Raw genomic sequence first — 57,671 nt, forward strand, 5'->3', positions numbered from 1 at the left:
GCGTGCGGCAGTTCTTCGAGATCACGCTGCCGCTGCTGAAGCCCACGATCGTGGTCGCGCTGATCTTCCGCACCATTACCGCGCTGCAGACCTTCGATATTCCCTACATGATGACGGGCGGCGGGCCGGGCACCGCAACTGCGACGTTGGCTATGTACATCCATCAGAACACTGTGTCGTTCCTCGACCTTGGCTATGGATCCGCGCTTGCGGTGATGATGTTCGGCCTTTCGATGTGCGTCACGGCGCTTTACCTGCGCGTGATCCGCGGCAATGGGCCCGCATCATGAGCACGGCTGTCTTCTCCGCTCTCGGCTCGGCCTTGTCCGGCAAACCGTTGCGGGCCATTGCCGCGCTCATTCTCGTCGTGAACGGCCTGTTCCCGGCGCTGTGGATTCTGCTGACCTCGTTCAAGCCTGAGGCGGAGCTTACGCTGAAGCCGATCACCTGGCTGCCGCAAGCGGCGACGCTGCGGAATTACATCCAGGCGTTCTCCGATCAACCTCTACTCACGTTCCTATTCAACAGCTTCATGGTTGCGCTGTTGTCGACCGTACTGACGCTGCTTGTTTCCGTCCTCGCGGCCTATGCCTTGGCACGGCTGAATCTGAGATTTCGCGGCCTCATCATGTCGCTGATCATCGCGGTCTCGACCTTCCCACTGGTCACGCTCCTGGTGCCGCTGTTCGAGACCATGCGCGCGCTCGATCTGCTCAACACCTGGACAGCGCTGATCCTGCCTTACACGGTGCTGAGCCTGCCGGTATGCACGTTGGTGCTGACGTCGTTCTTCGAAGGCATTCCGCGCGATCTGGAGAATGCCGCCATGATCGACGGCTGCACGCGCTTTGGCGCGTTGTTCAAAGTGGTGGTGCCGCTGTCTGCGCCCGGCGTATTTACCGCGGGAATCCTCGCCTTCGTCAATTCATGGGACGAGTTTTTGCTCGCGCTCTCGTTCAATTCCAATCCAGCACTGCGCACGCTGCCGGTCGGAATCCAGCTTTATCAGGGCGAGTTTGCCTTCCCCTGGCCGGTGATCTCGGCCGCGCTCGTCGTCGGCATCGTACCGGTGGCGATCCTGATCGTGATCTTCCAGGAGCGTGTGGTCTCGGGGCTGACGGCGGGCGGCCTCAAGGGATGAGGAGCCAAGACCGTGCCGGCTATAGCTATAGATCGCGGCGGCACGACGGCTACAGCGGGGTGTGCCGATGACGAGTTGGTCCAGTATCCATTGAGCGGTGATTTGCTTGTGATGCGGGTCGATGTCCCGGGTCTCGGGAAATCGCTCTTCAATCGTTTCGTCTAAGCAGAAACATTACGAGGTTCATGAGATGACGACCTACGACAGCGTTCGCTACGCCTCCCTTGCGGGTCGCAATGTGCTGATCAGCGGTGGCGCCTCCGGCATTGGCGCCGAGATGGTGAAGGCTTTCGCATCGCAAGGATCGGCCGTATCGTTCATCGACATCGCTGAGCAAGCAGGCGCTGCGACCGCGGCCTCAACGGGGGCGGAATTCATCGCTTGCGACGTCACGGACATTGCTGCACTCCGTGTGGCGATTGCGCGCGTGGAAGAAAAGCGTGGTCCCCTTGCGGTGCTGGTCAACAACGCGGCCCGCGACGATCGCCATGCCATGGCCGATGTCGAGCCCGAGGCCTGGCGGCGCACGTTGTCGCTCAACCTTGACCATCAGTTCTTTGCAACCCAGGCGGTGAGCAAGCGGATGGCCGAGGCCGGCGGGGGAGCGATCATCATGCTCGGCTCGGTTTCATGGATGCGCGGAATCCCGGGGATGGTCGGCTATACCGCGGCGAAAGCTGCGATCAACGGCATGACCAAGACGCTTGCCCGCGAGTTCGGTCCGGCCGGAATTCGCGTCAATTGCATTGTGCCCGGTGCGATCGTGACCGAGCGCCAGCTGCGGCTCTGGACGACGCCCGAGGTCAATCAGCGGTTCATCGATAGCCAGGCGCTCAAATTCCGGCTCGATGCCACGCACGTGGCGCGCCTGGCGTTGTTTCTCGGCTCGGACGAAAGCTCCGGCTGCACCGGCGCGAACTTCGTGGTCGATGCCGGCCTCACATGATCACCGAAAGAATGGACATGAAACTCGAGACCACACCGGCCGGCTTCACGCTCTCGCTCAATGGCCGGCCGATCCTCAATCACAGCGTGACGAGCCCGTGCGTCTTCGTCGGGCGAGGCGACGACCGCATCGAGATGCATCGCGGCCGCTTCGAGATCGAGGACCGCCTGGTCGAGCGCTGTCCGCTCGCGCATGCCGAGATCGATGGCGAGCGCATCACGCTTGCGGCCGGGAAGGGGCAGGCGCCGCGGCTCATCATCACGCTCAAGGGAGATGCGATGGTGCTGCAAGCAGCCGATCCATCGGTGAACCGGTTCTGGATCCGCATTGCGGCCGATCCGGATGAGCACGTCTGGGGCTGTGGCGAACAGTTTTCCTATTTCGATCTGCGCGGCCGTCGTTTTCCGCTGTGGACGTCCGAGCCGGGCGTCGGGCGTGACAAGAGCACTGAAATCACGTTCAAGGCGGACGTCACCGACAAGGCGGGCGGCGATTATTACCACACCTACTATCCGCAGCCGACCTATGTCTCCTCGGCACATTATGCGCTGCATGTCGCGACGTCAGCCTTCAGCGTGTTCGATTTTCGCGACGGCTCGTTTCACGAGATCGAGGTCTGGGCTGTTCCGGAGCGCATCGAACTGTTCGCTGCGCCGTCGTTCGTCGCGTTGGTCGAGATCCTGTCCGACCGCTTCGGGCGCCAGGCGCCGTTGCCCGAGTGGGTCTATGACGGCGCGATTATTGGATTGAAGGATGGGGCGAATTCGTTCGAGCGCCTCGACAAGATGCGCGAAGCGGGCGTCAAGGTCTCCGGTCTCTGGTGCGAGGACTGGGTGGGCATCCGGCCGACCACCTTCGGCGCGCGGCTATTCTGGAACTGGCAGGCGAACGAAACGCGCTATCCGGGCCTGCGCCAGCGCATCGCCGAATTGAACAGCGACGGCATTCGCTTTCTCGGCTATGTGAACCCGTATCTCTGCGACGACGGGTCCTTGTTCAAAGAAGCCGAGGCCGCGGACTATTTCGTCAAGGATGGCGCCGGCCGAACCGCCCTGATCGATTTCGGCGAATTTCACTGCGGCATTGTCGATTTTAGCAATCCAGACGCCGCGGGATGGTTCTCCGAAGAGATCGTCGGCGCGAGGATGCTCGATTACGGCCTGTCTGGCTGGATGGCCGATTTTGGCGAGTACCTGCCGACCGACGTGCGTCTCGCCAACGGCGTCGATGCGAAGCTCATGCACAATCAGTGGCCGACGCTGTGGGCAGAGGTGAACTCAAAGGCGGTGGCGAGCCGAGGCAAGACCGGCGAAGCGCTGTTTTTCATGCGCGCCGGCTTCACGGGCGCGCAGAGATATTGCCCTTTGCTCTGGGCCGGCGACCAATCGGTCGACTTCTCGCGTCATGACGGGCTAGTCACCGTGATTTGCGCCGCCTTGTCGTCCGGCCTGCTCGGCAATGCGTATCATCATTCCGATATCGGCGGTTACACGAGCCTGTTCGGCAATGTCCGCACGCCCGAGCTTCTCATGCGCTGGGCGGAGATGGCGGCATTCACGCCGGTCATGCGCAGCCACGAGGGCAACCGGCCGCGCGACAACGTTCAGCTCGACGGCGATCCCGTAGTGCTGTCGCACTTTGCCAGGATGACCGCGATCTACGTTTATCTCGCACCCTATCTCAGGACATTGGCGCAAGAAGCGGCGCGCCGCGGCCTTCCAGTGCAGCGCCCGTTGTTCTTGCACCACGAAGCCGATGGGCGAACCTACAGTATTCAGGATAGCTATCTGTATGGTCCCGATGTGCTGGTTGCACCCATCTGGCAGGCATCTCAAACCGAGCGGACGCTGTATCTGCCAACCGGAACCAATTGGAGTCACGTCTGGACTGGCCAGTCGTTCGCTGGGGGCGAAGAAATCACGGTCGGTGCTCCGCTGGGGCAGCCTGCGGTCTTTTACAGGGCGGATTCCCCGTTTGCGTCGCTATTCGTTGCTCTTCGGGACGTGTAGTCAGTCCAACTAACCCGCAATGAGCCGCGCTGTTTCCTCACGATGCGCTTTGCTATGCGGGAGGCGTGTGCACTGGGAATCCGCTCCTCCGGCTAGTTGTCCAAGACCCAATGGTCTTGGCCGGCCGCACGATAGCTACGTTGCGGAGGCAGGTAATCAGCAGGCCGCCACGGGTTGTTGACCTCCTCATTCAACAGCAGGCGAGTGCGATGGCGCGACGGGTCTGCAATCGGGACAGCCGCCATCAGCCGTTTCGTGTAGTCGTGCTGCGGATTCTCGAACACGGCCCGACGGGGGCCGATCTCGACGATCTCGCCGAGATACATCACCGCGACGCGGTGGCTGATGCGTTCGACCACCGCCATGTCGTGGGAGATGAAGAGATAGCCGAGGCCATATTTCTCCTGCAGATCAAGCATGAGGTTGATGATCTGCGCCTTGACCGAGACGTCCAGCGCCGAAACAGCCTCGTCCGCGATGATCAGCTTGGGTTCGAGCGCCAGCGCGCGGGCGATGCAGACGCGCTGACGTTGTCCGCCTGAGAACTCGTGAGGAAAGCGGTCGGCCATCGACGCCGAAAGTCCTACGCGCTCCAGCAGTTTGCCGGCCCGTTCTGGCGCCTCCACGCGGCTTGCAAGGCCATGCGCCACCATTGGCTCGGCGATGGCGGCCCCGACGCGGATGCGCGGATTGAGGCTGTCGAATGGATCTTGGAAGATCATCTGCGCTTCGCGGCGGATCTCGGCGAGCTGAGACTTTCCGGATCCGATCACGTTCTTCCCGTCGATCCTGATCTCGCCCGAGGTTGGATCGGTCAGCCGGAAGATCGAGCGACCGGTTGTGGATTTGCCGCAGCCGGATTCGCCGACGAGCGACAGCGTCTCGCCGCGCCGCAATCTCAGCGAGACGCCTTCGACGGCATGGATGCGGCCGACGGTCCGGCGCAGCAGCCCCTTCTTGACCGCGAAGCGGGTGACGAGCTTGTCGATCTCGAGAATTGGCGCGGATGCGTGATCGACCGTATCTGCGGTCGGTGTGGTCGGGCGGATTTCGCCGGTCGCCATGTCGACCTCCGGGAAGCGCAGAGGCCGCTCGAGTCCCCTCATGGACCCGAGATGCGGAACCGCGGAAAGGAGCGCGCGGGTATAAGGGTGCTTCGCGGCGACGAAGATGTCGCGGGTCATCCCGGTCTCGACCACGTCGCCGCGATACATCACCACCGTCCGGTCCGAGATCTCGGCGACAACGCCCATGTCGTGGGTGATGAAGAGGACGGACATGCCTTCCTCTTCCTGCAGCGACTTGATGAGTTCGAGGATCTGCGCCTGGATCGTCACGTCGAGCGCCGTCGTCGGCTCATCCGCGATCAATAGCTTCGGGCTGCAGGCCAGTGCGATCGCGATGACGACGCGCTGGCGCATGCCCCCGGAAAAGTTCATCGGGTATTCGTCGAGGCGCGAGCGCGCCGCCGGGATGCGGACCTTCTCCAGCAGCCGGACGGCTTCCGCCCGCGCCTGCGCGTGCGACATGCCGCGATGGTGCACTAGGACCTCGGTGATCTGTTCGCCGATCCTGAGCACCGGGTTCAGGCTCGTCATCGGCTCCTGAAAGATCATGCCGATGCGGTTGCCGCGAATGGACTGCATCTTTGACAGCGGCAGCTCGATCAGGTTCCGACCTTCAAAGTCGATCCGCCCCGTGACCCGCGCGTTCGACGGGGATAGAAGCCGCATGATCGACATCGCCATCACGCTCTTGCCGGAGCCGGATTCGCCGACGACCGCCACGGTTTCGCGCGCGCCGATGTCGAAACTGACGTTACGTACGACATTGCGCCACTCCTCGCCAACGCGGAAGGAGGTCTCGAGCCCGGATATCGAAAGGACGGGCGAAGTCATGTCTCAGCTCTCTCGCCGCGGATTGAGGATGTCGCGCAGCGCATCACCGATCAGGTTGATCGCCACGATGAGCAGCAGCAGTGCCAAACCAGGAAAAAGGCTGATCCAGTAGTCGCCGGACAGCAGGTATTCGAAACCGTTCGAGATCAACAAGCCCAGTGACGGCTCCGTTACAGGCAGCCCGATGCCGAGGAAGGATAACGTTGCCTCCAGCATGATCGCATAGGCGACGCGCATCGTCGCCACGACGATCAGGGGCGGCAGGCAGTTCGGCAGGATGTGCCGGAATAGGATCGCCCGGTCCGGCAGCGCCATGGAGCGAGCCGCGTCGACGTAGGCCCGCTTGCGCTCGACCAGTGCCGAGCCTCGGATCGTGCGGGCGTAGTAGGCCCACTGAGTGACGATCAGGGCGAAGATGATCTTGTCGATGCCTTGTCCCAGGATCGCGAGGAAGATCAGGGCGATCAGGATCGCTGGAAAGCTGAGCTGGATGTCGACGATGCGCATCAGGAAGGAGTCGACCCGGCCGCCGGCATAGGCGCTCACCAAACCGATCAAGGCGCCGAGGACGAGCGCGGCGGCGGCGCTGCTGAAGCCGACCAGAATGCTGGTGCGCAATCCGTAGAGAATGGCGCTCAGGAGGTCGCGCCCCTGGCCGTCCGTACCGATGAGGTAGACCAGGCCTGCAACGCTCCGCGAGCCGGGTGGCAGGCGGCTGTCGAGAATGTCGAGCTGCGACAGGTCGTACGGGTTCTGTGGCGCCGTGATCGGGGCGAGCGCGGCGGCGAGCACGAAGACCGCCACCGTCACGAGGCCGATCAGCGCCAGCCTGTCCCGCAGCAGCGCCGAGACGACCTGCCGGAAGGGCGAGCGGGAGGATCGCCTCGGCGCCGCCGACGCATCCGTATGCACCGAAGCCGTGACCTCGCTCTCCCGGCTCATCAGGAATTCCCCTCGAGGCGAACGCGCGGATCGGCAAGCGAGTACAGGATGTCGACCAGCAGATTGATGACACTGAACATCACGACGGTCATGAGCAGGTAGGCCAGGATCACCGGGCGATCGAGGACGCCGATGGCGTCGATGATGAGCTTACCCATCCCGGGCCAGGCGAAGATCGTCTCCGTCACCACGGCGAAGGCGATCAGCGAGCCGAGCTCCAGGCCGATGACGGTGATCAACGGGATCAATGTGTTCTTTAGCACGTGCACGAAAACAATCCGGCGCTCTGGTATGCCCTTGGCCCGCGCGAAGCGCACGAAATCGAGCTGCATCGTCTCCATGACGCCGGCGCGGGTCAGGCGGATGATGAGCGAGACCTTGAACATGGCCAGATTGAGCGCCGGCAAGATCAGATGGGCGAGACCGTCCCGCGTCAGGAAACTGAATGGCACGCCGAAGATTGCCACCGTCTCACCGCGCCCCGATGCCGGCAACCAGCCGAGACGGACACTGAACAGCATGATCATCATCAGCCCGATCCAGAAGGTCGGCAGGCTGAAGCCGAGGATCGAGAAGGTCATCACCGACTTCGCGGCAAGGCTCTTCGGTTGCAAGCCGGCGTAGACGCCAAGCGGTATGCCGAAGACGAGCCCGATGATCAGCGCGAAGAAGGCGAGTTCGAGCGTCGCCGGCATGCGGTGGAGGATCAGCGAGAGCGCCGGCTGGTTGAAGACGAAGGAGTTGCCGAGATCGCCCGACAGGGCGCGGGTCAGGAACAGCCAATATTGCTCCCAGACAGGCTTGTCGAGTCCGAAGGACTGGATGATCTGAACACGCTCCGCGGACGTCGCCGTCGGGCTCAGCAGGACGTCGACCGGATTTCCGACCAGATAGAGGCCGGCGAAGACCAGCACCGACATGACGAAGAGCGTCAGGACTGTCTGGACCAATCGGCTGAGGAGATAGCCACTCACGGCTTTGGGCCTCCCCGCGGCATGACGTCGGACGCGGCGTTTCCGAAAGACGCGATGCGGGTGCTGGCCGGTGCGGTGCCGCCGAACTGTACCTCGATGACGTGCCGGTTCATGCCCGCTCCCGGTCGGCGTAGCGGGACAACCGATCGAGCAGCAGAGCTATGACGCCGTCGGCATCGACCTTCGTCACAATGTCGGCATTCGGTTCGAGCCCGCTCTTGCCGTACCAATCGGCGACTGTCTGCCCCATGCAGAGCTCGCTCTCGTGCTCGACGAAGATGCGGGCACGCTGCGTCTCGAACAGATGCGGCGCCAGCAGATAGGCGATGACGAGGGGGTCGTGCAGGGGCCCGCCCCGTGAGCCGTAGCGGCGGACGTCGTTGCGGTCCCAGAAAGCCATCAGCTCGGTCAAGGCCTCGGAAATCCGGCCGCTGACGCTCGCGAACTGCGCCACATGCTCCGGCTTGAGAATAACCTGATGCGTCGCGTCGAGCGGCAGCGCAACGATCGGAATCTCACTCGAGAAGACGATATGCGCGGCGTGCGGATCGGCCAGGACGTTGAATTCCGCCGTCATCGTGCGATTGCCGGGCTCACGATAGGCGCCGCCCATCATCACGATCCGCTCGACCCCCTCCGCGATCTGCGGCTTCATGCGAAGCGCGACGGCAAGGTTCGTCATCGGCCCGAGGCAGCAGATCGTGACCCGCTCGTTCCGCTCTGCGGCCCTGGACAGAGTCGCGACCAGGAACTCGACCGCTGACAAGGGCTCGGCGGTCTTCACGGGGTCCGACAGGCTGGTGTTTCCCAACCCACTTTTGCCGTGGAACTGGCCGTGGATCGGCTCACGAAGGATCGGTCTGAAGCACCCTGCAAAGACAGGAATATCAGCCCGCCTCCCGAGTTCGCAGACCTGGAGCGTGTTCCGCACCGTCCGCGCGAGTGGCTGGTTGCCGCAGACCGGCGTGATGCCGAGGATGTCGAGCTCCGGCGATACGAAAGCCGTCAACAGCGCGATCGTGTCATCGATCCCCGGGTCACAATCGACGACAATCGGAATGGTTTTCATAGTCAGCGACGCCTCTGGTCGATGGGACAGGTTGTGCTCGCGCAGGAGGGCCAGCCGTCAGCGCGGCAGATGACCGGCTTTTCGAACCCGATCAATTGGATTTCACATAATAGGGCAGAGTGTAGCCGTCCGACCGGCCCTCATAGGCGAGCTCCTTCCTGATCGCCCAGGTGTTTGCCAGATAGAAGACCGGGATGACGCCGAGGTCGCCCATGGCGATTTGGGTCGCCTGTCGCAGAAGCGCTTCGCGCCGGCCGCTATCGAGCGTGGCCCGCGCCTGCGTCAGCGCCTCGTCAAACGGGACGCTCGAATAGCGGCCGCGATTGCCTTGCCCCGCCTTCTCGCCATAGGTCTCGAGGATCGGGCCGAGCACGCCGGAGGCTTCTCCGGTTTCGACCGCCGCGCCGCCAATGATGAAGCTGAATTCCAGCGCTGAGGCGCGTGTGAAGTAGACGCTGCCCGGAAGCGTGACCACCTCCGTCTTGACGCCGATGCGGCTGAAGAACTGCCCGATGGCCTGCGCGACCTTCGAGTCATTCGGGTAGCGATCGTTGGAGGCGTGGAAGGTCAGTGAGAAGCCGTTTGGATACCCTGCGGCGGCGAGCAGCTGCTTGGCCTTTTGGGGATCATAGGGATCGACCTTGATGCCCGGATCATAGCCGAAATAGCCCTCGGGAACGAGCTGGCCGGCCGGAACGCCTTGTCCGTCCATGATGCGGTCGACGAGCAGCTCGCGGTTGATCGAGACCGACAGCGCGCGACGGACCTCCGGCTTCAGCAGCGGGTTCTTTCCGTCCGCTCCCTTCGCGAACGGCGATTCAGTCCGAGCCTGATCCATGTGCAGGTACATGATGCGGTTGCCAGCGACACTGACTACCTTGAGCTTGTCGGATGCTTGAAGCTTGCGTGTGTCGGCTGTCGGGATGCTTTCGATCATGTCGACGTCGCCGGCGAGCATCGCAGCCACGCGGGCGCTGCTGTTCTTGAAGACCCGAAACGTGACTTTGTCCCACGGCGCCTTCTCGCCCCAGTAGGCATCGTTGCGCTCGACGACAACGTTGTCGTCCGGCAACCACGATACGAACCTGAAGGGACCGGTTCCAATAACCCCCTTGCCGGCGTTCAGCTCCTCGGTACCGATCTTCTCCATCTTCGCCGGCAGAATGGCGATGCGGCTGAGGTTGTTGAGGAGAAGCGGGGTGGGACCGTCGGTCTTGATCCGAACGGTGAGCGGATCGACCGCCGTCACATCGACGATCGACTTGACGTAGGCGGCGAAGGAGCTCGGGCTATTCCTGGACGCCAGCGACACGCGCCTGATGCTCGCGGCGACATCCTCGGCGGTGAAGTCGCTCCCGTCGTGGAACTTCACATTCGGGCGCAGCTTGAACTCCCAGGTCGTGTCGTCGAGCGTCGTCCAGGACAATGCGAGCGCCGGTTGGATCTGCTGCTTGGCATCCTGATTGACGAGACCGTCGAAGATGTTGCGGGCCATCGCGCTGTTGGGGCCAACCACGTAGAACTGAGGGTCCATCGACGTGGTCGAGGCCGCCAAGCCGACGGTCAGGTCCTTCGCGCCGGCCAGCGGCATTGCGAAGAGGGAAGCCGCGAGCGCGGCCGCGACGACGGATTTCATGGCCGATCCTCTCCCTTACCTATCCACCGGCACTGTCGACGGCTTGCACACGAAATATTATGACTTTGGTCGACGGGGAAATTGTATTAACTGCTCGAGCCATGCCTAAATGTTATGAGGAGAGTTCGCCATGCGCCTAAAGCCGCGGCAGGTCGAAGCCTTCCGGTGTGTGATGATGACCGGCGGCATCACAGCGGCAGCCGACGCCATGAACATCACGCAGCCCGCCGTGAGCCGGCTGATCCGCGACCTCGAGGAGGCGACCGCGCTCACCCTGTTCGAGCGTCAAGGCGCACGGCTCGTCCCCACACTCGAGGCGACGCACTGGTATCGCGAGGTCGAACGACTCTATCTGGGCCTCGACCAGCTCACCCGCGCGGCGGACGATATCCGCAAGCACAAGAACGTCGTGCTCCGGATCGCGAGCGTGACCTCGCTGGTACGCCCCTACTTGCATCGCGCTATCCTCGACGTCATCGGCGGCCGTTTCGACCTGCCGCTGGTGATCGACGTCGAGAACAGCCGCCACATCTGGGATATGGTGGAGAACCACCGCTACGATCTTGGCTTCGCGTTCGGTTCGCCGCAGATGTCGGACAAAACGGCGTTGCCCCTGCACAATTCACAGGCCGTTGCCGCCGTCGCACCGGGTCACAGGCTGGCATCACGCGACGTGATCACGCCGGCGGAGCTGAGGAAGGAGCGCGTGCTGATGCCGGGGCGGAACTCGCCGCTGAGGCTCGCGCTCGATCGGGCCTTTGCGAGCGAGGACCATGCTCCGGCGAGTACGATGGAGACATCGATGCTGAACTGTTGCTGTTTCGCGGCTTCGGGCATGGGGGTCGGCATCGTCGACCGGACCAGCATCGTCGCATCCGGCGCTGACCTCGTCGCCGTCCCCTTCCGCCCCGGCATCGAGGTATCCTATTTCGCCATCCGGCCGTCCGGGACTGTGCGGATGCCTGTGCTCGAACAGCTCGTCAGCAGAATGCGAGAACTTTTGGTGTCCTGATCCACCGTGGCGCGCGATATTCACCTGCATAGCGAGGGCTTTCATGCGGGATCTCCACGGATCAATGCGGGGGAGGCGGTTGCGACCAAGCGCCTCATCAAGTCACCGCGGTGCGCACCAGCCGCGTGAAGGCAACGACTTCGTCGCGACGATGGTGATCGTTTGGCGGGGCGTATGCCGGTTCGGGAAAAGCCCCGAGCGTTACGACGATCAACTGCTCCTTGCGGAATAAATCGACCCGCTGACCCGCGTGCCCAAGCGCTGACATGACCCCGTCGCCCAGCCACCAGCTGTAGCCGTAGTGCGTAATGTCTGCGGCGGAAGGCGCGGGCACCTCGAACGCAGGTTTGGCGGTTTCGTCAACCCAACCTTCCGGCAGGACGCGGCGGCCATCGATCACGCCATCATCCAAGACAAATAGGCCAAACCGGCCGAAATCGCGCAAGATCATGCCCGCACGGCTGCCGCCAATTTCCTGTCCGTCCTCATTTTCCAGCGTGTAGAAAGCGTCGCGTTCCATTCCGGCAGGCTGCCATATCCGCTCCGACATGTAGTCGGCGAGCGTCGTGCCGATAGCCTTGCTGAGCGCTGCGCCCAATAGGTACGTATCGCCGGAATTGTAGAGGAACGTTGTGCCAGGAGCATGCGCACGCGTGAGGGACGCCATCAATTTCAGTACGCCGCCCGGCACGCGATTGGCCAAGGACTTGCTGTAGCGGTTCACGTCCGATGTGGAGTCGGCGTAGTTCTCGTTCCAGCGAACCCCGGACGACATTGTCAGCAGATGGCGAAGCGTCACCCCGTCATAGGCCGAGCCCTTGAGCTCTGGCAGGTAGCGGGTCAGCGCCTCGTCCAGAGACTTGATGGCACCGTCGTGGATTGCTGCGCCGACGAGCATGGTCGTCATGGATTTAACGGTCGACATCGTCGACCAGCGGTCGTGCTCCTGCAGACCCAGAGCATAGCGTTCCAGTACCACGCGGCCGCGGTGGATCACCAGAATTCCGACCATGGCATTGCGATCCATGAAGGCGCCGACGTCGAACTCCGATCCGTCGGCGATATCGCGCAGCGAGAGCTCGGGTCCCCGCGGCAGCGACCGCGGTTGGGGCCCGCAACGGATGGTTCGATGGGCAAAGAGCTTGTCGACAACGCGGTACGCGTAAGGTTGGGCCCAGGGCGGCAGATAAAGAAACTCCTCAGCGCGTGGTAGATGATGACGCGGCAGCGAGAGCGAAGCCGCGGTATCGCTCGACAGAACATCCGATCTGCCCAAGATTGTCTCCTTCGTTCCGACGCGATGCCAGGCCCTTTGGCCTAGCGCCGGTCCGCTCCTTCAAAGGTTGTCAGCAATAGATCGTCCAACGCGGCGATTTCTTCGCCGCCGCCGAAGATTTTCGACAGAGGGGAGGGGGCTGCAACGGCTGGCCAACCAGGGGCGCCGTTGCGTGCGAACGCGACGAGTGCGTCGGACATTTGTCGAGCGACCATCGCCGCATTGTGTGATCCGGCCATGAGCGGCAGCTTATCCGATGGTTCCACGCCCCAGACGAAAGGCTCGTCGAAGCCATGCGCGGCTCCGAAACTGGAAAGCTCGCCGGCAGGTGCCCAGTCGAACCGAAAGAGATAGGCCGCGCCGCCGGAATGTGCATGCGCCAACGCGGTGCGGACGGCCGGCAAGCGGTACACCACGTCGGTCAGAAACTGCTCCCGCAGTTGCGCGAGATCTGCGCCGGGGGCGCGTGCACGATAGGACGCAAAGATTGCGTCTCCCTTGCCTTGGAAGAACCGGTCCATCTCGGCTGCCAGCGCTTCTCTCCTCTCGGGGATGGCCATCACGCCAAGCGAGAACCACATGCGCGATTCATCGCGGGTCGAGCCGAGCACGATCGGCTTGTCGCGACAGATGCCGCGACGAAAGACCTCCAGCGGATGTTCAACAAGTGTGGTTCCGTCCTCGACGATGCCGAGCGCGCGACCACCCGGGGCGTTGCGCGCACCGAGGTCGCTCGCGAGGATTTTTGCCTCGGCATCGAGAATGCGATCGGGCGGCAGCGCCTCCAGCGCTCGACGATCGCCGATCGCGACGCCGGCGGCAGCAAGAAACTCCCGTGCGCGATCGGTGGCGCTCGTTCGATCGAAGACGCGTGAAGCGGAGCCGGATTGCAGGAACGCGCGTTGGAAGAGCGACCGGGCGGCAGGGATCGCGAACAGCGCCGTCGCCATGAACGCGCCGGAGGAAATGCCGAAGATAGTAACATTGTCCGGATCGCCACCGAGTGCGCTGATGTTCTCGGCTACCCATTCCAGCGCAGCGACGACATCCAGGAGCCCGACATTGCCAGCGCCATAGGGCTCTCCCCACACGTCACCCAGATGCAGGAACCCTAGCACGCCAACACGAAAGCCGACACGAACAATGACGCAGTCGCTCTTGTTCGAGAGTGCCGCAGCATCCTCGACGCCTTCGGTGGCACTGCCGCGCTGAAAGCCCCCGCCGAAGAGATGCACGAGGACCGGTCGCCGCGCCACGTCGGGGGCCGGCGTCCAGACGTTGAGATAAAGGCAATCCTCCGAGACGGATTTCGGAGAGGTGTCGCCAAACAAGCCGAGGGTCGGGCCCACGGCCTGGAGCGGTGCGGGCCGCGGTTCCGTGGCATCCACTGTGGCCGTCGTCCGTCGGCGCGCGATCGGCTTGCAGAACCGAAGCGGACCAATCGGTGGCTCGGCATAGGGGATTCCGAGAAACGAGTAGCCGTCCCTTGTTTGTCGACCGACCAGCGTGCCGAATGGTGTGTGTCTCGCGAATTCCATGGCTACTCCTCCGCGAGATGACAGGCGACACGATGAGAGGAGGCGACCACGCGTGCTTTCGGAACTTCGATTGCGCAACGATCGAATGCGCGCGGGCAGCGCGATCGGAACACACATCCAGCAGGCAGGTTTGCCGCGCTCGGGATATCGCCCTTCAGAGGCGCGCCCTTGCGCGCGCGACCCGGCGCGGAGTCCAGAAGAGCCTTGGTGTAGGGATGTCGTGGCGCGGCATAGACGGACGCCTTCGGCCCCTCCTCGACAATGTTGCCGAGATACATGACGGCGATCCGGTCGCACATGAATTCCACGACACGCAGATCGTGGGAAATGAAGAGCAGCGCAAGACCGTGGAGTTGTTGCAGGTCGAGCAGGAGGTTGAGCACCTGGGCCTGGACCGACACATCCAGAGCGGACACCGGCTCATCGGCGACAATCAATTGAGGCCCGGTCGCGAGTGCCCGCGCGATGGCGATGCGTTGACGCTGGCCGCCGGAAAACTCGTGCGGAAAGCGGTGCCTTGCTGCCTCAGGCAAGCCCACCTCGGCAAGGAGCTGCGCGACGCGGCGGCTCCGTTCAACGGAATCACCGATACTATGAACCTCCATCGGTTCGGCGATCAGTTGCTCAATGGTCATCCGGCCGTTGAGCGAGCCGAATGGATCCTGGAAAATCATCTGCATGTGCCGGCGCTCGCGCCTCAACGCCTCCTTCGAGAGCGTTGCCAGATCCTGGCCGCGAAAGCGGATGGCTCCCGCGGTCGGCTCCACCAGCCGCAGCACCAGGCGCGCTGTGGTCGATTTGCCCGAGCCGCTTTCGCCCACGATGCCGTATGTCTCACCTCGACCGATTGTGAAGCCGACGTCACGCACGGCATGGACCTGATGAAAGCTCTTGGACAATCCGGCAACGTCGAGAAGCGCATCCGTCACGATGCTTCTCCCGCCAGTGGATGCCAGCATCGAACCTCCGAGCGCGCGATCGTAGTGAGTGCCGGCCGGGTCGCGCAGCGATCGTTCTGCTGCGGGCAGCGTGGCTGGAATCGGCAGCCGCTCGGCCATGACCCCAGCGACGGCACCTGGCCCGGGATGGGCGAGAGTCGGGCTCTTGCCTCGCCCGCATGGGGAATCGCGTCGACCAGACCGCGCGTATAGGGATGGTGCGGCGCCTTCAGGCATTCGACCGGTGTGCCGGCCTCCACCTGGTCTCCGGCGTACATCACGACGGCGCGGTCGCAGAACTCCGCAACAACTTCGAGGTCATGGCTGATGTAAAGCATGGCGAGACCGATCTCGGCGCGCATGGCGATGAGAAGATCGAGCACCTGCGCTTGGATTGTGACGTCGAGCGCAGTGGTCGGCTCATCGGCGATAACGAGCTTGGGATTGCACGAGATGGCAATCGCGATCATCACCCGCTGCCGCATGCCGCCGGAGAGTTCGTGAACGTAGGCGTTGAGAAGATCGCGATCCTTCGGCAGACCGACCCGGGTGAGCAATTCGCGAGCACGATCCCGGGCGGCGCGCGCCGAGAGATCGAGATTATAGCGAAGCGAGTCCATCATCTGCTGGCCGATGGAGAGCGTCGGATGCAACGAGGTCATCGGCTCTTGAAATATGAAACCGATGCCACGTCCCCCCACACGCCGGCGCTCTTGGGGTGAGAGCGCAGTCAGTTCGCGGCGATCCAGCTTGATCGAACCGGAGACGGCGGCGCCTGGTGGGGGCAGGCCGATGATCGCTCGCGCGGTCATCGACTTGCCACAGCCGCTCTCGCCGACCAGCGCCACGGCCTCGCCGGGGCCGATCGAGAATGAGAGGTCGGTGACCACGGGCACCATGCGGCCCGAGATCGGCAACGAAACGGAGAGGTTCTGCACCTGGAGTATCGGAGGGCGCTCGGTCATCCCAGCCTCACACGCGGATCGAGCAGTGCGTAGATAACGTCGATGATCAGGTTCAGCGCCGCGAGCATCAGGGCGATGAGCAGCACAGCGCCCTCGACGACCGGATAGTCACGTCGGGCAACCGCGTCGATGAGAAGCTTGCCGAGGCCGGGAAGCGAGAAAATCAGCTCGATGCTGACTGCGCCCGACAACAGATAGCTGGCCGAAAGACCGGCGACCGTGACCACTGGAATGGCGGCCGTGCGCACCGCATAGCGGCCGATCACCATGACCTCCGGAAGGCCCTGAGCGCGGGCGGTAACGATATAGGGCTCGCCGAGGACGTCGAGCATGGAGGAGCGCATCATCCGGGTAATCAAGGCAGATTGGCGGATGCCAAGCGCGAGCGCCGGCAATGCGATGGTGGCGGCCGAGGCAAACAGTCCATCAGTGGGCGGAACGTAGCCCGATACGGGGAACCACTTGAGGGTTACCGCGAACAGAAAGATTAGGAGCAGCGCCAGCCAGAACTCCGGCAGCGAAATGCCGAGCACGGCGACGCCGACGAGCCCGCGGTCGATCACCGTATCCTTGTTGATCGCGGCCATCACGCCAAGGATGCTGCCGAGCGCCACCGCCAGGAAGAGCGCCGCCAGCGCCACTTGCAGGGTCACGAGCGCATATTGCGGCAATAGATCGATGACGGGTTGCTTGAAGAAGAAGGAAGTGCCGAGCTTGAGTGTCACCACATTCTTTGCCCAGAACAGGAATTGCACAGGCAACGGCTGGTCGAGACCCATCTCGGACCGAAGCGCGGCGATCTCGCCCGGCGTTGCTTGATCGCCAAGGATCTGGGCAGCCGGATCGCCAGGCGCAAGCCGCAGCAGCAGAAACACAAGGACCAGCGGAACAACGATGGTCGGGATCATCAGGAGGAGGCGGTGGCCAAGGAAGCGCAGCATACCTACCTCCGCGCCAATCGTGGATCGAGACTGTCACGTAGCGCATCGCCAAGCAGATTGAGCGACAGAATGGTGAGCACCAGTGCCGCGCCGGGGAAGACCACGATCCACCAGGCGTTCTGGATGTAGTTGCGCGCTTCCGCAAGGGCGCTCCCCCAGCTTACGTCCCTGGCGCCGACGCCGAGCCCGACAAAGGAGAGCGCGGCCTCGCCGAGGACGGCCGCCGAGAAGATGAAAGAGGCCTGGACCAACAGCGGCGACATGATGGCGGGAAGCAGGTAGCGCGCAAGGATGCGCCGGTCCGGGACTCCGACGGCGCGAGCCGCCTCGATCATCGGCAGCTCGCGCAACACCAGGATCTGGCCGCGCACGACGCGAAGCACCGGCGCAACGAGGACGATCGAGAGCGCGACGATGACCGTGGTGACGCTCGGGCCAAGATAGCCCGCGGCAGCGGTGGCGAGCACGATGGAAGGAAACGCCATCAGCCCGTCAACCAGCCGCATCAGCACAACGTCCACGCGCCGGTAGAATCCGGCGGCGAGCCCCAGCACGATTGCGACGGACATCGAGATTGAGGAGACGAGAAGTCCGACCAGCAGCGACGTCCGGCCACCGAAGAGAACCATCGCGAACATGTCGCGGCCGAGATGATCAGTGCCGAACCAGTTCTGCGGCCGCGGCGGCTTGAGGCGGATGCCCGGCGAAATGCGCAGCGGCTGGGCGTTGGTGAGATAGGGGGCAGCGAGGGCAAGCACCACAAGCGCAACGAGGACAAGGATGGCAAAGATCGCCGTGCGATTGCGCAGCAAGCGGCGCCAGGGCCCCGGTGGCGCCGGCGGCGTATCGAGCATTGCGTCCGTAGCAGCAGCGGTCACGTGCCAATCCTCGTCACTTCGCGACAGGCACGACGTTGTAAAAGACCTGGGTGTTGGCTGGGCTCGTCTGCAGGTTTCCGACACCCTTTCGCGCAACGTAGAACGAGGCTTCGGTGCCGAATTTGACATACGGCATTTGATCGTAAACGAGCTTCTGGATGTTCGACCAGATCTCGACGCGGGCCTTCTGATCGCTGGTCGTCGCCAGCTTCTTCACCAGCTCTTCCTTGTTTGGATCGTTCCAGAAGCCGGGATAGGTCGCATTGAGATAGGGGATCACCACGGGGTCGACGTAGGTCGGCAGGAATGAGGAGAAGATGTCGAACTTGTCGGCGTCCGACCGCGTCTGGATGTAGGTCGCCGCGGGCATGACCTGAAGGTCGATCTTGATGCCGTATTCCTCGAGTTGCTGCTGGGCCGTGAGCGCCGGCAGGTAATGGCCCTGATAGAAATCCTTGGACGTCAGCCAGCGCAGGGGCTCGCCCTTGTAGCCGGCTTCCGCGAGCAGCTTCTTCACCAAATCCTTCTTCGGCGTACCGAAGCTGTCTGCGCCGGCCTTCGTGTACCAGATCGACTTGCGGTCCGGCACCCAACTCGGATCGATGACGTAGAAGGCCTGATCGCCCTCGGCGGCCAGCATGATCGGATCCATCTCCAGAGCGTGATAGATCGCTCGCCGCATGGCCACATTGGCCATGGGACCCTTCTTGGTGTTGAAGACGGCAGTCAATGACTGGTTGTCATTGATGACAACGGGCTGGACTGACGCATTCGCCTTCAAGTCGGCATGGAAGTCGAAGGGGAGCGTTGTCGCGATGTCGGCTGCCCCGGTGAGAACGTTGTCGCGCCGCACGGACGGCTCGGCCTGAGGAAGGAACACCAGCCGGTCAGATGGTGCCTTCTTGGCTCCGGCAGAGCCCGACATCGCCTCGGTGCGCGGCTTGTAGTCCGCAAAGCGCGTGAGCACCGCCTGCCGGTCGGCCTGGAACTCGGTGACCTTGTAGGGGCCGGTGCAGTCGAGCGTGTCGACGGCCTGGGTCGCGCTCTTACCTGCCAGGGCCGACTTGGACATGATCACGGCCGGCGTCAATGTCAGAAGGCCCGGAATAATTCCGGTCGGGCCGGTGAGTTTGAGAACAACCGCATCCGGTCCGTCCGCAGCAATGTCGGACGTAAGATTCTTCAATACAGCACCGGTGCCAGCGCTCTCGCGATAGCGCTTCAGCGAGGCGATCACATCGTCGGACGTCATGGTCGCGCCCGAGTGGAATTTAATGCCGGACCTCAGCTTGAAGGTCAGCGTCAGAGCCTTCTCATCGTAGCTCCAGCTATCGGCCAGCATCGGCTGTGGCTGCCAATTGTCGTCAAGGCCGGTCAGGCCCTCGCAGACATTGCTGGCGACGAGCCAGTTGGTGCCGAGCGTCGTGATCGTGGGGTCCAGGGCCGATGGCAGTTGCGGAACGACGATGCGCAGATCTGCCGCTCGCGCCGGACCGGTATGAAGAGTAGCGGCTGCAAGTGTCGAGCCCAGCAAGATCGCGGCGCATCTCAAGATGCTGTTCATGGACGTTTCTCCTGTCGATTGTCCCGCCGATTCTTGCCGGCGTCTTTGTGATTCACTGCCGTTTGATCGCGCGCCCCTTCACGAAGGCGTCAGGTCCATGTCGAGAAGAATGGAGCTCAGCGCCTTTCCGTGCGCGTCAAGCGCAAGCGATCGGGTGACGCCGCCGCCAAGTGCACCTTCGATGACGAAGTTGAGTGCTCCAAGCTTCGGCAGTTCATATCGTGTTACGCGGGCCGGGTTCAGTCCTGCCAATTGCGTCCGTACCCGCTCTTCCGTGACAAATTCGCAGATGCGCGGAAAATCCTCCGCGCGATAAGCGATGACCGAAATGTTCGAGGTGTTGCCCTTGTCGCCTGTCCTCGAATGGGCGACGTCACGTAGCTTCATGTTGTCACCTCCAGCATCTCGACGCGCGGCTGGGCCCGCTCACGCGGAATCAAAACCGATACGACACCGATTGTGCGCCGCGTGGTCTTCGATGCGCCGCCGCCACCAGCCGGGCCGTTGGTGTAGAGCGTCTCAACCTCATTGCCGATGCAAAGCGCCTCGGCCTGACTCCGGGTGCGTCCGGCGATCCGGATCCTGACCTCTGCGGGTTCGCCGCGCGACGCACCGGGGTATAGCGAGTCGACGCCGATGAGGTCGGCGCGGATTTCGCTCACGGCTACTCCGGTGATCGCCAGCCGCTCGCGTACGATCTCGATGGCCAGGCGTCCGCGCGCGACCGCACCGGGCCCGGCATAGGAGATCTCTCCTTCGCCAATCCAGCCATCATTGTACCCGACCGAGACCTTCAAAGAGCCGTTGTGCGGCCTGCCGCGTCCGCCGACGATGCGCACCCTGTCAGGTGCGATCTCCTCGACTGACGCATCGCTGAAGTCAGCGACAAGATCGGGCTGGAAATACGCGGCGGGATCGTGGATCTCGTACAGAAGCTGCTCCTTGCAGGTGCCAACTGTGACGGCGCCGCCGGTGCCGGAAAGTTTGGTGATCACGGCTTCGCCATCGTCACGGATCTCGGCGATCGGAAAACCGAGCCGGGCGAGATCCGACACGTCCTTTTTGCCGGGATCGGCGAAATAGCCGCCCGTCACCTGGCCGGCGCATTCCATGAGGTGGCCGACAAGCGTGCCCTGGCCGAGGTTGTCCCAGGCATCCACGGTCCAGCCGAACTCGTGGATCATGGGGGCGAGGAAGAGCGCCGGGTCGGCAACGCGGCCGGTCACGACGACGTCGGCTCCTGCCGCCAGAGCCTCAACAATTGGTGCTGCACCCAGATAGGCATTGGCGGAGAGAATCCGATCGCCAAGATCCGAGACATGTCCGCCGGTTTCTTCAATCGGCCAGTTACCGGACTTGACCACGTCGAGAACGTCATCACCGGTCACAGCCGCCACCTTCAACGAGAGGCCGAGTTCCCTCGCGATTCCGCCAATGCGGCGGGCTGCGGCGAGCGGGTTGGCTGCGCCCATGTTGGAGATGATCCGCGTCCCGTTGCCGAATGCGGCCGGCAGCACCGCCCTGATGCGTTGCTCCAGAAGCGGATCATATCCGGCATCCGGATCGGTCTGGCGCGCGCCCTGGGCGAGCGCGATGGTCCGCTCGGCGAGGCACTCGAAGACGAGATAGTCGAGGTCGCCGGACGTGGCGAGGTCGACTGCCGGTTCAATGCGGTCGCCCGAATAGCCGGCTCCCGCTCCGAGCCTGATGCTGCGCATGCCCTGATTCCGTTTCCCCGGCCCGGACTTCGACGATCCGGCTCACAGCGCAATAAACATCCGAGAGATCGATTAGTATAATGAATTTATCGGATCGCAGTGATAGAGCAACATTATGGATCTCTCGCTTCGCCAGATCAGGGCGTACCTTGCAGTTGCGCGCTCGCTTAGCTTCACGCGTGCAGCTGCAGAGACGAATCTGTCGCAGCCGGCGCTCACCGTGCAGATCCGGTCCTTGGAAGAGCAGCTTGGCATCAAGCTGTTCGACCGCAATAGCCGCTCGGTCGAATTGACGAGGTTGGGGCGCGAGCTCGTGCCGGCCTTCCAGCGCATCCTTCGCGAGTTCGACGAGACGGTGACGGGGGTCCGCGACATCGCACGTCACGGTGGTGGTTCGGTCCGGCTTGGCGCACTGCCGTCGTTTGCGGCGGGCATACTGCCCGACATTATCGTGCGCTTCCGGACGCGTTTTCCTCGGGTCGCGCTGACCATTAAGGATGCGATCGCCAGTCGCGTAATGGACCTGGTGCTCTCAGAGGACGTGGACCTCGGCGTAGTTGGCGGAGAGCCAATTCATGCCGATCTTGATGTCGTGCATCGTGCCGAAGATCGGCTCAACGTCATCTTTCCGGCCGGTCATGCCCTGGCGCGAATGAAGCACATCGGCGTCGAACAATTGGCGACCTTTCCGCTGATCTTGATGGATCCGGCGACCAGCGTTCGCGCGACTGTTGATACCGCTCTAGCTGCTGGAGGCCATCGTATCGAGGCCGCATGTGAGGTGACCTACATGATGACAGCAGTCGGCATGGTGCGTGCCGGCCTCGGCATTACGATCTTGCCCGCATCCGCTCAGGAAATCCGAGCCGAACCGGCTCTGGTGGCCCGTGCCATCGACGACCCGCGCTTCGTGCGGTCCATCGCCGTTGTCCGAAAACGCCGTCGCACTCTTCCACCAGCGGCGGAAAATTTCATGGCCACGCTGGTGGAGTTTCTCGGTGATCGAGGGCTCGAGCCGAAACGAAGTGACCATCGCAGTGCTCGTGCGAAACGGCGACGGACCCGCCAGTCGGACTCGGCATAGAGACATCACCGAACCCTTTTTAGCTTGACCGGGTTGTCGCGGTTTGGCCCCTTGCGCAAGTCAGGAGCGCACGCCTCTCGACGTACGAGAGGACTGACGAGAGGAAAATTCAATTTGGGATGGCCTCGGTCTTGTATCGCCAAGCATGGACGTAGTTGATCGGTGACGGGACGGCTTGTGGTTGCGACGGCGACAGGCACCTCTAGCGCCCAAAGTCGCTCACGGTCAGATCAACCCAGCACCTTGTCGAGAAATTCGCGGGTGCGTTCCTCGCGTGGTGCGCCGAAGAATGCATTTGGCACGCCGTGCTCGACGATGACGCCGCCGTCGGTGAAGTAGACGTGATCCGCCACCTCGCGGGCGAAACCCATTTCGTGAGTGACGAGAATGCATGTCATGCCTTCTGCGGCGAGGTCACGAATGGTGACGAGCACCTCCTTCTTGGTTTCGGGATCCAGCGCAGCGGTGATCTCGTCAAACAGCATCACCTTGGGATTCATGGCGAGTGAACGAGCAATGGCTACGCGTTGCTGCTGCCCGCCGGAGAGTTCACCCGGGTAGGCATTGAGCTTGTGCGAAAGGCCGACCTTCGCAAGCAATCGTAAGGCGCGTTCCTCAACGCCGGTGCGTGCCTGTTTCAGAACGTGGATCGGTGCCATCATCACGTTCTGCAGGACGGTCCGGTGCGGGAAGAGGTTGTACTGCTGGAAGACCATACCAACGTCGCGGCGCAGCGCCAGCCTGTCGAGCTTTGGATCGTGAACTTCGCGGCCAGCAACGGTGATTGAACCCTGATTGATCGGGACGAGAGCATTGATGCAGCGCAACAGGGTGGATTTGCCCGATCCGGACGGTCCGATGATGCAGATCGTTTCGCCGCGGCGAATTGTAAGGCTCACATCTTTCAGAACTACGAGAGCACCAAAATGCTTCTCGACGCCCTGAACGACGACGACGGGTTCGCCAAGTTGATGTTGGCTCGTCATGGATCAGCCCTTTAGATGATAGCGCCGCTCCAGAGCCAACGTCGCCCGCGCGATCGGATAGCAATAGGCAAAGAACAGCAGGAGGAGAAGGAGGTACATCGGGATCAGGAGCTCAGGGCGGCTTTCCGCAATGAGCGCCGCTCGTGTGACGGTCAGCCCGTCCTGGATGCCAACAATGGAGATCGTCGTCGTCGCCATGGTCAGGATGGCGTAGAGGTTCATCCAGGGCGGAATCATCCGCTTCACGGCCTGAGGCAAGATGATCATCCACATTGTCTGGTGCCGGTTAAATGCAAGCGCCTCGGCCGATTCCCATTGGGCGCTCGGAATCGACTTTATCCCGCCGCGAATGATCTCCGAGATGTTGGCGGCCACAGGTAGCGCAAGGCCGATGACAGCCTTTGCCCAAGCCGGAAACGTGAGCGTAAATCCGGCGACGCGGAATTCGAATGGCAATAGGAACATCGCGTAGAACAGCAATACGAGCCAGGGCGCATTGCGAAAGAACTGGGTTATTGCCCACGCAATCTTCCGGACTGCTCCAATCAGCGAGACTTGTGCGACGCCGATCAGCGTGCCGACCACGGTGCCGAGTGCCATGGAGAGGAAGCTGATTGTCACGTTGAACAGGAAACCCTGGAAGATCAAGGGTGCCCAGCGCAAGAGGATCGTCAACGCATCGTCTCGGCCGGCCGGCGTATTGGCTTGCGCCAAGGCCAGCGACGCCGCGAAGAGCATCGCGATGGCCGCGAAGACGCCGGCACTCAGCAGCGTCCGTACGCCGAGACGAGTGGGGGCGATTGGCTTTGCGCGGAACGGCTTTAGAACTGGGAGATCGGTCACGCTCGTCTTCACCAGGAGTATCCCGGGATACGCATTGCTCGCTCCCAGCGACCCATGATCCAGACCAGTACGGCGACGAGGAGCACGTAGGTGACGAGCAGCAAGTTCATCATCTCGCGGATGTTGAGTGTTTCTGACCAGATCTGCGAAGCCGCATAAAGCAATTCCGGCACGCCGATGGCGTAGGCGAGCGTCGTCGTCTTCACGAGGTTCACCAGGTTGTTGTTGAGCGCCGGCAGGCAGATGCGGAAGGCCAGAGGTATTACTATCTCACGGTAAAGCCGAAGTCTCGTATAACCGAGAGATTCGGCCGCCTCGATCATGGTGGATGGCACGGCCTCAATACCGGCACGGAAGATCTCGACGTTGAAGGCACCGGCAAAGAGCGACAATGCGACGATTGCCCATGCCGTGCCGGAAAGAATCGGGGTCTGCCCACCATGACCATCTGAGATCGTCGGAAGCAGTCCTCCAACGGCAAAATAGAAGAAAGAGAGCTGCACCAACGGTGGCGTATTACGGAATAATTGGACGTAGGCGCGCACGAGAAGCCGTACGATGCGCGACCGGCTGCCGGCGAACCAGACCCCAATCAGCCCCAATAGGAGTGAAGCCAGGATCGATACGATCGAGATGTAGATCGTCGTCCACAGGCCTGTCAGGAATCGAGCGCGGTCGAACTCGTCGTAGAAGACGGAGAAATTGATCCCCTGCGCATCGTTCAAGCGCTCAAAGAAGGCGGCGATCACAGAGGAAACCCTTCAGAAGAAGCGTCCAAGCGGTGCGGATCGGGCAGCTCTTGTCGGAGCACAGAGCATGATCCGGAAAAATGTGGAGCGGCTTTCCGAGAAGATGATGCTCAAACAACAACCTGATGCGCGACAACGATTCATCCTAATCTCATCGCGCGCGCCAAGGGGAGGGGTCGCTTACCCGCCCGCCTTGAATTTCTTGTTCGTCTCGATCAGATAGGGGCTCTGCTTGATTCCCCATTTGGTCTCCAGCTCGAGCAGCTTGCCGCTCTTGTGCCACTCCACCGACATCTCCTTCAGCAGCTTGCCGAAGGAGCCATCGAGGTCATCCAGCCGCACGCCGATCGCCCAGAGCTGTGGGTCCTCAGAGGCAAGCGGCATTTCGTAGTCTGCCCACTTCGGATCACCGCCGGCGAGCGTCGAGACGATCAGCGTGTCATCGAACACAAAGGCGACGCAGTTATTGCCCTGCAGCGCGTTTAGCGCATCCGGGACCGACGGGAACACAACCAGTTCCGGATTGTACAATTGAGAAACCCGGCGATTAAAGTAGGCGCCTTGGACGGCACAAACTTTGCGGCCTTTGAGGTCAGTCCATTGCTTCAGATTGGCACTCTTCTGCGCCAAGATATTGGTGGCGCTCGCGTAGTAGTTGGGCTCGATCATGCCCACGATCTTGCGGCGCTCTGGAGTGTCGCCCATGGTCGCAAGGATGACATCGATGCGCCCCTGCTTGAGGAACTCCATACGATTGGCGCCGGTGACCGGCACCAGCTCGAGCTTGACGCCGATCTTGTCGGCAACTGCCTTGGCAAGATCGATCTCCAGACCAATGATTTGCCCGGACGGCTCCAGGAAGCCCCATGGCTTGTAGTCGTTCTTGACGCCGACGGCGACCACGCCCTTCTTCTTGATTTCGGCGAGAGTATCCTGCGCCATTGCCGGCGCCGCGGCCAGGATGGCGGTGAAAGCGAGAGCAATCGCGGTCAGTCGTCTCATCGGAACTGTCCCCCTCAACATCCGAAAGCGTGAGGATTCCAGCTAAGGGGGCCAAGGTTTTGTCTGCCTGCGACGTTCTTTTGCCCGTCAGCGTCGCCGTTCCTGCATTTGTTGCACTCGGTCGATCCTTGGCGCCCGACCGAAGCGTGCGCGATAGGTCCGAGAAAAATGACTTGCGCTCGAAAAACCGCAGGCCAACGCGATCTCGAGGACCGAGAGACTGGTTTGCCGGGCCAGGTCACGCGCGCGGTCAAGTCTCAAGGCAAGATAGTGCTCGCCGAGCGAGCAACCGAGATGTTGGCGGAAAAGTCGCTCGAGGTGTCGCAGCGAGACGTCGGCAAGTCGTGCCAATTCGTCCCGCGGTACCGGATTTTCAACAGTCTGCTCCATGCGGCCGATGACGCGTAGCAGGGGTGCGTGCGCGATACCAAGGCGTTCTCGTAATGGCATTCGCTGAGGGCCGGTCCCTTCGCGAACATGGGTCTGCAGGAACCATTCGCTGACCGCCACCGCCAACTCGCTCCCGTGTTCGCGAGCGATGACGGCATGCATCATGTCAAGCGGAGCGGTGCCGCCGCTCGACGTCAATCGATCACGGTCAATTTCGTAAAGCGAACGTCGCAGATCGAGTTCGGGGTAGTCCTCGACGAAGGCCGGTGCATGCTCCCAATGAATGGTAAAGCGGTAGCCCGTGAGAACTTTCGCACGCGCCAAAATATAGGGCCCACCTGATATGCCACCTATCTTGACGCCTCGCCGAGCGAGTTGCCGCAACCAGGCGAAGGTCGGCGGATGCTTGAACAGGGCTGGATTGCCACCAGCGCAGACGAAGACATAGTCGAAATGCGCGTCTGTCCCCACGCGAAATTCCGTTTGAATGCGCACACCGCTAGAGGCGGCAGCCGGTTCACCGTCAATCGAGATATGGCTCCAGCTATAGAGTGCATGACCGGACAGACGGTTTGCCGCGCGCAGTGGTTCAATGACTGACGCATAGGGCAGCATGGCGAATTCGGGGATGAGCAGGAAGCCGACATGAGCCGTCGGCTTCCGACGGGTGTCGCTTTTAGGCAATCGTGAGTCGCTGAGGATCATGCCGCCGAGACTATGTCGTTCAATCTGCATCAGACAAGCGGGACTTCTACTGCCGCTGTCGTCATCCTTGGATCCGCCGATGCGTTATTCTGTCTTCTCCCTCATCGCCCAAGCCTTCAGCGGTCATAGCGGTTGGCAGCCGGCCTGGCGCGACGCTGCGCCTAAACCCGAATACGACGTGTTGATCATCGGCGGTGGTGGCCATGGTCTCGCGACCGCGCATTATCTCGCCAGCCGATACGGCATCAGCAACGTTGCGGTGGTCGAGAAAGGATATATCGGCTCCGGCAACGTTGGTCGCAACACGACGATCATCCGCTCGAACTATCTCCTGCCTGGAAACACCCCGTTCTACGAACTGTCGATGAAGCTCTGGGAGGGATTGGAGCAGGACCTGAACTACAACGCGATGGTCAGCCAGCGCGGGGTACTCAACCTCTTTCATTCGGATGCTCAGCGCGACGCCTTCGCACGCCGCGGTAACGCGATGCGCCTCGCAGGGGTCGACGCCGAGCTGATCGACCGCGCACAGGTGCGCGCGATGCTGCCGTTTCTCGACTACGAGACAGGCCGCTTTCCTATCCGGGGTGGGCTGTTGCAGAGGCGCGGCGGCACTGCCCGCCACGACGCGGTCGCCTGGGGCTATGCGCGGGCTGCCGACAGCCGTGGCGTCGACATCGTGCAGAATTGCGAGGTGACCGGTCTAACCATCTCGGATGGCCGCATCTTCGGTGTCGAGACCACGCGCGGTCCGATCAAGGCGAAAAAGGTCGCACTCGCTGTGGCGGGCAACTCCTCGCGTTTGGCCGCGATGGCCGGGATGCGGCTGCCGATTGAAAGCCATGTGCTGCAGGCCTTCGTCTCCGAGGGGCTCAAACCCCTGATCGACTGCGTGGTGACGTTCGGCGCTGGCCATTTCTACATCAGTCAGTCGGACAAGGGGGGCCTCGTCTTCGGAGGCGATATCGATGGCTACAATTCCTATGCCCAGCGCGGCAACCTCCCGGTGATCGAGGATGTCATGGAAGCCGCGATGGGCCTGTGGCCCGGCTTGGGCCGGGTGCGGCTGTTGCGCCATTGGGGCGGCATCATGGACATGTCGATGGACGGATCCCCGATCATCGATCAAGTGCCGGTTCAAGGGCTCTACCTCAACGCCGGCTGGTGCTATGGCGGCTTCAAAGCCACACCGGCCTCCGGCCTCTGCTTCGCCCATCTCATCGCCAAGGACGAGCCGCATCCCGTCGCGGCCGCCTATAGGCTCGACCGTTTCGCCACTGGTCGACTGATCGACGAAAAGGGTGTCGGCGCGCAGCCGAACCTGCACTGACGGACTTTGAGGGATACCCAAATGCGCATCTCCTGCCCCCATTGTGGCGTGCGCGACGTCCAGGAATTTACGTATCTGGGCGATGCCGCTCCGCAGCGCCCAGATGGCATGGCCGCGGCGGAAGCTGCGATGTTCGACTACGTCTACCTGCGCGACAATCCACGCGATCTCCATGAGGAGCTCTGGTATCACGGCGCCGGCTGCCACGCCTGGCTCGTCGTGGGCCGTGACACGCTCACCCATGCTATCGCCTCGGTGGTGCCGGCCAAAGGTCGCAAGGCGGGAGTGGAAGCATGAGAAAGCAGCCCTTCCGCCTCAGCGGTGAGAGCCTTGTCGATCGCGCCCGGCCAATCTCCTTTCGGTTCGACGGCAAGTATTACGAGGGTTGTCTCGGCGACACCCTGGCCTCGGCGCTGCTCGCCAACGGCGTGCGCCTCGCCGGCCGTTCCTTCAAATATCACCGGCCTCGCGGGATCCTTTCAGCTGGCCCCGAGGAGCCGAACGCGCTGGTGGAGCTGCGTACCGGCGTGCGCCGCGAGCCAAATACTCGGGCAACCACGGTCGAGCTGTTCGACGGTCTTGACGCGAAAAGCCAGAACCGTTGGCCGTCGCTCACCTTGGATCTGCTGTCACTTAACGGACTGGCGTCGCCAGCCTTCGTTGCCGGTTTCTACTACAAGACCTTCATGTGGCCGGCAGCGCTCTGGGAGAAACTGTATGAGCCGTTGATCCGCCGTGCCGCAGGACTCGGGCGCGCCGCTGGGGCGGAGGACCCAGATCATTATGAGAAAGCCTTCGCGTTCTGCGACGTTCTGGTGATCGGTGGAGGGGCGGCGGGCCTGTCCGCGGCCCTCGCGGCCGGCCGTAGTGGCGCCCGCGTCATCCTCTGTGATGAAGACTTCCGGCTTGGCGGCCGTTTGCTCGCCGAAAGGCGCGAGATCGGCGGTCGCCCGGCGGCCGAATGGCTTGCCGCCATGCTGGCCGAGCTCGCCAGCCTGTCCGAGGTGCGTATCATGCCGCGTACCAGCGTGTTCGGGCTCTACGACCACGGCATCTACGGCGCGGTTGAACGTGTCAACGACCACGTCGTCGTGCCGCCGGCGCATCAGCCGCGCCAGCGCGGTTGGCGAATCTACGCGAAGCGCGCGATCCTTGCCTCCGGTGCGCTCGAGAGACCGATCGTCTTCCCCGGAAACGACCGGCCGGGCGTCATGCTCGCCGGCGCCGTGCGCACCTACATCAACCGCTTCGGCGTATTGCCTGGCCGCGAGGCGGTCGTTTTCACCGCCGGCGACGAGGGCTGGGCGACGGTGCGCGATCTTGCTGCAGCCGGCGCGAGCGTGGCCGCGATCGTCGATTCCCGCAGCGACATCGATCCAGAGCTCAGGGCGCTCGCCCAGCGTCTCAGTGCGCCGCTGTTTGCGGGCGGCGCTGTCGAGGCGACGCAGGGTGGTCGCGAGCTGCGTGGCGTCGTCATCCGAGATGTTTCCGGTAAGCGGACCACGTTGGCCTGTGATCTGCTCGCGGTCTCCAACGGTTGGAACCCAACGCTTCATCTCACGTCACACCAGAACGGCAAATCAGCTTGGGACGAGGCGCTCCAAGCCTTTGTGCCTGGGGCGTTGCCGCCGGGTCTCACTGTGGCCGGGAGCGCCGCCGGTCGTTTCACGCTGGCTGAAGCGCTGGGGGACGGAGCGCGGCTCGGCCGGGAGGCGGTAGCAGAGGTAGGCTTGGCGCCGGTGGCAGCCGCGGCGGCTCCCGTCACCGATCCGGAGATGAATGGGCTGAAGCCCGTCTGGCGCGTGGCAGGCGGCAAGGGCAAGGCCTTCGTCGATTTTCAGAACGACGTCACCGACAAGGATGTCGAGATCGCCGCCCGCGAGGGCTTCCGGTCGGTCGAACATCTCAAGCGTTACACCACGCTCGGTATGGCGACCGATCAAGGCAAGACATCCAATCTTGCGGGTCTCGCCATCATGGCCGAACTTACGGGCAGGGCAATCCACGAGACCGGCACGACGACCTTCCGGCCGCCCTACACGCCGGTGGCAATCGGCGCACTCGCCGGCCACCATCGCGGCAAGGAATTCCGACCGACGCGCCTGGCACCGACCCACGAATGGTCGCGCGAGCAGGGCGCCGTCTTCGTCGAGACCGGCCAGTGGCTGCGAGCGCAATATTATCAGAAGGCGGGCGAGGAGGATTGGCTGACCACCGTCAACCGCGAAGTGCTTGCCGTGCGTCGCGGTGTTGGCATCTGCGATGTCTCGACGCTCGGCAAGATCGATATTCAGGGCGCTGACGCCACCGAATTCCTCGAGCGGATCTACATCAACACATGGAAAGCGCTGCCCATCGGCAAGGCGCGTTACGGGCTCATGCTGCGCGAAGACGGCTTCGTCATGGACGATGGCACCACCTCCCGCCTTGGGCAGAATCACTTCCTGATGACAACTACGACGGCCAATGCGGGAAAGGTGATGCAGCATCTCGAGTTTTGCCATCAGGTGCTCTGGCCGGAGCTTGACGTGCGGATGGTCTCGGTCTCCGAACAATGGGCGCAGGCGGCGATCGCCGGGCCAAAATCGCGTCAAGTTCTGCGCGGTGTGGTCGATCCGGAGTACGATATCTCGAACGAGGCCTTCCCCTATCTCGCCGCCCATGAGGTTACGGTTGGCGGCGGCGTCCCGGCGCGGCTGTTTCGGATCTCATTTTCGGGCGAGCTGGCTTATGAACTCGCGGTCCCGGCCGACTATGGCGACGCGATGATGCGCGCGCTGATGGCAGCGGGCGAGCCGCTCGGCATAACGCCTTACGGTACTGAAGCGCTTGGCGTCATGCGTATCGAGAAGGGGCACGTTGCTGGCAACGAGCTCAATGGTCAAACCACGGCGCGCGATCTTGGCCTCGGCAGGATGATGTCGTCCAAGAAGGACTTCGTCGGCCGGCTCATGGCGCGCCGGGATGCGCTCGTGGAAGACGACCGCCCGAGTCTGGTGGGTCTTCGGCCGGTCAATTCGCGTGAGCGCCTGCGGGCCGGCGCGCATTTCATCGGCATAGGTCGTTCGGCGAACATGGAGAACGACGAGGGCTACATGACCTCCGTCGCCTATTCGCCAAACCTCGAGCATTGGATTGGTCTCGGCCTCCTCAAGAATGGCCCCGCTCGCATCGGCGAGCGCACCCGCGCCGTCGATCCGGTCCGCAACGGCGATGTTGAAGTCGAGATTTGCTCGCCCATTTTTCTTGATCCCGAAGGAGCCCGTCTCCATGGCTGAGCAAACGACTTCCATTTGGGGGGCTCGCGGCGCCTGGACCGGCATTGCCAAGGCTGGCCAGATCGGAGCAACAGGAAAGCCCGGTGTGACCGCATTGACATTGGGCGGCATGGGTTTTGCGACATTGATCACGGCCTCTGGTTCAGCCGACCTTGAGCGCGCCGCCAAGCGGCTGATCGGTCTCGGTCTGCCACGAACGCCTTCCGCGGTGTGGTCGAAAACTCATGGGCTGATCTGGGCAGGGCCAGATCAGTGGCTGCTCGTGGCGCGACAACGGTTGGGCTTCTCTGATCTCCTCTCCTCGCTTTCGGATGATGCCGCGATCAGTGACCAAAGCGATGCACGCGCGGCGCTGCGCATTTCAGGTGCACGAGTCCGTGACGTGCTCGCGAAGGGCTCGATGATTGACCTTCACCCTTCGGCTTTCCCTGTCGGCGCGACAGCACTGACGAGCTTTGCGCATATCGGCGTACAGTTGTGGCGAACCGACGACGGACCGGAAGGTGCAGTTTTCGAGATCCTCGTGGCGCGCAGCATGATCGGAAGCTTCTGGTCTTGGTTCGCCGCCTCGGCAGCCGAGTTTGGTTGCCAAGTTGTGATCGGTGGCGGTTGATCCACTCCACCCGCAGCTCTTCGCTACGATCTTCCTTGAAAGTCGTTGATCAGAGGACCGCCACCGGGTGGTAACCGATATGTCCGATCATTCCATGATCCTCGTTTTATCCTGCCCCGATCGTCCGGGTATTGTCGCTGCGGTCTCGACACTTCTGTTCGAGGCGGGGTGCAATATCCTTGACGCCCAGCAATTCGACGATACCGAGACGGGTCAATTCTTCATGCGAGTTGTCTTCGATCGACTCGACGATGCGAAGTCGCAGGCTGAGATCGCTGCCTCGCTCGATGACCTCGCCAAGCGCTTTGCCATGGCTTTCCGCCTGCGGGAGCGTTCCGCAAGAAAGCGGGTGGCGCTCTTGGTCTCCAAGTTCGATCACTGTCTGGCCGATCTGCTCTATCGCTGGCGCATTGGTGAGCTCCCGATGGAGATAACTGCGATCGTTTCGAATCATGGCCGCGAGCATCTAGCTTCGACCGATCTCGGCGAACTGCCGTTCCACCATTTTCCGGTCACGAAACAGACCAAGATGGAGCAGGAGGCGCAGATCTGGGAGCTTGTGCAGAAAACCAAGACGGACCTTGTTGTGCTAGCGCGTTACATGCAGATCCTGTCTGACGGGTTTTCGGCCAAGCTGGCAGGGCGCTGCATCAACATTCATCATTCCTTCCTGCCGGGGTTCAAGGGCGCCAAGCCTTACCACCAGGCACATGAGCGAGGCGTCAAGCTGATCGGTGCGACTGCGCATTACGTCACCTCCGATCTCGACGAGGGACCTATCATTGAGCAGGACGTCGAACGTATCTCGCACCGTGACGCGCCGGACGATCTCGTCCGCAAGGGGCGCGACATCGAACGGCGCGTGCTCGCTCGCGCCGTTCGCCATCACCTTGAGGATCGCGTGATGCTCAATGGCAAGAAAACGGTTGTCTTCACCGGCTGACCGAAGCTGATCTAGTAGAGTTGCTCGCGCGGGCGTTTAGCCCTCATAGGTCCGCAAGATCGAGGGTGCCCCGCGTATTGGGCGGGCCGAGAAGCTGGCGAGCAACACGATCCTTGAAGAGATCCGAATGCCGTGCAGCAACGTTGTCTGCTGCGTCGGGCTCACGCTGTTCGATGGCTGTGAAAAGATCGCGGTGATCTGCGACGATCCGAGCGATATGTGCTTCGAGCTGGTCAACCGTGTTGTCTCCCGCCTCAAAGCACTGGCGTGAAAGCCTCATCGCTTCGAGCAGGATGTCCGAATAGGTTCGTTCCAGGAACGCGGAATCGGCGGCCCTCGCGATCTCTCTATGAAAGCGATAGTTGGCCTCGTTCATGATCACGTCGGTGCCTTCGCGTACGCTTTTTTCAAACGCGAGCATCTCGGTTCGGATCTTCTCGAGCTGTGCAGGAGTTCGTCGGATCGCCGCCATGCGATGCAGCGATCGTGAAAGAAGGCGGTTTGCCTCGAAGAACGGCCGAAGTTGGCCGACCTCGAAGGAGGAGACGCGAATTTGCCGGCCGTCACGACGAAGCAGCCCCTCCGACACGAGCCTGATCACGGCTTCCCGAACCGGCGTGCGCGAAACACCGAGCTCGCTGACGATCCGCGCTTCATCGAAAATCGAACCCGGGATCAAGTCCAGGGAAAGGATCCGCTGCCGCAGATCCTCGTAAACGCGGTCGGCATCGCGAACCGCGGCGGCGTCAGACCCAACCGCCAGACCCATCGGCAGCTTCTCCTGTTACCCGAATCCTCGCACTGATATTCGAGCATACATTGTATTGACAGTGTGTCCAAGTTGGATATCTTGTGTATCCAATCTGGAGGAGGGAAGGCATGGGTTGGACTGTCGGAGTGGACGTCGGCGGGACCTTCACCGACTTTTACGCGCTGAACTCGTCGACCCAGGACGTCTTGGTCCATAAGCGTCCGTCCACTCCCGATGATCCATCCCGCGCCATCCTCTCTGGCCTCGTCGAATTGGCGGAAGGTTCTGGGGTCGATGTCGGCGCCGTCTCACAATTCGCGCACGGCACAACGGTAGCGACGAATGCCTTGATCGAGCGCAGCGGCGGCGACGTCGCGGTGATCACGACCAGGGGATTTCGCGATCTGCTGGAAATCGGGCGGCAGGTCCGTCCGAAGATCTACGACCTCAAGGCCGATGCTCCGTCGCCCGTCGTGCCGCGACAAAAGCGTTTCGAGGTCACCGAGCGAATAGGTCCGCGCGGGGAGGTCGTGACAGCGCTCTCCGATGCCGAGATCGACGCCGTGGTCGAGCGAGTCGCTGCCAGCGGCGCGGAATGTTGTGCGGTCTGTCTGTTGTTTTCATTCCTGAACCCTGCACACGAGCGCCGCATCGGCGCAGCGTTGCGCAAGCGGTTGCCGGAATTGCACGTGTCGGTGTCCTCTGAAGTGCAGCCCGAGTTCCGCGAGTATGAGCGCTTCTCCACCACGGTGCTGAATGCCTACCTCCAGCCAAAGGTCACACGTTACATGGCTCGTCTGGCCGCGGCTCTCGAAAGCCGTGCAGCCGGCGCTGCGATCGGCATCAGCCAGTCCGCGGGCGGCTTGATGGCGATCGATCGGGCGGGGCAGTTGCCAATTCGTACGGCGTTATCTGGACCAGCGGCGGGCGTCGTCGGCGCAGTTGCCGTCGCGGGTCGCTCGGGCGAGAGCGAACTGATTACCCTCGATATCGGAGGGACAAGCACGGACGTCTGCCTCATCGAAAACGGCGCTGCAGCCATGACCTATGGCCGCGATATCGCCGAGTTTCCGGTTCGTCTGCCTTCCATCGACATCAACACTGTTGGTGCCGGTGGTGGCTCGATCGCGCATATCGGCCCGGATGGGCTGTTAAAAGTGGGGCCGGAAAGCGCTGGTGCGGTCCCCGGGCCTGCCTGCTACGGCCGTGGTGGTACGTTCCCGACAGTGTCGGATGCGAACGCCTATTTGGGGCGCCTTCCGGCCGCTCTGGTCGGTGGCGGCATGACGCTCGATCGTGCCGTATCCGAGCGCGCGATTGCTCCGCTTGCGGCGCGGCTCGGGCTCGAGCTGCCGGAGACGGCGCTCGGCATCATCCGCATCTGCGTCTCGAACATGGTTCGTGCCATCCGTGCGATCTCGGTCGAGCGCGGCTACGATCCCCGCGACTTCACGTTGATGCCGTTCGGTGGAGCTGGAGGGCTGCACGCCGCTGACGTGGCTGAGGAGCTATCGATCCGGAAAATCCTCGTGCCGCTCTCGCCAGGCATCCTTTGTGCGGAGGGCGTGGCGATGTCCGATGTGCAGGAGAGCTTCGTTGCGACGTGTCGCGTCAATCTGGACGGTGATTTGTCTCCCATAGTCGAGGTCATCAGAAGCTTGACCGATCAGGCGAAGACGTGGGGCGATGGTGCAAAAGGACTCATTCTCAGCACGTCTCTCGACATGCGCTACGTTGGCCAGAACTATGAACTCCCGGTGCAACTCGACGAAAGCGATCGCCTACCGGCGGTTGGTAAGTTGCGCGAGCGCTTCCTGGCCACGCATCAATTGAAATACGGGCATAGCGACCCGACGGCGGCCATCGAGCTCGTCAATATCCGTCTGAAGGCGCGCATTGCGCAAGAGCGCGAAGGTGATCCGCAACTACGCGAGGCGGCTGCGGACGGAAAGCGAATGTCGGTCACTGCCTGGTTTGACAAGTCAGGGCCGGTCGAAACCACCGTGGTGCATCGGTCCAAATTGGATCCCGGCGAGGTGCTGCAGGGCCCGGCAATCGTTACCCAGTTCGACTCCACGACTGTCGTGCCGCCGCGCTGGTCCGCCCGTGTGGACGACGCGCGCAACATTATCATGGAGTTTCATCCATGACCGAGGCAGGTCTCGATCCGATCACCTTGGAGATATTGTGGAACGGCCTGCGGTCGACGACGGATGAGTGCTTCCTGACCATCCAGCGATCTGCATTTTCGACCAATATCAAGGAGCGTCACGACCATTCGGTGGCGATCCTCGATGGAGATGGCCGCCTTGTCGTGCAGGCGGAAAACGCGCTGCCGATCCATCTTGCTTCGATGAGCGGTCTCGTCGAGATCCTCAAGGGCAGGTTTGCCGGAGATATCGGGCCTGGTGACATTTTTGTTGGAAACGACCCGCATGTCGCCGGTGGCACGCATCTGCCCGACATAAATCTCGCCGCCCCGGTGTTCATAGATGGCAAGCTCGTCGCATTCGTCTGCAACATCGCGCATCACGCCGATGTTGGTGGTGCGGCGCGAGGGTCGATGTCCGGTGGCTTGACCGAGATTTATCAGGAGGGCCTTCGCATTCCGGTCGTTCGACTGTATCGCGCGGGCGAACTGGTTGGCGATATCTTCGATCTCCTTCTTCTGAATATGCGCCTGCCGACGGAGCGAAAAGGCGATCTCAATGCGCAGATCGCAGCATGCCGGCTGGGTGTCGAGCGCCTTCACGACCTCTGTGGTCGCTATGGGCTCGGAAAGATGGAGACTGCGTTCGATGAAATCATTGAGCGCAGCCGTACGCGGATGCGCTCTGCGATTGCAGCGCTGCCGGATGGTGAGTGGTCGAACAGCGATGTGATGGACGATGATGGCGCTGGTCAATCCGATATCGCCATCGCCCTGACTGTACGCAAGCGTGGAACGGAGGCCATCTTCGATTTCACGGGGTCGGCTGGGCAGGTCGCTGGTAACATCAACCTTACGCTCAACGCCGTTCGATCTTCTGTGTGCTACGCCCTGAAGGCCTTGCTCGACCCTTCGATGCCCAACAACGAGGGCGTTGTGCAGGCTTTCGAAATCGTGGCCCCGCTGGGCACCATCGTGAACTGTGTTGCGCCCGCTGCGGTCGCCTTGCGCGCCAATACCTGTCAGCGCGTGATTGACGTCGTGCTTGGTGCACTTGCCAACGTGTTGCCCGAGCGCGCGATCGGATGCGCTAATGGCGCGAATACCAGCATGGTTTTCGCCGGGACGAACCCGCAGACCGGACAACCCTACGTCTACCTGGAAACCCTCGGCGGTGGCATGGGCGCTCGCAACGATCGGGATGGCAAGGATGGCGTGCAGGTCCACATCACCAACACCTCGAACCTGCCGGTCGAGGCGATCGAAATGGAATATCCGTTGCGCGTCGAAGAGTATGGCCTCGTGGCCGACTCTGGCGGTGCGGGGACTTACCGCGGCGGTCTCGGTCTGCGTCGCGTCGTCCGGCCGGTCGGTCATACCTGCGAGTTTTCCGGCGTAGGCGAACGTTTCCGCCATGCGCCAGGAGGGGTCTTCGGAGGCGAGCCCGGTCGGCCCGGCCGGTTCCAACTGCACCAGTCTGATGGCTGCGTCGAGCCGCTTCCTCCCAAGCCGACGGGCATGAAGCTCACGCCTGAGGTGGCGGTCTCCGTCGAAACGCCGGGCGCAGGCGGCTATGGCCCCCCGAAGGATCGCTCGCCAATTTCGATTGCCGAGGATGTTGCCGCTGGAAAGTACTCCGCTTCGTTCATTCAGCGCCACTACCAAGAGTCGAGTGGGAGTGGTCAGGGGAGCGACCCACAAACACGTTTCGTCCCGATAGGAATGGAGGCCACGGCGTGAAGACCGCAGCGAGCACCTACCGGGGGATCATTACCGCGACTCCGACGCCCGTGACAGCCTCGGGAGAGATCGACGGCCTGGCCGTTCGAAAACTTGCCGAGCATCTCGTCTCGGAAGGCGCCGATGGTCTCGCTCCCGTTGGAGGGACGGGTGAATATGTGTCGCTCACCCCGAAGCAGCGGCGACAGATGGTGGATGCGACGCTCGAAGCGGCGGGCGGTCGCGTGCCAGTGATTCCGGGCGTGCTGTCGCCGGGATTTGGCAAGACGATGGCCACTTGCCGCGAGTTTGCCGCAGCCGGCGTTGACGCGTTGCTCGTGGTGACGCCTTACTATGCGCGACCTACGCAAGGCGGGATCGTCGACTACTTCAAAAGATTGTCGGACGCTGTCGAGGCCGATCTGATGCTCTACGAGATCCCGTACCGGACGGGCATCTCGTTGACGCCCGAGACCGTGGACGCGTTGGCACGGCAAACCCGCGTCGTCGCCATGAAAGCCTGCAACCAGGATCTCTCGGTTCAACTGCGCGCCATGCAGCTCGCTGGCGCTGAAATATCGATCCTTACCGGCGAGGAAAATGTCTTCCCGCTTCACATCGCCATGGGCGCGCGCGGTGGTCTGCTGGCGACCTCGTGCTTGTTCCCGCGAATTTGGGCCGAATTGTACCGCCTTGCTTCCGCAGGAAAGCTCGATCAGGCGAAGACATTGCATGCCGAGCTCATGCCAACCGTCAACTTGCTCTATCGGGAACACAATCCAGGACCGCTCAAGGCCGCGTTGGCCATGTCCGGCTTTCCCTCAGGAGAGACGCTAACGCCTCTTCTGCCGGTGAGCGAGGAAACCCGACAACTGTTGGCGAAGGCGCTCCCAGTCACCTTGGAGCGAGAAAGAGGCTTGCCGAGTTTCAAGTCCACTGCCGCCTGACGCTTTTTCACGATGGGAATTTGGAGGAGGGTCTCATGTCTGAATGCGATAACAGTTCACCTGTAGCTCGGCTGTCGCGGCGTCGCCTGCTCAGGAGTATCGGGGGAGGCGCCGCACTGAGCCTAGCTGCGCCGTTTGTGCTACGGCACGGCCGCGCCGAGGCCGCTTCCAAGAACCTGGTCTTTGTGACCTGGGGTGGCACCTACCGCAGTTCGGTCGAGGAGGGGCTGATCAAGCCCTTCATGGCCGAGACGGGCATCAATGTGACGGTGATCGATACGCCAGACCTCGCCAAGGTGAAGGCGCAGGTGACCACCGGCAACGTCGAATGGGACGTCTTTGATGCGCCCGGTGCGATGGGCACCGCCGGTTCGAAGGCGGGATACTGGGAGCCGCTGAGCTCGTCACTCTTCGATGCTTCGGACTTGTCGATAGCGGCAACGGCGGATCTGGTGCCCTTCTACACTTTCGCGGGCGGGATTGCTTACGATCCCAAGCGCTATCCGGAGGGCAAATATCCCAAGAACTTCGCCGAGTATTTCGACGCCAAAGCCTTTCCGGGGCGCCGCACTTTCCGTAACCGCCCCAGCGAAACGCTCGAGGCCGCCCTCCTGGCGGATGGTGTTCCTCCTTCCAAGATCTATCCGCTCGACGTCGATCGCGCTTTCAAAGCACTCGATCGGATCAAGCCGAGCGTCGCCAAATGGGTCGACTCGACGCCACAGACGATCACGCTGCTCCAAACGAACGAGGTCGATTTCAGCTATTCGTACGCCTCGCGCGTAAGGACAACGGGCGTAACTGGCGCCGGCATGGCCTTTTCCTTCGCCCAAACACTGAACGGGCTGGAATACCTTGCAGTGCTGAAGAACGCGCCGAACAAGGAGAACGCACTGAAGTTCGTCTCCTATGCCTTGCAGCCGGCACGGCAGGCAGCGGTTATGGAGCTGCTCGGCAACACCCCGGTCAGCAAGAAAGCATTGCCGATGCTCTCGGCCGATACGCGAAAATGGCTGCCCGACATGAGTTTCGATCAGAATCTGATCATGGACGAAATGTGGTGGTCGGACAATTTCGAAAAACTCAGCCGTCGCTTCAAGGAGTGGGTGCTTACGTGAGTACTCCAGCGACGAAGATCATGATCGGAACCTGACCTTGAGCGGTGTCGAGAACTCACGGGCGGCGGCGGCCTACGTCTCCCCAGCGGCGATTGTGTCGCTGGTGATCGCGGCGGTGCCGCTGCTCTTCATTCTCTTCACCAGCGTGGACGGACGAGGGCTCTCACCCGAGGCCTTCGAGAACCTTCTCTCGAGCACGCTGTTTCGGCGCTCCCTCTACACGACTATCGAGATCAGCGTTTCGGCCTCACTGATCAGTCTCGTGCTCGGTTATGCGGTCGCGTTGCATCTAGCGCGCCAGTCGCCGCGGCGGCGTGCGCTCTACATGGTGCTGGTGCTGCTGCCGTTCTGGACCAGCATCCTGGTCAAGAGCTACGCCTTCACTGTTATCCTCGGACGGGAAGGCGTGATCAATTCGCTACTGAGCTGGGTGTCGGGCTCGCACATCGCTTTGCCGATGATTCTCAATCGCTTCGGTGTGATGGTCGGCATGACAAATTACCTGACGCCGTTCATCGTCTTCCCCGTGCTGGCAAGTCTGCTCGCGATCGATCCGGCGCTGTACCGCGCCGCCGACATCATGAGCGCGCGGCCGATGCGGATCTTCTTCACGATAACGTTGCCGCTCAGCCTGCCGGGTGTCATGGCTGGAGTTTCCAGCGTGATAGTGATGTCTCTCGGCTTCTTTATCATCCCGGCCCTGCTCGGCGGGCGGCAGGACGTGATGCTGGCCAATCTGGTCGATTTCTATACGCGCGAGACGCTCGACTGGAACATGGCCGCGGCGATTGGCGTGTTGCTGCTCGCCATGGTCGTCCTGCTCTCGGCGCCGGCGCTGTGGATCCGCCGTAATCGGCTCGTCGGGAGCACGTGATGTCCATCGCCTTTGACCAACGCGATCCGCTAAAACGTCGCTATCGCCGTTTCGGTACGCTGCTCGCTGGTCTTGTCTACGCCTTTCTTCTGGTGCCGAGTCTGATCGTGATCCCAGTTTCGTTCGGGACGCAGCACGAGATCCGCTTCCCTCCGCGCGAGTTCTCGGTCGAGCTCTACAGGATATTCTTTTCCTCGACCGCCTGGACCGGCCCGCTATTGCAGAGCCTGAAGGTCGCGCTCATTGCAACGGTCGTCGCATTGCTGACTGCCGTGCCAGCCGCGTACGGTATCGTCCGCTACGAATTCCGCGGCAAGCGAGCAATCACGCTGCTGATGATGAGTCCGCTCGTCATCCCGGCCATCGTCATGGCGCTTGGCTTGTATCTATACTTCTCATATGTGCGCGTCACCGGAACGACCTTGGCGCTCGTGCTCGGCCACACGATCTATGTGACGCCGTTCGTCATCGTGATGATCGCTGCCGGTGTTCAAAAACTTGATCCGAACCTCGAGTTCGGTGCGACCCTAATGGGCGCCGGTCGCTATCGCATGTTCACCTCGGTGGTGCTGCCGCAGCTCGCGCCGTCGATTTTGGCGGGTGGCCTCTTCGCATTCCTGATCTCGTTTGACGAGGTCGTGATCTCCTGGTTTCTTGCCTCGGCGACGACCACGACACTGCCAGTGAAAATGTACTCGAGCATCCAGTGGGAGATCTCGCCTGTGATTGCGGCGGTCTCGACGATGCTGACCGTCCTTTCCTTCGTCATTTGCATGCTGACCGCAGCGCTTCAGCGTCCGGGTACGCCGGGACAATGACAGCGGGAGTTCGCGCTATTCTGGAGGATTGAGGCCCATGCACAGATCAAGTCACGATGAAGAAGATCTCGTTGCGCTGCGTGCTCGTGTTGCGCTCGCCAACAAGTTTGCCTGGACCGTGGTCTCCGGCCTTACTGCGATTTGCTTCCGCGAGCGGGGTGAGAAGGCGTTGAACGACATCTGGGCTGCACTACTGTCTTCGGAGCAGAAGGCCCGCTTTCAGTCGGCATTGGTCAAACTCGGCATTCACGACGATCCGCCAGCGCTTGCCGCGGCCAAATACCACTACTTCAGCAATTCGATTGGCGGCCTGAACATGCAGCTCATCGAAGAGAGCCCGAAGAAGGTATGGATCCGCTATCTCTCGCCCTGGGGCACGTATCCAGGCATCTCCGCACTTGCGGTTCCCGCTTCGGTACGTCGGACGATCCTTTCGACCTGGCATCCCCGCAACGGTAGTCTTCTTGGCTGTCCGCGGCTTGGTTGGGTGGCGACCAAGTTTGTGGCCGAAGGACACCCGTACGACGAAGGCTACTTCCAGGAATATGATCACGACCTGGCACCTGATGAGTGCTTTCGCGTGGAGCATGTCGAGCGGACACCGGAATTCGACCCCGAGCGGGCGCCGAAGCTCGATCCTGCGATATGGCCGGAGGCGCGTTGGCTGAAGGGTAGCTACAGCTACGGTGTCGATTATGTGCAGCACGTCATTCAAATCATGTATCGGCTTTTTGGCGCTCCGGCAGCGTGCGACTTGGTAGCGACCGGGATGCGGTTGCTCGCGGTGCAGTTCGGTCCGGATCTTGCCAAGGCAAGCGGCGAGGAGGGGGCCTCGCCGGCAGCCATCGCCGCGAGCTTTGCTTCGATGCTGCGCTCGTTCCGGAACGAATGCAGCATCGAACGAACGTCGGCGGATCGCGCCGTGCTTCGCATTTGCGGATTCATGCCCTTTTCCTACGAAGCCGATGAGGGGCTTCGCCAAGCAGTCTTCGGACTTTTCGCGATGATGACACGTCTCCGCAACGGCCACGTTGCGATTGAAAGGACCTTCGATGCTTCCGGCCAGGCCGAGAGCTGGACGCTGACGGATGAAAAGCGCTGGCTCTGGTAGCGAGACCGTGATGCGCAAGCAGACCGCTTGGTTTTCCGACCATGAAAGCGTGCCGCTTCTTCTCGAGCGTTGCGCGCGGGATCGGTCGGACCACGTGTTTTGTCGGCAAGGCGCCGAATTCACCACGTGTGCGGCCCTCAACTGCCGTGTCAACCGGGCGGCGCATGGTTTTTCGGAGCTTGGTGTCGGCAAGGGTACTCACGTCGCAGTGATGCTCGGGCACCACCTTGATCACATCACCATCTTCTTCGCGCTGATGAAGCTCGGCGCCGTGCAAGTGCCGATCAATGTCAATCTCAGGGGGCCGGGTCTCGCCTATATCATTGACCATTCGGCGCCCGAGCTGCTCGTCGCCGATGGCGATTATGCGGAGAATCTGGATCCTATCCTGGCCGAGCGGCCGAGCATCCGGCAGCTGTGGCGAGACCGGGCTCCGGCTGATCGGCGAGCCTTCGCCTCGATCGGCACCATCCTGTCGCACCCAAACGACGCCAATCCTGGTCTGGATGTCCGCGATGATGACCTCCGCACCATCCTCTATACCTCCGGCACCACGGGGCCTGCCAAAGGCGTGGAGATGACGGATCGTATGCTGCGTGCAGCGGCATTGGGATCGATCTGGATCGGGAATATCCAGCCGGGAAGCGTGCTTCATTTCTGGGATCCGATCTACCACGTATTTGGCAGCGAGGTGCTCGTGCTCTCGTTGATGGTGCCGGTCACGCTCGCCCTGGTCCCGCGCTTCAGCGCCTCGCGATTTTGGGACGAGGTGCGGGAATACGGAGCCACCCATATCCATTTCGTCGGCGGCGTGCTCCAGCTCCTGTTGAAGCAACCGCCAACGGAGAAGGATCGCGACCATGGGGCCAGAACTGCGTGGGGTGGCGGTTGTCCGGTCGGTATCTGGCGTGAATTCGAGGATCGTTTCGGGATCGAGATCCGCGAAGGATACGGGATGACCGAAACCTCGAGCTTCAGTGTGATCAACACTGAAGGCAAGGTGGGCGCCATCGGCAAGGCGGTGGACTATTTCGAGGTCGAAATCGTCGACGAAAACGGTGCTTTGACCGCGCTGCGCGAGGTCGGGGAGATCAGAGTCGCCGAAAACGAGCGCGGGGTTATGGTGGCACGCTACCACAAGGACCCGGAGACGACCGGCAAGACGATCCGAGACGGCTGGCTTTATACCGGGGATATTGCCTATCGGGACGAAGGCGGCTTCATCTTCTTCCTCGGGCGCAAGAAGGACAGCCTCCGTCGTCGTGGCGAGAACATTTCCGCATGGGAGGTCGAGCGGGTGATCAATGATCATCCGTCCGTCGAAGAGAGTGCCCTCATTGGCGTGACGAACGAGTTGGCCGACGAAGATCTGAAGCTCTTCGTCAAGATGAAGCCTGGCCAGGAGCTCACAGCCGCTGAACTCCTGAGGTGGTGCGAACCCCGTCTGGCCTCATTCCAAATCCCGCGCTTCGTCGCCTTCGTCGACGAATTCCGGAAGACGCCAACCCAGCGCATCCAGAAGCAGTTTCTCTCAAAAGCGATCGATGACGGTTGCTTCGATCGTGAGCGGATAATCGCCGCGAATACCTGAATCATCCGAGGATAAGATGCAGCTTGAAGGTAAAACAGCAATTGTCACCGGTGCCGCGCAGGGCATCGGTGCCGCGACTGCACGCGAATTCATTGACGAAGGTGCCAACGTCGTCATCGCCGATGTCCAGGATCAGCGTGGCGCCCAGCTCGCCGACGAGCTCGGCGAGCGCTGTCGCTACACCCATTGCGACGTTGGCGACCTCGATCACGTCACGCGCCTCGTCGAGAAGACCTGCGACTGGTTCGGCGGAATCGATGTCGTTGTCAGCAATGCCGGCATCAACCAGAACGCGGAGATTCTGGATATTTCGGAGGCCGATTTCGATCGGGTGTTGCGCGTCAATCTCAAGGGTGGCTTTCTGGTTGGGCAAGCCAGCGCACGCAAGATGGTCGCTCAAGGTCGTAAAGGCGTGATCATCAACATGAGTTCGATCAACGCCGTGGTATGTAGCCCTCATATCGTGCCCTACGCGGTCAGCAAGGGCGGATTGAACCAGCTGACTGCCGTGATGGCTCTCGGCCTTGCCAAGCATGGTATTCGTGTCAACGGCATCGGGCCGGGCAGCATCGAAACGGAGCTGCTCGCGCAGATTGTCAACACCGATCCCGCTGCTCTCAAGAATATCCTGTCACGAACTCCGATGGGTCGTCTCGGCCAGCCCGAGGAGATCGCGAAGATCGCCGTTTTTCTGGCGAGCGATGCTTCGAGCTACATGACCGGCCAGACCATCTACGCGGACGGCGGAAGGCTTCCGCTGGCATACACAGTCCCGGTACCGGCATGATCCCTCGGAAGCGGACGGAGGTGCTCGCCATGACAGCCATCGAAGGTGCGTCTGCGCCGATGATCAGGCTTGATGGCATCGGCAAGACTTATGGTGATTTTACAGCACTGCATCGCACCGACTTCTCGGTTCGTAGGGGGGAGTTCCTCACGCTTCTGGGACCGAGCGGCTCCGGAAAGAGCACTATCCTCAACTTGATCTCCGGCGCTACGGGAGTGACCTCTGGCCGGATCTTCATCGATGGGCGCGATGTGACCGAGGTGCCGGCACGCGAGCGCGGGATCGGCATGGTCTTCCAGAACTATGCGCTGATGCCGCATATGAACGTCTTCGACAACGTCGCGTATCCCCTGAAGATCAGGCGCTTTCCAAAGGCCGAGATCGCAGACAAGGTTCGCGATGTGCTCGCTCGTGTAGGGCTCACCAGTTTCGAGGCGCGTAAACCGCGCCAGCTCTCCGGCGGCCAGCAGCAACGTGTCGGTATCGCCCGCTGTATCGTCTATTCACCCAAGATCATCCTGATGGACGAGCCTCTCGGCGCGCTCGATAAAAATATGCGCGACCAGATGCAGGAGGAGATCAAGCGTCTTCACACTGAGCTTGGAACTACGATCGTCTATGTGACGCACGATCAGGAGGAGGCGTTGAATTTATCCGATACCGTGTGCCTGATGGAAAGTGGCCGTGTCGCCCAGATTGGGCCTCCGGAAGAGCTTTATTTCTCTCCAGCCAATACGTTCGCGGCGCAATTCATCGGCGAATCCAACCTCTTCGACGTTGTCTCGGTGGGAGACGGTCTGCTTCGCTCGTCGGATGGCGCAATATTCCGGCCGGCGCGATCCGCAAGCGCTGAGAAAAAGGTGCTGGTTCGGCCCGAGAAGCTGCGTATCATTTCCGAAGAGCGTCTGCCAACTGGCGGCGTAAACACGCTTTCGGGCGAAGTCGATCACGTCTCATTTGTCGGGGGTATGACGCGTGTGACCGCGCGCCGGACCAACGGCGCCACTTTCGTCGCCAAGAGCATTTCCGAGCGAGCTGCCCTTCGCGTGCGTCCGGGCGACTGGCTCCACGTTGCATGGGATGAGGGCGACGTAATCCTGCTGAATGGGTAATCGATGTCTGAGGCGTTTCTCATCGCACTTCGAACTATCGCGGACACGCTCCTGATCGAGGAGCCGACCGAGATGCAGCCGTATCTCGTCGATTGGCGGAAACGCCACGAAGGGAGCGCATTGGCAGTTGCGCTGCCGGGATCGACCAAGGCCGTTTCCGAGATCGTCAAGCTCTGCGCCGATTATTGCGTACCGATCTATCCACAAGGTGGAAATACGAGCGTCTGTGGCGGATCGGTCCCAGACATGCGAGGCAACGGTATCGTCGTTAACTTGCGCCGAATGAACCGGATCTTGTCGGTCAATCCCCAAGACAACTCATTGGTTGTTGAGGCTGGCTGCGTGCTGGCAAATGTGCAGGAAGCGGCTCGCGCGACGAACCGATTATTCCCGATGAGTCTCGGCGCCGAAGGCTCCTGCCAGATCGGCGGAAATATCGCGACCAACGCCGGAGGAACTGCGGTCGTCCGTTACGGAAATATGCGCGATCTCGTTCTCGGCATCGAGGCGGTACTTGCGGACGGAACAATCTGGAATGGCTTGCGCACGCTGCGCAAGAACAACAGTGGCTATGATCTGAAGAATCTTTTCATCGGTTCGGAGGGAACGATCGGGATCGTCACCGCTGCCGCCCTTAAGCTCTTTCCGCAGCCTCGCCACACGGTCACTGCGCTTGTTGCAGTTGCCTCGATCGAGGATGCAGCACAGCTCGCCACCGACGTTCAGAATCAATTCCCTGGTACGGTGTCTGCCGTCGAATTAATATCCGAGAGCGAGTTCGCGCTTGTCGTCACGCACATTCAAGGCACGGCAAATCCATTGTCCAATCGAGCACCCTGGTATGTTCTGGTAGAGCTGGCGGGCGCCGAAGCCGAAGATGTGATGTCGGATCGGTTTATGTCAGCCTTGGAAGCGTCGGTGAACACAGGAGCTGTCGCCGACGCGACCATCGCCACCAGCGAGCGCCAACGGCAGCAGCTCTGGCACATCCGTCACCATGTCACCGAGGCGAATGTCAAAGGAGGCATGGGCCTGACTCATGATATCGCTGTGCCCCCTGCGAAGATTCCCGTGTTTGTTCGACGCGCCGAGGCGGCCCTAGCGTCGGCATTTTCCCAGGCTGTTCCAGTCGTCGTTGGCCATTTGGGAGACGGCAATCTGCACTACATCGCCATGTTCAGTCACGCTGATTGGTCTGCCACGGTAGACAAGTCCGGATGTGCGAGTGCCGTCGGTCGTCTCCTGTATGACATCGCATTCGATCTTGGGGGCACTTTCAGTGCGGAACACGGGATCGGCTCAATTCATCTGCGGGAGATGGCGCGTTACAAGCTGGCTGTGGAAGTGGAATTGATGAAGAGAGTAAAGTCTCTGTTCGATCCGGCTGGCATCATGAATCCCGGCAGGGTTTTGCCAGACTCCAATATCGGTTGAACTTTGAGTGGTTGGACATGCAGCACGAAGGGCGCCCGTACCTGAAAGAGGCGCTCAGCAATCGACAAGTGAGATTTCGGAAGTGCGATGACATCCAAAGCAGGATTGGTCGCGAACATCCGCGCGAAACGGATATCGGCTGGTGGAGCTTCGCGATCCGAGCCCTGGTTCAAGCCTTGACCTTCACTTCGATGAGGACATTGCTGTACTCCCAGTCGCTGGTGTTGATCAGCTCGTGTGGAATGCCAGGCTCCCGCCATAACACTTCGCCGGGCGATTCGACGGTGTCGCGTTCGCGTCCGTCGTCGAAAATCATCCTGTTCTTGCCCTTGGTGATCGGGACCACCAGGTAGGGGAGCAGATGCTGATGCCATGGCTGACGCTCGCCGGGCTGGAGATGAAGGCCCCAGACCCGGATCTCATCGTTCTCGAACAATATCTTGTCGCCGATCGGGCCAAGCTCACGGGTGGTCATGGATGAACTCCTGTTGCTGATGGGAGGTTGCGCGCTGCGTCGGGTCGGACAATCCGATCGTAGATAGTATCGATTGCCTCGCCCATCCGCAGGATCGCCGCGACATGGTCGTCCGGCCGGATCAGAACGATGGTATCGGCCATGCAGCCCAGGCGCTTGCGCAAGGCGTCGCCGACATCCAGCAGACAGCGACCGCGAAGACCGGAATCGAGCGGAGCGTCCCTTCGGGACACCAGCAGATGTCTCAGTCCGGGCCTATCGGCCGGAAGCGCCGGCCTCGGCCGCGGGTCTGTGAAGTGGAGGCACAGAAATGTATCGTCGATGAGTTCGTGAAGCCGAACCGGCCGACCGTCGGGGCCATGAAGCTCCGCATCCGGAACGCGGTCGCCCACATGAAGCGGTTCCCATTCTATTCGAACCATCGACCAGTCGCCGGTCTGCTCGACATCCAGGCGCACGCCCAGCATGGTCCGCGTCATCGCATTGGCCCACCGGTCGCCCGACATTGCCTTCACGTTTCGCTGCTCGCCGAGCATGTAGCGGCGGGCGGCCTCGGCCATTTCACCGGATCCCTTTGCGGCAACCGGATGCTGTTCGTGAGCGTATCCATCGAGAAGGCTTTCATCCGCCCAACCACGCATGACCCAGGCCAACCGCCATGGCAGGCTGATCGCATCGAGCATGCCGGTATTGAGACCGAGCGCCCACATCGGCGTGATCAGATGTGCCGCGTCGCCCATCAGGAACACCCGTCCGGCGCGCCACTTCGACGCAATGCGATGGTGAATCCGGTAGGTGATCGTGTTGAGGATCTCGAAATCGCCAACCTCTCCGATGAACGACCTCACCTTGTCGGCGATCACATGCTGCGAAGGCTCTTCGGCGTCGGTCGCGAGCGGAAACAGGAAGCGCCAGCAATGCGGCTGGCGTACCAGGATCATCCACTCGGCCGGATCGGCGAAATAGGCGAGGTAAGGATAGTCGCGTGGCGTCGCCACGTCGAGATCGGCCCGGATGTCGACCAGGAACGTGCGCGCGTCCAGCGTTTCGCCCTCGATGGCAATGTTCAGGGCAGAGCGGATAGTGCTGCGTCCGCCGTCGCAGGCGAGGAGGTAGGATCCCTCGAAGGTCTTGCGGCCGGAAGGGCTGTCGAAGGTTGCGCAAACCTGGTGGGCGTTCTGGGTGAACTCGACGAGGCGATGTTCGAGATGGGTTGCGCCTGGCGCGCGCGCCTCTACCGAGCGGTGCAGGATCGGCTCGAGGTGGTGCTGCGGCAGGTTGATGACGAAGGGGTAGCGTGTGTCGCCTGCCAGCACGGCGGTCTCGACCGAAGGACGCATCTTGCCGGACGCGCGTTCGATATCGCCGATCTCGTCGACGCGCAGGGCTGCCGATAGCACATCGTCGGCCACGCCGTAGCGACGGAAGACTTCCAGCGTCCGGGTGAGGATGGTGCCGGCCTTGGTGTCGCTCGATAGCGTCCCGTCCTCTTCAAACAACAGGAAAGGGATTCGATAAAACGCCAGGGCCAATGCGGCAGTAAGGCCGACGGGACCTGCGCCAACGATCAAGACGGGTTTCATCCGGGCCTCATCCGACGTTATCGTCTGTTGCGGAATAGGCGGTGTCGCGGCTGATGATCGAGGCCGTCATGGTTGCAGCATCCGACAGCAGGAAGAGCAAGGGGCCGACCACGTCTTGCGGGTGGCCGACGCCAGTCGAGCGCCGCCAAGCGGCATCGTCCTCACCGGCATTGGCTGCGCGATATTGCGGCGTGTCGACCACGCCGGGAAAAACGAGGTTGAAGCGCACGCGATGCTGTGCAACTTCCTTTGCCGCGCTCTTGACGAAGGCGATCAGCCCGGCCTTGGTGGTCGCATAGGCGGACGCGCCGGGCCATCCCTGATGAGCCAGTCCGGACGAAAACGCCACGATCGCGCCAGCCCGTCGGGCGATCATGCCGCCGATCACGGCCTGGTAGCACCAAACCACACCGTCGAGATTGATTCGCATCACGCGCGCCCACTCCTCGGGCAGCATCGCCTGCACCTGCGTCCGTGGCTGAATGGCGGCGGCGCAGACCAGGCCGTCGATCTTGCCGAACTGCCGCTCGATCTCGTTGATGGCATCGAACACGCGCGATCGATCCCCGACGTCGACCCGTTTGAACGCTATCCGCGGATGGGCGCCGGCAACCGCGCCCATCGCCACCTCGTCGACGTCGAGTACGATCACCTGGGCACCGGCTGCGGCGGCTGCCTCCGCAAGAGCACGGCCGATGCCGTTCGCTCCGCCGGTTACGACAAGCACTCCGCCAGTGAAGTCGAACCGGGCACGCATGTCAGTGTCCCGATGCGGTCGGCGGCAGCCACGGCGCGACCAGGAGTTCGACGGCCTCGACGAGAAGATAGGCAATGACGCCAAGCATCGACAGCGCGAACAGGGCTGCAAAGGCTAGCGGTGTATCGAGTTGCGAGGTTGCGGTCAGGAGCAGGAAGCCGAGACCTTCACTGGAACTGACGAACTCGCCGATCACCGCGCCAATGACGGCCAGCGTCATCGCCACCTTCGCGCCGGTCATCACGAAGGGGAGCGCCGCAGGAAATTGAATCTTCAAGAAGATCTGGAGCGGCGTGGCGCGCAGGCTGCGCGCCAGCTCCAGTAGCTCGCGGGGTGTCGAGCGGAGCCCGGCGGTGGTGTCCACGATGATGGGAAAAAAAGCCACGAGCCAGACGATCACGAGCTTCGATTCGATGCCTGTGCCGAGCCAGATCATGACGATCGGAGCCAGCGCAACCTTGGGGACGGACTGCAGCGCGATCAGGATCGGGTAGAACATCAGGTTGAGTGGGCGGGAATTGGCGATGGCGACCGCCATCGGCAGCCCGACCACCATCGCCAGCAGAAAGCCGCTGAGTGTCTCCTTGAAGGTGATCCAGCCCTCGCTGAGCAGGATCGGGAAGCGGCTGATGAAGGCGGCGACCACCTTGTCGGGTGTGGGAACAACGACGGTCGGAAGCTGGCCGATCCAGCAGATCATGACCCAGGCTACGACAATCAACGCCGCGCCGGTGAGCGGATAACCTATCCGGGACAAGCTGCCGCGCATCAGTTAACCTCGCTTGCGGATGCCGCGGGAATGACGCCGAGAGCCTCGCTCGCGAGGCGCTCCAATGCTGTGAAAGTCGCTTGGAAACGCGCCTGCTGCAGGCGTGGATAGGGCAGGTCGACGGCGATCTCCTTGACCACGCGCGCGGGACGCCGGCTGAAAACCAGCACCTTGTCCGACAGGTAGATCGCCTCGGAAATCGAATGCGTCACGAACAACACCGTTGCATTGGTCTCTTTCCTGATCCGCAGCAGTAGATCGTTCATCTCCAATCGGGTGAATTCGTCGAGCGCGCCGAACGGCTCGTCCATCAGCAGCAGGGCCGGCTGGTGGATGAGGGCGCGACACAGCGCGACCCGCTGCTGCATGCCGCCGGAGAGTTGATGGGGCCGCGCCGACATGAATGCGGACAGCCCGACAAGATCGAGCAGATCGGTCGCCCGCTTGCGGGCGGTGGCGTCGTTCTTTCTCAGGATCTCCATCGGAAACAGGACATTGTCGAGCACGCTACGCCAGTGCATCAGGCTCGGCGCCTGAAACACGAAGCCGTAATTGCCGAGCGGTTCGTTCACCTCGCGGCCGTCGATCGCAACGCTGCCCGAGGTCTTGGGGATCAGCCCGGCGATGATGCGCAGCAGCGTGGTCTTTCCGCAACCGCTTGGCCCGAGGAAGGATATCAGCTCACCCCGCGTAAATTCAAAGCTCGCGTCATCGAGCGCGACTACTGGTTCGCCGCCGGCTCGGCCAGTGTCAGACGGTGAAAATATCTTGCGGACGTTTTTGATCGAACCGAAGGTCATCGCAGGTATGGACTGGGTGCGAGGGGCTGAGGGCTGGGTCGGGCGTTGACAGTACGGCCGCGTCGCTGTTGGCGAAGGCGACCGCCGCATGACGTGATCGGGGGGCCATTGCACCGACGACGGTCGCATCGGCGAGGGACGTCGTAACAGACGAAGTCCGCGCTCCTGCGACAGTATGGGCCTTTCGGCACTTGCGGCATTTGGCCCAGTTCTTGCGTTTTTGAGAGCCGGGTGCACGCAACATCGTTCGCGCGACCGCTGCGCCGGGCGCATTGCAGTGCATTGGCCAGCCGCTTCGACGGCTCTCTCAGCAAGCCTGCGGCGACAAATCCGGTATACATTTTCTGTGAAATATCTTATGATATATTAATTGTCAATTTCGCTGGCGCGCCGCCCATGAGCGGCTGATCTCGCGAGGAGTGAGAAACGTATGTCGAAAATTGTTGGCTTCTTGATCGCCGTGCTGTTGTGCTGTGTGGGCAGCCCCACGCTTGCCCAGGAGCGGGACGTCAAATTCATTCTCGATTTCATCAGTCTTGGACGTCATGCGCCGTGGTACGTCGCGCTGAACAAGGGCTACTACAAGGAGGAGGGGCTGAACGTCTCGATCCTGCCTTCGAAGGGGACGGCGGACGCCATTCGTTCGGTGGCGACCGGTACCACCGAATTCGGCTTCATCGACGTGCCGAGCCTCGTTGCCGCAGGAAGCAACGCGGCGGCGGTGAAGATCGTCGCGGTGAACTACCAGAAGCCACCCTACTGCGTCTTCAGTCTCGATACCGGCGCCAATATCGATACGCCCAGGAAGTTGCTCAATCTCGAGCTTGGCTCGAGCACGGCCTCCTTCATTCCGAAGATCTGGGCGGCCTTCATGGAGATGAACGGTGTCGACAGCAAGACCCTGAAGGTGGTCAATATCGACGGCGCCGCCCGTGTGCCCATGCTGGCCGCACGAAAGGTTTCCGCGATCGACACTTTCATCATGAGCGAGCCCTCGATCCGCCGCGCGCTTACCGATGCCAAGCCGGTTTGTCTGTTCGCCGGCGATTTCGGTCTCGAGATCTATGCCAATTCCATCGGGGTCAACGAAGCTTTCCTGAAGCAGAATCCCGAACTTGTCAGAAAGTTCGTCAGGGCGTCCTTGCGGGGCTGGAAGGATACGTTTGACAATCCCGAGGAAGCCGCCCGGATCCAGTTGCAGTATGTCAAGGCGCTTGATCCGCAGATCGTCGTCGACGAAATCAACATCCTGCGCCGGGTAGCGATCAGCGATGACGTCAAGAAATATGGCCTCGGCTATGTGTCGCCGGAGCGCATGAAGACCACGGTGGATTTCATCAACAAGAATATCGATGTGGCCGGCGACAAGGTCACTGCCGAGCAGATCTATGTACCGGGCTTCCTGCCGGACAAGCCGATCATGCCATGACGGCGATGGATCGGAACATTTGCCGCCATCCGCACGCGCAACGACTGGCAGGGGTGATGCCGCCCCTGCTACTTGCCTTGCTGGCCTTTGTGCTCGTCGCGAGCCAATCGACGTCCGCCGCGGAGAACTCCTTTCCGAGCCGGCAGATTACCATCGTCTCGCCATACCAGGCCGGGGGTACCAGCGACATTATCGCGCGATTGATCGCGCGAAAGCTCTCGGATGCATGGAGCCAGCCGGTCATCGTCGAGAACAAGGCGGGAGCCAACGGCAGCATCGGCATCATGGCGGTGGTCAAGGCGCCGGCCGACGGCTACACGCTGCTGGCGGTGGCTTCCAGTGCGCTGACCATAAATCCGCTGATCTACCGCAATCTGCCTTACGATGTGGCCCGCGATCTCGCGCCGGTCACGCGCACCGGGCTCGTTCCAAATGTGCTGGTGGTGAACCCGGCGCTGCCCGCGACCAGCGTCGCGGAGCTGGTCCTCTTGGCCCAGGCGAAACCCGGCCGGCTCAATTATGCGTCCCAGGGCAATGGTTCCAACGGACACCTGACAGGTGAAATGTTTCGCCAGCGAGCTGGAATTGATATCACCCACATTCCCTACAAAGGCAGTGCTCCCGCTGTCACCGACCTTGTATCGGGGCAAGTGGATCTGATGTTCGATAACTTGCCGAGCGTGCTGGGGCAGATTCAATCGGGCCAATTGCGGGCTCTTGCCGTGACCACGACGACGCCAAGCCCGCTGTTGCCCAACGCGCCGACGATCAGCGATGCGGGATTTCCTGGCTTCGACAGCAGCGCCTGGTTTGCCGTGCTGGTCAGCGCGCATACGCCGGAGCCGGTGCGCGCGAAGATTGAAGCGGCCGTCGTCGGGCTCTTCAAGGATGCCGGTGTGTCGCAGCGCTTTGCCGAACTCGGCATTGCACCGGTCGCCAGCGGATCGGCAGAGCTCGCGCAGCGGATCGAGAGTGAGAACCGGATGTGGCGCGACGTGGTTGCCAAGGCGGGAATCTCGGTGGAATGATCCCGATTGAAGCGGCGGCGCACCCGTCGTGACGTCGTCTCCAATGACCGATGTACAGGACCCGAAGCCAATGACCGAGATCATCCGCCTGGATGTCCACGCCCATCTGATCGCGTTCGATGGCGCCCCGCTGGCCCGCTTTACCGGGGTCGACTGGGACCCGTCAGCCAGGAAGCTGGTGGTGGATGGCCATGCCATCGGACTGGCCAATCTGTTCAATCCGGGAGCATTGATCGCATGGATGGACGAGCACAGGGTCGAACGCGCGTGGATATCCGTTCCGCCGCCGGTCTACCGTCAGCAACTGGCTGCCGACGACGCGGCGCGCTGGGCGGCGGCGCTCAACGACGAACTGATTGCGATCGCGCGAGAAAATCCGGATCGCTTCGCGCCGTTGCTGCATCTGCCGGTGGAGCATCCCGGGGTCGCAGCACAGATCGTCGGTGCAGGGCAGGCGACGGGGCAACGGCGCTTCGCCATGGCGGCTGGGGCGCCAAGCTCCGTACTCTCAGCGCCGGCTTATGAGGCGCTGTGGCAGGCGCTCGATGCAGTTAAAGGATTTCTGTTTCTACATCCGGGCGAAGGATGCGACGCACGGCTTGATGCGTTTTATCTCCACAACCTGTTGGGCAATCCGGTAGAGACCGCGATTGCAGCTTCGCATCTGGTGTTCGGCGGCGTGCTGGAGCGCTATCCCGGGATCGAGATCTGTCTCGCCCATGCCGGCGGCGTCACTGCCGCTCTTGCGGGACGTTGGGAGCGCGGCCATGTCACGGTGCGTCCGGGGCTGGATGCCGGGAAGGAGGCGCCGCGCAAGGCACTACGCCGCTTTTGCGTGGACTGCATCGGCCACGACCGCGGCGCGCTCGACCTGGCGGCGTCGGTGTTCGGACCCGACCGTGTTCTGTTCGGATCGGACTGGCCGTTTCCAATGGGGTTGCCCAAGCCGCATGCTCAGCTTGCCGACCTCGATCCGCAGTCTCGCAAGCGTATCTTCTGTGACAATCCACAGCGGTTCGATTGATGTCGACCGCCGCCTCCGTCAATGACGGAGGCGGTCGCTGTCGCTGCGTCAGTCGAGCCGAACGTCGGATCGGGCCGCCAGGTCGGTCGTGACCAGGCGGTTGCGCAATTCGCCGATGCCGGTGCCGCGCACGACAACCTCGTCGCCGTCTTTCATGAAGATCTGCGGCTCACGCGCATTGCCGACGCCGCTCGGTGTTCCCGTCAGAATGACATCGCCCGGATGCAGCGTCATGCCGAACGATAGTTCTGCGATCAGTTCGTCGATCGGGAAGGCCATCTGTGCCACCAGGGCGTCTTGCAGGAGTCGGCCATTGAGCTCGCATTGCAGGCGAATGTTCGGCACATCGAGTTCATCGGGGGTGACGATCATCGGGCCGAGCGGCATGGTGCCGTCGATGCTCTTGCCCTTGAGCCACTGGCCGCCGTGCCGCCGCTGCAGGTCGCGCTGCGAGACGTCGTTGGCAAGGCAATAGCCGAAGATGTGGCCCAAGGCTTCCGCGCGCGGAATGCTGCGCCCTGCCTTGCCAATCACGATGGCGAGTTCGGCTTCGTAGTCCCATTTGCTCGACACCCGCGCGTCGTAGGCGATCGCGGCAGTCGGCCCGATCACGACATCAGGCGACTTGGTGAAGAAGGTCGGAGCCTTCGGCCGGTCGACCTCCTGGCCCTCCCGCTTGCCGCGCCCTTCCTCGAAATGATCCCAGTAGTTCCAACCGGTGCAAAGCACGTCGCGCCGGAAGCGGCGGATCGGCGCCACAAGCGTTGCGTCATGTGCGGCAATCCGCGGGCCGTTGCTGAGGGCGTCGCGGATGGCCGTATCCCGTGTCTCAATGGGGGCGGAGATCAGGTCGACCATGTCGCCGGCCGTCGGCGCGATCAGCGCAATCTCGCCGTCCCGCACAATGCCGAGGCGATCCTCGCCGTTCAGACTGATAGTGGCAAACTTCATGCTCTCTCAACCAGATACGACCGCGATTGCGTTGATTTCGATGAGATAGTCAGGCGATGTCATCTTGCAGACCTCGACCATCGTGGAGGCGGGCGCGATGCCGGTGAAATACTGCCGGCGCACCTTATGGATCGCTTCAAAATGCTCCATGTTGCGGACATAGACGTCCACGCGGCAGATGTCGTCCAGGGTTCCGCCGGCTTCTTCGACGGCGGCCTTCAGGTTTTCGCAGACCTGCCGGGTCTGCTCCTCGACATTGCCGATTCCCGCGATCGTGCCGTCGGCCCGGCGCGAGGTCATTCCCGACAGGAACACCAATCGCCCCTGCGCCTCGATCGCGGTCGCGTGGGAAAAATGGCCATTTGGCTGCCGCAGCTTGGCGCTGACGATTTGTTTCTTGGGCACTGATATCTCCGGATCAGATGGACAATTCGGTAGGGATCGCGACGTTCAGGCGCGCTGCACAGGTGCGCAGCGCAGCCAGCGTGGCGGTTGCGATGGTGACGGCGCCCTGGGCGTCGCGCTTGCGGTGCTCGGCACGATCGCCTGGAAGCCGGATCTCGGTTGCTCCGGGTGCGCGACGTGACGCACGGATTTTGTTTGCGACGGACGAGGTCGCCGCGTTGAAATCGGCGAGCGGGCGAAAACCCGCAATGTCGATGGCGACGAAGAGGTTGGCGCAGCCGTAGGGTTTGCCGGGGTCGCCATAGAGCGGCTGTACGGCGTCGCCGATGGCACCCGAGGAGAGGCCGCCGGCGAGTAGATCGATCAGCAGCGCGAGACCGAAGCCCTTGGGGCCCGCCGCTGGCAGAAGAATTCCCTTGATGGCTTCGGCCGGGTCGGTCGTCGGGAGGCCGTCGGCGTTCAGCGCCCATCCATCGGGGATCGTCTCGCCTTTGCTCTCGGCCAGCCTGATTTTGCCCATGGCGCCGGCGCTCAAAGCGAGGTCGAGCACGATCGGATGCTGTTGCGTCGGCACCGCGAACGCGATCGGATTGTTGCCGACGACGCGATCGGCGCCACCGGGGGCCGGCAACAGCGGCCTAGTGTTCGCCATCACGATCCCGACACAGCCG

General features: G+C 62.0%; 53 protein-coding genes and 1 pseudogene (2 of these 54 cut by a window edge). 25 read left to right on the forward strand and 29 right to left on the reverse strand.

Annotation, left to right across the window (positions count from 1 at the left end; genetic code table 11):
• The 4 genes and pseudogenes from NLM33_RS01530 to NLM33_RS01545 form a co-directional block, all read left to right on the forward strand.
• Positions 1–290 (forward strand): annotated as a pseudogene (locus NLM33_RS01530) (carbohydrate ABC transporter permease); it begins 652 nt to the left of the window's first position.
• The gene (locus NLM33_RS01535) at positions 287–1,141 is read left to right on the forward strand and encodes a carbohydrate ABC transporter permease (protein WP_254094056.1); all 855 of its coding nucleotides are present in this window, start codon (positions 287–289) and stop codon (positions 1,139–1,141) included. Before NLM33_RS01530 ends, NLM33_RS01535 begins: the two are co-directional and overlap by 4 nt.
• Before the next feature lie 190 nt (positions 1,142–1,331).
• Positions 1,332–2,087 (forward strand): SDR family NAD(P)-dependent oxidoreductase, encoded by a 756-nt coding sequence (locus NLM33_RS01540; RefSeq protein ID WP_254094057.1) that lies wholly within the window; start codon positions 1,332–1,334, stop codon positions 2,085–2,087.
• Positions 2,088–2,104: 17 nt separating this feature from the next.
• Positions 2,105–4,096, forward strand: coding sequence for an alpha-glucosidase (locus NLM33_RS01545; protein ID WP_254094059.1), 1,992 nt, complete (start codon positions 2,105–2,107; stop codon positions 4,094–4,096).
• Positions 4,097–4,188: 92 nt separating this feature from the next.
• On the opposite strand, the gene NLM33_RS01550 is transcribed toward NLM33_RS01545, so the two are convergent.
• The 5 genes from NLM33_RS01550 to NLM33_RS01570 form a co-directional block, all read right to left on the reverse strand.
• The gene (locus NLM33_RS01550; protein WP_254094062.1) at positions 4,189–5,994 is read right to left on the reverse strand and encodes an ABC transporter ATP-binding protein; all 1,806 of its coding nucleotides are present in this window, start codon (positions 5,992–5,994) and stop codon (positions 4,189–4,191) included.
• 3 nt (positions 5,995–5,997) lie between these two features.
• A complete protein-coding gene (locus tag NLM33_RS01555) occupies positions 5,998–6,936 on the reverse strand; it encodes an ABC transporter permease (protein WP_254094064.1) in 939 nt (312 codons plus the stop codon).
• Positions 6,936–7,910 carry an ABC transporter permease gene (locus NLM33_RS01560; protein ID WP_254094066.1) on the reverse strand — a complete coding sequence of 325 codons (975 nt, stop codon included), beginning with the start codon at positions 7,908–7,910 and terminating at the stop codon, positions 6,936–6,938. Before NLM33_RS01560 ends, NLM33_RS01555 begins: the two co-directional genes overlap by 1 nt.
• A 109-nt stretch (positions 7,911–8,019) precedes the next feature.
• On the reverse strand, positions 8,020–8,979 hold the full coding sequence (locus NLM33_RS01565) for a nucleoside hydrolase (protein ID WP_254094068.1): 960 nt from the start codon (positions 8,977–8,979) through the stop codon (positions 8,020–8,022).
• A 91-nt stretch (positions 8,980–9,070) separates the two neighbouring features.
• A complete protein-coding gene (locus NLM33_RS01570) occupies positions 9,071–10,615 on the reverse strand; it encodes an ABC transporter substrate-binding protein (RefSeq protein ID WP_254094070.1) in 1,545 nt (514 codons plus the stop codon).
• 130 nt (positions 10,616–10,745) lie between these two features.
• Here NLM33_RS01570 and NLM33_RS01575 point away from each other — a divergent pair, with 130 nt between their 5' ends.
• Positions 10,746–11,627 (forward strand): LysR family transcriptional regulator, encoded by an 882-nt coding sequence (locus tag NLM33_RS01575; RefSeq protein WP_254094072.1) that lies wholly within the window; start codon positions 10,746–10,748, stop codon positions 11,625–11,627.
• A gap of 97 nt (positions 11,628–11,724) precedes the next feature.
• On the opposite strand, the gene NLM33_RS01580 is transcribed toward NLM33_RS01575, so the two are convergent.
• From NLM33_RS01580 to NLM33_RS01620, 9 genes are all read right to left on the reverse strand, one after another.
• Entirely contained in the window at positions 11,725–12,903 is a 1,179-nt protein-coding gene (locus NLM33_RS01580; RefSeq protein WP_254094074.1) for a serine hydrolase, read from the reverse strand.
• A 41-nt stretch (positions 12,904–12,944) separates the two neighbouring features.
• Entirely contained in the window at positions 12,945–14,441 is a 1,497-nt protein-coding gene (locus tag NLM33_RS01585) for a carboxylesterase/lipase family protein (RefSeq protein ID WP_254094076.1), read from the reverse strand.
• A gap of 2 nt (positions 14,442–14,443) precedes the next feature.
• On the reverse strand, positions 14,444–15,370 hold the full coding sequence (locus NLM33_RS01590) for an ABC transporter ATP-binding protein (protein WP_254094078.1): 927 nt from the start codon (positions 15,368–15,370) through the stop codon (positions 14,444–14,446).
• A complete protein-coding gene (locus NLM33_RS01595) occupies positions 15,367–16,344 on the reverse strand; it encodes an ABC transporter ATP-binding protein (protein ID WP_254094079.1) in 978 nt (325 codons plus the stop codon). The genes NLM33_RS01590 and NLM33_RS01595 overlap by 4 nt, the downstream gene beginning before the upstream one ends.
• On the reverse strand, positions 16,341–17,285 hold the full coding sequence (locus tag NLM33_RS01600) for an ABC transporter permease (RefSeq protein ID WP_254094080.1): 945 nt from the start codon (positions 17,283–17,285) through the stop codon (positions 16,341–16,343). The genes NLM33_RS01595 and NLM33_RS01600 overlap by 4 nt, the downstream gene beginning before the upstream one ends.
• Before the next feature lie 2 nt (positions 17,286–17,287).
• Positions 17,288–18,163, reverse strand: coding sequence for an ABC transporter permease (locus NLM33_RS01605; RefSeq protein WP_254094081.1), 876 nt, complete (start codon positions 18,161–18,163; stop codon positions 17,288–17,290).
• A gap of 13 nt (positions 18,164–18,176) precedes the next feature.
• A complete protein-coding gene (locus NLM33_RS01610) occupies positions 18,177–19,727 on the reverse strand; it encodes an ABC transporter substrate-binding protein (RefSeq protein WP_254094082.1) in 1,551 nt (516 codons plus the stop codon).
• Between the two features lie 78 nt (positions 19,728–19,805).
• Positions 19,806–20,114, reverse strand: a complete 309-nt coding sequence (locus NLM33_RS01615) for a hypothetical protein (protein WP_254094083.1) — start codon at positions 20,112–20,114, stop codon at positions 19,806–19,808.
• On the reverse strand, positions 20,111–21,445 hold the full coding sequence (locus NLM33_RS01620; RefSeq protein WP_254094085.1) for an acyclic terpene utilization AtuA family protein: 1,335 nt from the start codon (positions 21,443–21,445) through the stop codon (positions 20,111–20,113). The genes NLM33_RS01615 and NLM33_RS01620 overlap by 4 nt, the downstream gene beginning before the upstream one ends.
• A 115-nt stretch (positions 21,446–21,560) precedes the next feature.
• On the opposite strand from NLM33_RS01620, the gene NLM33_RS01625 reads away from it, so the two are divergent.
• Positions 21,561–22,529, forward strand: a complete 969-nt coding sequence (locus NLM33_RS01625; protein ID WP_254094086.1) for a LysR family transcriptional regulator — start codon at positions 21,561–21,563, stop codon at positions 22,527–22,529.
• Between the two features lie 230 nt (positions 22,530–22,759).
• On the opposite strand, the gene NLM33_RS01630 is transcribed toward NLM33_RS01625, so the two are convergent.
• From NLM33_RS01630 to NLM33_RS01650, 5 genes are all read right to left on the reverse strand, one after another.
• Entirely contained in the window at positions 22,760–23,515 is a 756-nt protein-coding gene (locus tag NLM33_RS01630; protein ID WP_254094088.1) for an amino acid ABC transporter ATP-binding protein, read from the reverse strand.
• A 3-nt stretch (positions 23,516–23,518) separates the two neighbouring features.
• Positions 23,519–24,370, reverse strand: a complete 852-nt coding sequence (locus NLM33_RS01635) for an amino acid ABC transporter permease (RefSeq protein WP_254094089.1) — start codon at positions 24,368–24,370, stop codon at positions 23,519–23,521.
• The gene (locus NLM33_RS01640) at positions 24,367–25,107 is read right to left on the reverse strand and encodes an amino acid ABC transporter permease (protein ID WP_254094091.1); all 741 of its coding nucleotides are present in this window, start codon (positions 25,105–25,107) and stop codon (positions 24,367–24,369) included. Before NLM33_RS01640 ends, NLM33_RS01635 begins: the two co-directional genes overlap by 4 nt.
• 180 nt (positions 25,108–25,287) lie before the next feature.
• The gene (locus tag NLM33_RS01645; RefSeq protein ID WP_254094093.1) at positions 25,288–26,010 is read right to left on the reverse strand and encodes a transporter substrate-binding domain-containing protein; all 723 of its coding nucleotides are present in this window, start codon (positions 26,008–26,010) and stop codon (positions 25,288–25,290) included.
• A gap of 186 nt (positions 26,011–26,196) precedes the next feature.
• Positions 26,197–27,234 (reverse strand): GlxA family transcriptional regulator, encoded by a 1,038-nt coding sequence (locus NLM33_RS01650; RefSeq protein ID WP_254094095.1) that lies wholly within the window; start codon positions 27,232–27,234, stop codon positions 26,197–26,199.
• Between the two features lie 49 nt (positions 27,235–27,283).
• Between NLM33_RS01650 and NLM33_RS01655 the strand changes: the two genes are divergently transcribed.
• The 5 genes from NLM33_RS01655 to purU all read left to right on the forward strand — a co-directional run bounded on the left by NLM33_RS01655 (position 27,284) and on the right by purU (position 33,368).
• Positions 27,284–28,534 (forward strand): sarcosine oxidase subunit beta family protein, encoded by a 1,251-nt coding sequence (locus NLM33_RS01655; protein WP_254094097.1) that lies wholly within the window; start codon positions 27,284–27,286, stop codon positions 28,532–28,534.
• A 21-nt stretch (positions 28,535–28,555) separates the two neighbouring features.
• Positions 28,556–28,831, forward strand: a complete 276-nt coding sequence (locus NLM33_RS01660; RefSeq protein WP_254094099.1) for a sarcosine oxidase subunit delta — start codon at positions 28,556–28,558, stop codon at positions 28,829–28,831.
• On the forward strand, positions 28,828–31,812 hold the full coding sequence (locus NLM33_RS01665) for a sarcosine oxidase subunit alpha family protein (protein WP_254094101.1): 2,985 nt from the start codon (positions 28,828–28,830) through the stop codon (positions 31,810–31,812). Before NLM33_RS01660 ends, NLM33_RS01665 begins: the two co-directional genes overlap by 4 nt.
• Positions 31,805–32,425, forward strand: coding sequence for a sarcosine oxidase subunit gamma (locus tag NLM33_RS01670; RefSeq protein WP_254094102.1), 621 nt, complete (start codon positions 31,805–31,807; stop codon positions 32,423–32,425). Before NLM33_RS01665 ends, NLM33_RS01670 begins: the two co-directional genes overlap by 8 nt.
• 79 nt (positions 32,426–32,504) lie before the next feature.
• Positions 32,505–33,368, forward strand: coding sequence for a formyltetrahydrofolate deformylase (gene purU / locus NLM33_RS01675; RefSeq protein WP_254094103.1), 864 nt, complete (start codon positions 32,505–32,507; stop codon positions 33,366–33,368).
• A gap of 43 nt (positions 33,369–33,411) precedes the next feature.
• Here the strand turns inward: purU and NLM33_RS01680 are convergent, their stop codons facing one another.
• On the reverse strand, positions 33,412–34,137 hold the full coding sequence (locus NLM33_RS01680) for a GntR family transcriptional regulator (RefSeq protein WP_371929889.1): 726 nt from the start codon (positions 34,135–34,137) through the stop codon (positions 33,412–33,414).
• A gap of 128 nt (positions 34,138–34,265) precedes the next feature.
• On the opposite strand from NLM33_RS01680, the gene NLM33_RS01690 reads away from it, so the two are divergent.
• The 11 genes from NLM33_RS01690 to NLM33_RS01740 all read left to right on the forward strand — a co-directional run bounded on the left by NLM33_RS01690 (position 34,266) and on the right by NLM33_RS01740 (position 47,779).
• Positions 34,266–36,269 carry a hydantoinase/oxoprolinase family protein gene (locus NLM33_RS01690; RefSeq protein WP_254094106.1) on the forward strand — a complete coding sequence of 668 codons (2,004 nt, stop codon included), beginning with the start codon at positions 34,266–34,268 and terminating at the stop codon, positions 36,267–36,269.
• On the forward strand, positions 36,266–38,008 hold the full coding sequence (locus tag NLM33_RS01695; protein ID WP_254094107.1) for a hydantoinase B/oxoprolinase family protein: 1,743 nt from the start codon (positions 36,266–36,268) through the stop codon (positions 38,006–38,008). Before NLM33_RS01690 ends, NLM33_RS01695 begins: the two co-directional genes overlap by 4 nt.
• Positions 38,005–38,934, forward strand: a complete 930-nt coding sequence (gene dapA / locus NLM33_RS01700) for a 4-hydroxy-tetrahydrodipicolinate synthase (RefSeq protein WP_256570508.1) — start codon at positions 38,005–38,007, stop codon at positions 38,932–38,934. Before NLM33_RS01695 ends, dapA begins: the two co-directional genes overlap by 4 nt.
• 20 nt (positions 38,935–38,954) lie before the next feature.
• Entirely contained in the window at positions 38,955–40,052 is a 1,098-nt protein-coding gene (locus NLM33_RS01705) for an ABC transporter substrate-binding protein (protein ID WP_254094109.1), read from the forward strand.
• 37 nt (positions 40,053–40,089) lie between these two features.
• On the forward strand, positions 40,090–40,926 hold the full coding sequence (locus tag NLM33_RS01710; protein ID WP_254094111.1) for an ABC transporter permease: 837 nt from the start codon (positions 40,090–40,092) through the stop codon (positions 40,924–40,926).
• On the forward strand, positions 40,926–41,744 hold the full coding sequence (locus NLM33_RS01715; RefSeq protein WP_254094113.1) for an ABC transporter permease: 819 nt from the start codon (positions 40,926–40,928) through the stop codon (positions 41,742–41,744). The genes NLM33_RS01710 and NLM33_RS01715 overlap by 1 nt, the downstream gene beginning before the upstream one ends.
• A 169-nt stretch (positions 41,745–41,913) precedes the next feature.
• The gene (locus tag NLM33_RS01720) at positions 41,914–42,855 is read left to right on the forward strand and encodes a hypothetical protein (protein WP_254094115.1); all 942 of its coding nucleotides are present in this window, start codon (positions 41,914–41,916) and stop codon (positions 42,853–42,855) included.
• 10 nt (positions 42,856–42,865) lie between these two features.
• Positions 42,866–44,446, forward strand: coding sequence for an AMP-binding protein (locus NLM33_RS01725; RefSeq protein WP_254094117.1), 1,581 nt, complete (start codon positions 42,866–42,868; stop codon positions 44,444–44,446).
• Positions 44,447–44,462: 16 nt separating this feature from the next.
• Positions 44,463–45,233 (forward strand): SDR family NAD(P)-dependent oxidoreductase, encoded by a 771-nt coding sequence (locus tag NLM33_RS01730; RefSeq protein WP_254094119.1) that lies wholly within the window; start codon positions 44,463–44,465, stop codon positions 45,231–45,233.
• 29 nt (positions 45,234–45,262) lie between these two features.
• Positions 45,263–46,345: an ABC transporter ATP-binding protein gene (locus NLM33_RS01735; RefSeq protein WP_254094121.1), complete on the forward strand. Its 1,083-nt coding sequence runs from the start codon at positions 45,263–45,265 to the stop codon at positions 46,343–46,345.
• A 3-nt stretch (positions 46,346–46,348) separates the two neighbouring features.
• Positions 46,349–47,779, forward strand: coding sequence for an FAD-binding oxidoreductase (locus NLM33_RS01740; protein WP_254094123.1), 1,431 nt, complete (start codon positions 46,349–46,351; stop codon positions 47,777–47,779).
• Positions 47,780–47,948: 169 nt separating this feature from the next.
• Here the strand turns inward: NLM33_RS01740 and NLM33_RS01745 are convergent, their stop codons facing one another.
• From NLM33_RS01745 to NLM33_RS01765, 5 genes are read right to left on the reverse strand one after another with little or no spacing between them, the layout of a single operon-like run.
• Positions 47,949–48,254, reverse strand: coding sequence for an AraC family ligand binding domain-containing protein (locus NLM33_RS01745; protein WP_254094124.1), 306 nt, complete (start codon positions 48,252–48,254; stop codon positions 47,949–47,951).
• A complete protein-coding gene (locus NLM33_RS01750; RefSeq protein WP_254094126.1) occupies positions 48,251–49,837 on the reverse strand; it encodes an FAD-dependent monooxygenase in 1,587 nt (528 codons plus the stop codon). The genes NLM33_RS01745 and NLM33_RS01750 overlap by 4 nt, the downstream gene beginning before the upstream one ends.
• 7 nt (positions 49,838–49,844) lie before the next feature.
• Positions 49,845–50,594 carry an SDR family NAD(P)-dependent oxidoreductase gene (locus NLM33_RS01755; protein WP_254094128.1) on the reverse strand — a complete coding sequence of 250 codons (750 nt, stop codon included), beginning with the start codon at positions 50,592–50,594 and terminating at the stop codon, positions 49,845–49,847.
• Position 50,595: 1 nt separating this feature from the next.
• A complete protein-coding gene (locus NLM33_RS01760) occupies positions 50,596–51,363 on the reverse strand; it encodes an ABC transporter permease (RefSeq protein ID WP_254094131.1) in 768 nt (255 codons plus the stop codon).
• Positions 51,363–52,163 carry an ABC transporter ATP-binding protein gene (locus tag NLM33_RS01765; RefSeq protein WP_254094133.1) on the reverse strand — a complete coding sequence of 267 codons (801 nt, stop codon included), beginning with the start codon at positions 52,161–52,163 and terminating at the stop codon, positions 51,363–51,365. Before NLM33_RS01765 ends, NLM33_RS01760 begins: the two co-directional genes overlap by 1 nt.
• 430 nt (positions 52,164–52,593) lie before the next feature.
• Here NLM33_RS01765 and NLM33_RS01770 point away from each other — a divergent pair, with 430 nt between their 5' ends.
• Positions 52,594–53,592, forward strand: a complete 999-nt coding sequence (locus tag NLM33_RS01770) for an ABC transporter substrate-binding protein (protein ID WP_254094135.1) — start codon at positions 52,594–52,596, stop codon at positions 53,590–53,592.
• Here NLM33_RS01770 and NLM33_RS01775 read toward each other — a convergent pair.
• Positions 53,582–53,890: a hypothetical protein gene (locus tag NLM33_RS01775; protein WP_254106187.1), complete on the reverse strand. Its 309-nt coding sequence runs from the start codon at positions 53,888–53,890 to the stop codon at positions 53,582–53,584. The genes NLM33_RS01770 and NLM33_RS01775 overlap by 11 nt on opposite strands.
• Between NLM33_RS01775 and NLM33_RS01780 the strand changes: the two genes are divergently transcribed.
• Positions 53,793–54,620 (forward strand): tripartite tricarboxylate transporter substrate binding protein, encoded by an 828-nt coding sequence (locus NLM33_RS01780; RefSeq protein ID WP_254105622.1) that lies wholly within the window; start codon positions 53,793–53,795, stop codon positions 54,618–54,620. The genes NLM33_RS01775 and NLM33_RS01780 overlap by 98 nt on opposite strands.
• Before the next feature lie 70 nt (positions 54,621–54,690).
• Positions 54,691–55,644: an amidohydrolase family protein gene (locus NLM33_RS01785; RefSeq protein WP_254094137.1), complete on the forward strand. Its 954-nt coding sequence runs from the start codon at positions 54,691–54,693 to the stop codon at positions 55,642–55,644.
• A 48-nt stretch (positions 55,645–55,692) separates the two neighbouring features.
• On the opposite strand, the gene NLM33_RS01790 is transcribed toward NLM33_RS01785, so the two are convergent.
• The 3 genes in view from NLM33_RS01790 to NLM33_RS01800 are tightly spaced (at most 13 nt apart) and all read right to left on the reverse strand, a layout consistent with a single transcriptional unit that may run on beyond the window.
• Positions 55,693–56,595, reverse strand: a complete 903-nt coding sequence (locus tag NLM33_RS01790; protein ID WP_254094139.1) for a fumarylacetoacetate hydrolase family protein — start codon at positions 56,593–56,595, stop codon at positions 55,693–55,695.
• A gap of 6 nt (positions 56,596–56,601) precedes the next feature.
• The gene (locus NLM33_RS01795; RefSeq protein ID WP_254094141.1) at positions 56,602–57,000 is read right to left on the reverse strand and encodes a RidA family protein; all 399 of its coding nucleotides are present in this window, start codon (positions 56,998–57,000) and stop codon (positions 56,602–56,604) included.
• A gap of 13 nt (positions 57,001–57,013) precedes the next feature.
• Positions 57,014–57,671 carry the 3' portion of an Ldh family oxidoreductase gene (locus NLM33_RS01800; protein WP_254094143.1) on the reverse strand. It continues 401 nt past the right edge of the window, so the window shows 658 of its 1,059 coding nt (coding positions 402–1,059); its start codon lies beyond the right edge, outside the window; it ends in the stop codon at positions 57,014–57,016.

Source organism: Bradyrhizobium sp. CCGUVB1N3 (assembly GCF_024199925.1).
Taxonomy (GTDB): domain Bacteria; phylum Pseudomonadota; class Alphaproteobacteria; order Rhizobiales; family Xanthobacteraceae; genus Bradyrhizobium.

Coding starts and splice junctions, on each gene's coding strand:
- NLM33_RS01550 (WP_254094062.1), bottom strand. CDS start 5,994: ATGACTTCGCCCGTCCTTTCGATATCCGGGCTCGAGACCTCCTTCCGC.
- NLM33_RS01770 (WP_254094135.1), top strand. CDS start 52,594: ATGTCGAAAATTGTTGGCTTCTTGATCGCCGTGCTGTTGTGCTGTGTG.
- NLM33_RS01750 (WP_254094126.1), bottom strand. CDS start 49,837: ATGAAACCCGTCTTGATCGTTGGCGCAGGTCCCGTCGGCCTTACTGCC.
- NLM33_RS01555 (WP_254094064.1), bottom strand. CDS start 6,936: ATGAGCCGGGAGAGCGAGGTCACGGCTTCGGTGCATACGGATGCGTCG.
- NLM33_RS01545 (WP_254094059.1), top strand. CDS start 2,105: ATGAAACTCGAGACCACACCGGCCGGCTTCACGCTCTCGCTCAATGGC.
- NLM33_RS01565 (WP_254094068.1), bottom strand. CDS start 8,979: ATGAAAACCATTCCGATTGTCGTCGATTGTGACCCGGGGATCGATGAC.
- NLM33_RS01625 (WP_254094086.1), top strand. CDS start 21,561: ATGGATCTCTCGCTTCGCCAGATCAGGGCGTACCTTGCAGTTGCGCGC.
- NLM33_RS01650 (WP_254094095.1), bottom strand. CDS start 27,234: ATGCAGATTGAACGACATAGTCTCGGCGGCATGATCCTCAGCGACTCA.
- NLM33_RS01665 (WP_254094101.1), top strand. CDS start 28,828: ATGAGAAAGCAGCCCTTCCGCCTCAGCGGTGAGAGCCTTGTCGATCGC.
- NLM33_RS01620 (WP_254094085.1), bottom strand. CDS start 21,445: ATGCGCAGCATCAGGCTCGGAGCGGGAGCCGGCTATTCGGGCGACCGC.
- NLM33_RS01695 (WP_254094107.1), top strand. CDS start 36,266: ATGACCGAGGCAGGTCTCGATCCGATCACCTTGGAGATATTGTGGAAC.
- NLM33_RS01740 (WP_254094123.1), top strand. CDS start 46,349: ATGTCTGAGGCGTTTCTCATCGCACTTCGAACTATCGCGGACACGCTC.
- NLM33_RS01745 (WP_254094124.1), bottom strand. CDS start 48,254: ATGACCACCCGTGAGCTTGGCCCGATCGGCGACAAGATATTGTTCGAG.
- NLM33_RS01585 (WP_254094076.1), bottom strand. CDS start 14,441: ATGGAATTCGCGAGACACACACCATTCGGCACGCTGGTCGGTCGACAA.
- NLM33_RS01570 (WP_254094070.1), bottom strand. CDS start 10,615: ATGAAATCCGTCGTCGCGGCCGCGCTCGCGGCTTCCCTCTTCGCAATG.
- NLM33_RS01670 (WP_254094102.1), top strand. CDS start 31,805: ATGGCTGAGCAAACGACTTCCATTTGGGGGGCTCGCGGCGCCTGGACC.
- NLM33_RS01755 (WP_254094128.1), bottom strand. CDS start 50,594: ATGCGTGCCCGGTTCGACTTCACTGGCGGAGTGCTTGTCGTAACCGGC.
- NLM33_RS01630 (WP_254094088.1), bottom strand. CDS start 23,515: ATGACGAGCCAACATCAACTTGGCGAACCCGTCGTCGTCGTTCAGGGC.
- NLM33_RS01655 (WP_254094097.1), top strand. CDS start 27,284: ATGCGTTATTCTGTCTTCTCCCTCATCGCCCAAGCCTTCAGCGGTCAT.
- NLM33_RS01535 (WP_254094056.1), top strand. CDS start 287: ATGAGCACGGCTGTCTTCTCCGCTCTCGGCTCGGCCTTGTCCGGCAAA.
- NLM33_RS01610 (WP_254094082.1), bottom strand. CDS start 19,727: ATGAACAGCATCTTGAGATGCGCCGCGATCTTGCTGGGCTCGACACTT.
- NLM33_RS01540 (WP_254094057.1), top strand. CDS start 1,332: ATGACGACCTACGACAGCGTTCGCTACGCCTCCCTTGCGGGTCGCAAT.
- NLM33_RS01680 (WP_371929889.1), bottom strand. CDS start 34,137: ATGGGTCTGGCGGTTGGGTCTGACGCCGCCGCGGTTCGCGATGCCGAC.
- NLM33_RS01790 (WP_254094139.1), bottom strand. CDS start 56,595: ATGAAGTTTGCCACTATCAGTCTGAACGGCGAGGATCGCCTCGGCATT.
- NLM33_RS01660 (WP_254094099.1), top strand. CDS start 28,556: ATGCGCATCTCCTGCCCCCATTGTGGCGTGCGCGACGTCCAGGAATTT.
- purU (WP_254094103.1), top strand. CDS start 32,505: ATGTCCGATCATTCCATGATCCTCGTTTTATCCTGCCCCGATCGTCCG.
- NLM33_RS01715 (WP_254094113.1), top strand. CDS start 40,926: ATGTCCATCGCCTTTGACCAACGCGATCCGCTAAAACGTCGCTATCGC.
- NLM33_RS01615 (WP_254094083.1), bottom strand. CDS start 20,114: ATGAAGCTACGTGACGTCGCCCATTCGAGGACAGGCGACAAGGGCAAC.
- NLM33_RS01595 (WP_254094079.1), bottom strand. CDS start 16,344: ATGACCGAGCGCCCTCCGATACTCCAGGTGCAGAACCTCTCCGTTTCG.
- NLM33_RS01730 (WP_254094119.1), top strand. CDS start 44,463: ATGCAGCTTGAAGGTAAAACAGCAATTGTCACCGGTGCCGCGCAGGGC.
- NLM33_RS01575 (WP_254094072.1), top strand. CDS start 10,746: ATGCGCCTAAAGCCGCGGCAGGTCGAAGCCTTCCGGTGTGTGATGATG.
- NLM33_RS01725 (WP_254094117.1), top strand. CDS start 42,866: ATGCGCAAGCAGACCGCTTGGTTTTCCGACCATGAAAGCGTGCCGCTT.
- NLM33_RS01760 (WP_254094131.1), bottom strand. CDS start 51,363: ATGCGCGGCAGCTTGTCCCGGATAGGTTATCCGCTCACCGGCGCGGCG.
- NLM33_RS01735 (WP_254094121.1), top strand. CDS start 45,263: ATGACAGCCATCGAAGGTGCGTCTGCGCCGATGATCAGGCTTGATGGC.
- NLM33_RS01600 (WP_254094080.1), bottom strand. CDS start 17,285: ATGCTGCGCTTCCTTGGCCACCGCCTCCTCCTGATGATCCCGACCATC.
- NLM33_RS01785 (WP_254094137.1), top strand. CDS start 54,691: ATGACCGAGATCATCCGCCTGGATGTCCACGCCCATCTGATCGCGTTC.
- NLM33_RS01765 (WP_254094133.1), bottom strand. CDS start 52,163: ATGACCTTCGGTTCGATCAAAAACGTCCGCAAGATATTTTCACCGTCT.